This is a genomic window from Escherichia sp. WS1152 (assembly GCF_046487665.1).
Taxonomy (GTDB): Bacteria; Pseudomonadota; Gammaproteobacteria; order Enterobacterales; family Enterobacteriaceae; genus Escherichia; species Escherichia coli.
Genome location: NZ_JBJQJA010000004.1, coordinates 1 through 57,671, shown reverse-complemented (window position 1 = coordinate 57,671; position 57,671 = coordinate 1). Strand labels below are relative to the sequence as shown.

The 57,671-nt window shown below is 47.7% G+C and carries 52 protein-coding genes and 4 pseudogenes (1 of these 56 running past the window's edge); 31 read left to right on the top strand and 25 right to left on the bottom strand.

Going from position 1 to position 57,671, the window contains the following annotated elements; genetic code table 11:
- A protein-coding gene (gene ynfE / locus ACJHW7_RS08245; protein ID WP_000041534.1) for a selenate/tellurate reductase subunit YnfE crosses the window boundary here: on the bottom strand, positions 1-663 show its 5' portion. Its footprint begins 1,764 nt before the window's first position; only the first 663 of its 2,427 coding nucleotides appear in the window; the start codon lies at positions 661-663; its stop codon lies beyond the left edge, outside the window.
- Between the two features lie 198 nt (positions 664-861).
- Positions 862-1,167: a DUF1161 domain-containing protein gene (locus ACJHW7_RS08240; RefSeq protein WP_001295396.1), complete on the bottom strand. Its 306-nt coding sequence runs from the start codon at positions 1,165-1,167 to the stop codon at positions 862-864.
- Positions 1,168-1,274: 107 nt separating this feature from the next.
- Between ACJHW7_RS08240 and ACJHW7_RS08235 the strand changes: the two genes are divergently transcribed.
- Entirely contained in the window at positions 1,275-1,985 is a 711-nt protein-coding gene (locus ACJHW7_RS08235; protein ID WP_001321287.1) for a YnfC family lipoprotein, read from the top strand.
- Between the two features lie 2 nt (positions 1,986-1,987).
- Here ACJHW7_RS08235 and speG read toward each other — a convergent pair whose 3' ends face one another.
- Entirely contained in the window at positions 1,988-2,548 is a 561-nt protein-coding gene (gene speG / locus ACJHW7_RS08230; protein WP_001138581.1) for a spermidine N1-acetyltransferase, read from the bottom strand.
- A 34-nt stretch (positions 2,549-2,582) separates the two neighbouring features.
- Complete coding sequence (locus tag ACJHW7_RS08225; protein WP_000705197.1) at positions 2,583-2,924, bottom strand: DUF1283 family protein; 342 nt, start codon at positions 2,922-2,924, stop codon at positions 2,583-2,585.
- 134 nt (positions 2,925-3,058) lie between these two features.
- On the opposite strand from ACJHW7_RS08225, the gene ACJHW7_RS08220 reads away from it, so the two are divergent.
- The 5 genes from ACJHW7_RS08220 to ACJHW7_RS08200 all read left to right on the top strand — a co-directional run bounded on the left by ACJHW7_RS08220 (position 3,059) and on the right by ACJHW7_RS08200 (position 8,810).
- Positions 3,059-3,385, top strand: coding sequence for a YnfA family protein (locus tag ACJHW7_RS08220; protein WP_000598292.1), 327 nt, complete (start codon positions 3,059-3,061; stop codon positions 3,383-3,385).
- Between the two features lie 205 nt (positions 3,386-3,590).
- A complete protein-coding gene (rspA, locus tag ACJHW7_RS08215; protein ID WP_001295394.1) occupies positions 3,591-4,805 on the top strand; it encodes a starvation-sensing protein RspA in 1,215 nt (404 codons plus the stop codon).
- Positions 4,806-4,816: 11 nt separating this feature from the next.
- Positions 4,817-5,836 (top strand): Zn-dependent oxidoreductase, encoded by a 1,020-nt coding sequence (locus tag ACJHW7_RS08210; protein WP_000836079.1) that lies wholly within the window; start codon positions 4,817-4,819, stop codon positions 5,834-5,836.
- Positions 5,837-5,893: 57 nt separating this feature from the next.
- Complete coding sequence (ydfJ, locus tag ACJHW7_RS08205) at positions 5,894-7,261, top strand: MHS family MFS transporter YdfJ (protein WP_000151243.1); 1,368 nt, start codon at positions 5,894-5,896, stop codon at positions 7,259-7,261.
- A gap of 88 nt (positions 7,262-7,349) precedes the next feature.
- Complete coding sequence (locus ACJHW7_RS08200) at positions 7,350-8,810, top strand: mannitol dehydrogenase family protein (RefSeq protein WP_000527797.1); 1,461 nt, start codon at positions 7,350-7,352, stop codon at positions 8,808-8,810.
- A 35-nt stretch (positions 8,811-8,845) separates the two neighbouring features.
- Here the strand turns inward: ACJHW7_RS08200 and ydfZ are convergent, their stop codons facing one another.
- From ydfZ to ydfG, 3 genes are all read right to left on the bottom strand, one after another.
- Entirely contained in the window at positions 8,846-9,049 is a 204-nt protein-coding gene (gene ydfZ / locus ACJHW7_RS08195) for a putative selenium delivery protein YdfZ (protein ID WP_000214712.1), read from the bottom strand.
- Between the two features lie 177 nt (positions 9,050-9,226).
- Positions 9,227-9,913 carry a DNA-binding transcriptional regulator rspR gene (rspR, locus tag ACJHW7_RS08190; protein WP_000215549.1) on the bottom strand — a complete coding sequence of 229 codons (687 nt, stop codon included), beginning with the start codon at positions 9,911-9,913 and terminating at the stop codon, positions 9,227-9,229.
- A gap of 88 nt (positions 9,914-10,001) precedes the next feature.
- Entirely contained in the window at positions 10,002-10,748 is a 747-nt protein-coding gene (gene ydfG / locus ACJHW7_RS08185; protein WP_000636571.1) for a bifunctional NADP-dependent 3-hydroxy acid dehydrogenase/3-hydroxypropionate dehydrogenase YdfG, read from the bottom strand.
- 136 nt (positions 10,749-10,884) lie between these two features.
- Here ydfG and dcp point away from each other — a divergent pair, with 136 nt between their 5' ends.
- Complete coding sequence (dcp, locus tag ACJHW7_RS08180) at positions 10,885-12,930, top strand: peptidyl-dipeptidase Dcp (protein ID WP_001296767.1); 2,046 nt, start codon at positions 10,885-10,887, stop codon at positions 12,928-12,930.
- A gap of 44 nt (positions 12,931-12,974) precedes the next feature.
- Here the strand turns inward: dcp and ACJHW7_RS08175 are convergent, their stop codons facing one another.
- Positions 12,975-13,493 (bottom strand): 2-oxo-tetronate isomerase, encoded by a 519-nt coding sequence (locus ACJHW7_RS08175; RefSeq protein WP_001024561.1) that lies wholly within the window; start codon positions 13,491-13,493, stop codon positions 12,975-12,977.
- A 275-nt stretch (positions 13,494-13,768) separates the two neighbouring features.
- On the opposite strand from ACJHW7_RS08175, the gene ydeI reads away from it, so the two are divergent.
- Together ydeI and dgcZ are read left to right on the top strand one after the other, a co-directional pair.
- Positions 13,769-14,161 (top strand): YdeI family stress tolerance OB fold protein, encoded by a 393-nt coding sequence (ydeI, locus tag ACJHW7_RS08170; protein ID WP_021556829.1) that lies wholly within the window; start codon positions 13,769-13,771, stop codon positions 14,159-14,161.
- A 254-nt stretch (positions 14,162-14,415) separates the two neighbouring features.
- Positions 14,416-15,306: a diguanylate cyclase DgcZ gene (gene dgcZ / locus ACJHW7_RS08165; RefSeq protein ID WP_000592826.1), complete on the top strand. Its 891-nt coding sequence runs from the start codon at positions 14,416-14,418 to the stop codon at positions 15,304-15,306.
- A 114-nt stretch (positions 15,307-15,420) separates the two neighbouring features.
- Here dgcZ and mgtT read toward each other — a convergent pair whose 3' ends face one another.
- The 3 genes from mgtT to ydeE form a co-directional block, all read right to left on the bottom strand.
- On the bottom strand, positions 15,421-15,525 hold the full coding sequence (gene mgtT / locus ACJHW7_RS08160; protein ID WP_211180496.1) for a protein MgtT: 105 nt from the start codon (positions 15,523-15,525) through the stop codon (positions 15,421-15,423).
- Positions 15,525-15,620, bottom strand: coding sequence for a protein MgtS (gene mgtS, locus ACJHW7_RS08155; protein ID WP_000901367.1), 96 nt, complete (start codon positions 15,618-15,620; stop codon positions 15,525-15,527). The genes mgtT and mgtS overlap by 1 nt, the downstream gene beginning before the upstream one ends.
- A 126-nt stretch (positions 15,621-15,746) precedes the next feature.
- Positions 15,747-16,934, bottom strand: a complete 1,188-nt coding sequence (gene ydeE, locus ACJHW7_RS08150) for an efflux MFS transporter YdeE (protein ID WP_001054189.1) — start codon at positions 16,932-16,934, stop codon at positions 15,747-15,749.
- 194 nt (positions 16,935-17,128) lie between these two features.
- Between ydeE and eamA the strand changes: the two genes are divergently transcribed.
- Positions 17,129-18,028: an O-acetylserine/cysteine exporter gene (gene eamA / locus ACJHW7_RS08145; RefSeq protein WP_000087216.1), complete on the top strand. Its 900-nt coding sequence runs from the start codon at positions 17,129-17,131 to the stop codon at positions 18,026-18,028.
- Between the two features lie 44 nt (positions 18,029-18,072).
- Here eamA and ACJHW7_RS08140 read toward each other — a convergent pair whose 3' ends face one another.
- Positions 18,073-18,771: a GntR family transcriptional regulator gene (locus ACJHW7_RS08140; RefSeq protein ID WP_000577184.1), complete on the bottom strand. Its 699-nt coding sequence runs from the start codon at positions 18,769-18,771 to the stop codon at positions 18,073-18,075.
- 198 nt (positions 18,772-18,969) lie between these two features.
- On the opposite strand from ACJHW7_RS08140, the gene ACJHW7_RS08135 reads away from it, so the two are divergent.
- From ACJHW7_RS08135 to ACJHW7_RS08115, 5 genes are all read left to right on the top strand, one after another.
- Entirely contained in the window at positions 18,970-19,281 is a 312-nt protein-coding gene (locus tag ACJHW7_RS08135; RefSeq protein ID WP_000722571.1) for a PTS sugar transporter subunit IIB, read from the top strand.
- Positions 19,282-19,395: 114 nt separating this feature from the next.
- Positions 19,396-20,718: a PTS sugar transporter subunit IIC gene (locus ACJHW7_RS08130; RefSeq protein WP_001347941.1), complete on the top strand. Its 1,323-nt coding sequence runs from the start codon at positions 19,396-19,398 to the stop codon at positions 20,716-20,718.
- Between the two features lie 27 nt (positions 20,719-20,745).
- Entirely contained in the window at positions 20,746-21,057 is a 312-nt protein-coding gene (locus ACJHW7_RS08125) for a PTS lactose/cellobiose transporter subunit IIA (protein WP_001459752.1), read from the top strand.
- Between the two features lie 55 nt (positions 21,058-21,112).
- The gene (locus ACJHW7_RS08120) at positions 21,113-22,786 is read left to right on the top strand and encodes a carbohydrate porin (RefSeq protein WP_021556828.1); all 1,674 of its coding nucleotides are present in this window, start codon (positions 21,113-21,115) and stop codon (positions 22,784-22,786) included.
- Positions 22,787-22,810: 24 nt separating this feature from the next.
- Entirely contained in the window at positions 22,811-24,250 is a 1,440-nt protein-coding gene (locus ACJHW7_RS08115) for a 6-phospho-beta-glucosidase (RefSeq protein ID WP_021556827.1), read from the top strand.
- Between the two features lie 56 nt (positions 24,251-24,306).
- On the opposite strand, the gene marB is transcribed toward ACJHW7_RS08115, so the two are convergent.
- The 3 genes from marB to marR are packed head-to-tail and all read right to left on the bottom strand — an operon-like array spanning position 24,307 to position 25,394.
- The gene (gene marB, locus ACJHW7_RS08110; protein WP_000803659.1) at positions 24,307-24,525 is read right to left on the bottom strand and encodes a multiple antibiotic resistance protein MarB; all 219 of its coding nucleotides are present in this window, start codon (positions 24,523-24,525) and stop codon (positions 24,307-24,309) included.
- Positions 24,526-24,556: 31 nt separating this feature from the next.
- Positions 24,557-24,940, bottom strand: a complete 384-nt coding sequence (gene marA / locus ACJHW7_RS08105) for an MDR efflux pump AcrAB transcriptional activator MarA (RefSeq protein WP_000091199.1) — start codon at positions 24,938-24,940, stop codon at positions 24,557-24,559.
- Positions 24,941-24,959: 19 nt separating this feature from the next.
- The gene (marR, locus tag ACJHW7_RS08100; protein WP_021499923.1) at positions 24,960-25,394 is read right to left on the bottom strand and encodes a multiple antibiotic resistance transcriptional regulator MarR; all 435 of its coding nucleotides are present in this window, start codon (positions 25,392-25,394) and stop codon (positions 24,960-24,962) included.
- A 211-nt stretch (positions 25,395-25,605) separates the two neighbouring features.
- On the opposite strand from marR, the gene marC reads away from it, so the two are divergent.
- The gene (gene marC, locus ACJHW7_RS08095; RefSeq protein ID WP_000885033.1) at positions 25,606-26,271 is read left to right on the top strand and encodes an NAAT family transporter MarC; all 666 of its coding nucleotides are present in this window, start codon (positions 25,606-25,608) and stop codon (positions 26,269-26,271) included.
- Positions 26,272-26,295: 24 nt separating this feature from the next.
- Here marC and ydeA read toward each other — a convergent pair whose 3' ends face one another.
- The 3 genes and pseudogenes from ydeA to ptrR all read right to left on the bottom strand — a co-directional run bounded on the left by ydeA (position 26,296) and on the right by ptrR (position 29,707).
- Positions 26,296-27,486: an L-arabinose MFS transporter gene (gene ydeA / locus ACJHW7_RS08090; protein ID WP_000210799.1), complete on the bottom strand. Its 1,191-nt coding sequence runs from the start codon at positions 27,484-27,486 to the stop codon at positions 26,296-26,298.
- Positions 27,487-27,635: 149 nt separating this feature from the next.
- Positions 27,636-28,749, bottom strand: a pseudogene (yneK, locus tag ACJHW7_RS08085) (putative protein YneK).
- Positions 28,750-28,825: 76 nt separating this feature from the next.
- Positions 28,826-29,707, bottom strand: a complete 882-nt coding sequence (gene ptrR, locus ACJHW7_RS08080) for a putrescine utilization regulator PtrR (RefSeq protein ID WP_000366465.1) — start codon at positions 29,705-29,707, stop codon at positions 28,826-28,828.
- Positions 29,708-29,807: 100 nt separating this feature from the next.
- On the opposite strand from ptrR, the gene sad reads away from it, so the two are divergent.
- From sad to ACJHW7_RS08050, 6 genes are all read left to right on the top strand, one after another.
- The gene (gene sad / locus ACJHW7_RS08075; protein ID WP_001351341.1) at positions 29,808-31,196 is read left to right on the top strand and encodes a succinate-semialdehyde dehydrogenase; all 1,389 of its coding nucleotides are present in this window, start codon (positions 29,808-29,810) and stop codon (positions 31,194-31,196) included.
- A 63-nt stretch (positions 31,197-31,259) separates the two neighbouring features.
- Positions 31,260-32,186, top strand: a complete 927-nt coding sequence (glsB, locus tag ACJHW7_RS08070) for a glutaminase B (RefSeq protein ID WP_000257409.1) — start codon at positions 31,260-31,262, stop codon at positions 32,184-32,186.
- Positions 32,186-32,545 (top strand): DUF4186 domain-containing protein, encoded by a 360-nt coding sequence (locus ACJHW7_RS08065; protein WP_001191027.1) that lies wholly within the window; start codon positions 32,186-32,188, stop codon positions 32,543-32,545. Before glsB ends, ACJHW7_RS08065 begins: the two co-directional genes overlap by 1 nt.
- Before the next feature lie 138 nt (positions 32,546-32,683).
- On the top strand, positions 32,684-34,102 hold the full coding sequence (locus ACJHW7_RS08060) for a diguanylate cyclase (protein ID WP_000558044.1): 1,419 nt from the start codon (positions 32,684-32,686) through the stop codon (positions 34,100-34,102).
- 226 nt (positions 34,103-34,328) lie between these two features.
- On the top strand, positions 34,329-35,780 hold the full coding sequence (gene uxaB / locus ACJHW7_RS08055) for a tagaturonate reductase (RefSeq protein WP_410233561.1): 1,452 nt from the start codon (positions 34,329-34,331) through the stop codon (positions 35,778-35,780).
- Positions 35,781-35,986: 206 nt separating this feature from the next.
- Positions 35,987-36,901 (top strand): bestrophin family protein, encoded by a 915-nt coding sequence (locus ACJHW7_RS08050; RefSeq protein ID WP_000637082.1) that lies wholly within the window; start codon positions 35,987-35,989, stop codon positions 36,899-36,901.
- Between the two features lie 3 nt (positions 36,902-36,904).
- Here the strand turns inward: ACJHW7_RS08050 and tam are convergent, their stop codons facing one another.
- Genes tam through lsrA form a run of 7 tightly spaced genes read right to left on the bottom strand, consistent with a single transcriptional unit; the run spans position 36,905 to position 43,519 of the window.
- Entirely contained in the window at positions 36,905-37,663 is a 759-nt protein-coding gene (gene tam, locus ACJHW7_RS08045; protein ID WP_001286556.1) for a trans-aconitate 2-methyltransferase, read from the bottom strand.
- Positions 37,664-37,719: 56 nt separating this feature from the next.
- On the bottom strand, positions 37,720-38,010 hold the full coding sequence (lsrG, locus tag ACJHW7_RS08040; RefSeq protein ID WP_000558527.1) for a (4S)-4-hydroxy-5-phosphonooxypentane-2,3-dione isomerase: 291 nt from the start codon (positions 38,008-38,010) through the stop codon (positions 37,720-37,722).
- Between the two features lie 23 nt (positions 38,011-38,033).
- Positions 38,034-38,909, bottom strand: a complete 876-nt coding sequence (lsrF, locus tag ACJHW7_RS08035) for a 3-hydroxy-5-phosphonooxypentane-2,4-dione thiolase (RefSeq protein ID WP_000774169.1) — start codon at positions 38,907-38,909, stop codon at positions 38,034-38,036.
- A gap of 26 nt (positions 38,910-38,935) precedes the next feature.
- On the bottom strand, positions 38,936-39,958 hold the full coding sequence (gene lsrB, locus ACJHW7_RS08030; protein WP_000172455.1) for an autoinducer 2 ABC transporter substrate-binding protein LsrB: 1,023 nt from the start codon (positions 39,956-39,958) through the stop codon (positions 38,936-38,938).
- 11 nt (positions 39,959-39,969) lie between these two features.
- Positions 39,970-40,962, bottom strand: a complete 993-nt coding sequence (lsrD, locus tag ACJHW7_RS08025) for an autoinducer 2 ABC transporter permease LsrD (RefSeq protein ID WP_001222721.1) — start codon at positions 40,960-40,962, stop codon at positions 39,970-39,972.
- Positions 40,962-41,990, bottom strand: a complete 1,029-nt coding sequence (lsrC, locus tag ACJHW7_RS08020) for an autoinducer 2 ABC transporter permease LsrC (protein ID WP_000911171.1) — start codon at positions 41,988-41,990, stop codon at positions 40,962-40,964. The genes lsrD and lsrC overlap by 1 nt, the downstream gene beginning before the upstream one ends.
- On the bottom strand, positions 41,984-43,519 hold the full coding sequence (gene lsrA / locus ACJHW7_RS08015; RefSeq protein ID WP_001194894.1) for an autoinducer 2 ABC transporter ATP-binding protein LsrA: 1,536 nt from the start codon (positions 43,517-43,519) through the stop codon (positions 41,984-41,986). Before lsrA ends, lsrC begins: the two co-directional genes overlap by 7 nt.
- Positions 43,520-43,767: 248 nt before the next feature.
- On the opposite strand from lsrA, the gene lsrR reads away from it, so the two are divergent.
- The 9 genes and pseudogenes from lsrR to ACJHW7_RS07970 all read left to right on the top strand — a co-directional run.
- Positions 43,768-44,721: a transcriptional regulator LsrR gene (gene lsrR / locus ACJHW7_RS08010; protein WP_000154352.1), complete on the top strand. Its 954-nt coding sequence runs from the start codon at positions 43,768-43,770 to the stop codon at positions 44,719-44,721.
- Between the two features lie 78 nt (positions 44,722-44,799).
- On the top strand, positions 44,800-46,392 hold the full coding sequence (lsrK, locus tag ACJHW7_RS08005; RefSeq protein WP_000113145.1) for an autoinducer-2 kinase: 1,593 nt from the start codon (positions 44,800-44,802) through the stop codon (positions 46,390-46,392).
- A gap of 530 nt (positions 46,393-46,922) precedes the next feature.
- Positions 46,923-52,344 (top strand): annotated as a pseudogene (locus tag ACJHW7_RS08000) (ECSE_1600 family autotransporter).
- A 208-nt stretch (positions 52,345-52,552) separates the two neighbouring features.
- Positions 52,553-52,819: a type II toxin-antitoxin system antitoxin HipB gene (gene hipB / locus ACJHW7_RS07995; RefSeq protein ID WP_001296726.1), complete on the top strand. Its 267-nt coding sequence runs from the start codon at positions 52,553-52,555 to the stop codon at positions 52,817-52,819.
- Positions 52,819-54,141: a type II toxin-antitoxin system serine/threonine protein kinase toxin HipA gene (gene hipA / locus ACJHW7_RS07990; protein ID WP_001125463.1), complete on the top strand. Its 1,323-nt coding sequence runs from the start codon at positions 52,819-52,821 to the stop codon at positions 54,139-54,141. Before hipB ends, hipA begins: the two co-directional genes overlap by 1 nt.
- Before the next feature lie 311 nt (positions 54,142-54,452).
- A pseudogene (locus tag ACJHW7_RS07985) lies at positions 54,453-54,661 on the top strand (helix-turn-helix domain-containing protein); the annotation flags it as partial.
- Between the two features lie 433 nt (positions 54,662-55,094).
- Positions 55,095-55,658 carry a type 1 fimbrial major subunit FimA gene (gene fimA / locus ACJHW7_RS07980; protein WP_001296758.1) on the top strand — a complete coding sequence of 188 codons (564 nt, stop codon included), beginning with the start codon at positions 55,095-55,097 and terminating at the stop codon, positions 55,656-55,658.
- Positions 55,659-56,018: 360 nt separating this feature from the next.
- Positions 56,019-56,729: a fimbria/pilus periplasmic chaperone gene (locus ACJHW7_RS07975; RefSeq protein ID WP_001195166.1), complete on the top strand. Its 711-nt coding sequence runs from the start codon at positions 56,019-56,021 to the stop codon at positions 56,727-56,729.
- Between the two features lie 41 nt (positions 56,730-56,770).
- A pseudogene (locus ACJHW7_RS07970) lies at positions 56,771-57,517 on the top strand (FimD/PapC N-terminal domain-containing protein); the annotation flags it as partial.
- Between the last annotated feature and the right edge of the window lie 154 nt (positions 57,518-57,671).

The following is a 57,671-nucleotide window of genomic DNA, read 5'->3' as shown; positions in this document are numbered from 1 at the left end:
GTTTTCAATATCCGTGGTGCTGTTGCCATCATTACTGCCGTAGGTGTAGGGCATGGCACAGGAAATTTGCGCGGTGCTGTAGGAGCCATACTGATTGAGTGAACCGCCGTAGCAGTTCATCAGGCGTTTGACCGCCGAGGCTGATGGCGAAGAGCGGGTCATATTGCCGCCAACAATCCCCGAAGAGTACTGAATATATACAGCCTCATTGCCATATTGTTCGACGGTTTTTTTCAGGCTACTGGCGATAGTATCCAGGGCTTCATCCCAGCTAATCCGTTCGAATTTGCCTTCACCGCGTGTACCCACGCGTTTCATTGGGTAATTCAAGCGATCGGGATGATTAATACGCCGGCGGATGGATCGACCACGCAAACAGGCGCGTACTTGATGATTGCCATACTCGTCGCTGCCGGTGTTGTCAGTTTCCACCCAGGTGACTTCATTATCTTTAACATGTAGACGAAGTGCACAGCGGCTACCACAGTTGACGGAACAGGCACCCCAGATCACTTTTTCGCTGGCCTGTTGTACCGCTGCCGCTGCACTGCGCAGGGTGAACGGTAAAGAAAAACCGCCTGCAGCCAGCGCCAGAGAACCTATCGCGGTTGATTTAACGAGTGTTCTGCGGCTGATGCCCACCATTCGGTCATTTTTGGACATAACTCACTCCCTGTTCTTTATCGTTATATAAATGTTTATATATTGAATATTTAGCGCGCTAACAATAGAGGGAGTCTACCCATTTTGGGTTAAGAATTATTAATCCATATCAATAGAAGGGTATGAGTAATAAGGTGGGATTATGTTGTATGTTCAAATCGCCGGATGTGTCGTATCCGGCGTTCAGTCGATAATGTATTACTGCGGTTCGGCAGGCGCGCCATCCTGGGTAGACTGCGCGGGAGCAGAGACGTTACCGCTGGTGGTGCGGGTGTAGAGAATTTTATGCGTATCATTAGCACAATGCCCGACGACCTGGGAATCAGGCTGATCAACCTGGTCATTGGGTACAATACTTAACGTGAAGCTGCTTTCGGGTACGCCATTATTGATAATGCGCTGTGATATATCGCTCTGTATGCGCTCACAGGATCCCGGCGCGGCGAGTACCGCGGGTGAGGCGAGGGCGAGCAGAAGCGCGGCACAGCAGGTTGAGAGTTTCATCATAAGCTCCTTACGCGAAGATAACTTCTTTAAGCATAGCATTTAACGTGTAAAGTACTGTATTTGCTACTATGATTGAGAATCATCTCTACTCTCTGGTGACTGTTGTGAAATACAAATTACTACCATGCTTACTCGCGATATTCCTCACAGGATGTGACCGCACAGAGGTAACACTTTCATTTACCCCTGAGATGGCCAGTTTCTCTAATGAATTCGATTTTGATCCGCTGCGTGGTCCGGTAAAAGATTTCACTCAGACATTAATGGATGAGCAAGGTGAAGTGACGAAACGTGTTTCTGGGACTTTGTCGGAAGAAGGCTGTTTTGATTCACTCGAATTACTGGATCTGGAAAATAATACCGTGGTCGCTCTGGTACTGGACGCCAATTATTACCGTGATGCCGAGACGCTGGAGAAGAGAGTACGTTTACAGGGAAAATGCCAGCTAGCAGAATTACCTTCTGCCGGGGTGAGTTGGGAAACCGATGATAATGGCTTCGTGATTAAAGCCAGCAGCAAACAAATGCAGATGGAATATCGCTATGATGATCAGGGTTATCCGCTGGGTAAAACCACGAAAAGTAACGACAAAACATTATCTGTCAGCGCCACGCCATCAACGGATCCGATCAAAAAATTAGATTACACAGCGGTTACTTTACTGAATAATCAACGGGTTGGTAATGTAAAACAGAGCTGTGAATATGACAGTCACGCTAATCCGGTGGACTGTCAGCTAATCATTGTTGATGAAGGAGTAAAACCCGCCGTCGAACGGGTTTACACCATCAAAAATACGATCGATTATTATTAATGCTATTGTGCGGTCGGCTTCAGGAGAGTCTGACCCGGTGTTTTGTGCTCTGCCAGATACTGATGCTGGAATATACACATGCGAATGGCATTACGATATTGACCATTAATAAAGAACTCGTGCATCAATTCACCTTCAACCGAAAAGCCAAGCTTGCGGTAAATGTGAATCGCTTTTTCATTCTCTTTATCAACGATCAGATACAGCTTATAGAGATTGAGAACGGTAAAGCCATAGTCCATTGCTAATTTGGCGGCACGGGTTGCCAGACCTTTCCCCTGATACTCCGGGGAGATAATTATCTGAAATTCTGCCCGGCGATGTACATGGTTAATTTCCACCAGCTCCACCAGACCGGCTTTTTCGCCGTCACATTCCACCACAAAGCGCCGTTCGCTCTGATCGTGAATATGCTTATCATACAGATCAGAGAGTTCAACAAAGGCTTCGTAGGGTTCCTCAAACCAGTAACGCATCACACTGGCGTTATTGTCGAGTTGATGTACATAGCGTAAATCTTCACGCTCCAGCGGGCGTAGCTTAACACTGTGGGCGCTTGGCATAACGTGTCCTTACATTCCTTAAATCAATAACAGGTTAGGGGGTAATAACGCGGCCAGTTCGACGGTCCAGGCAGCGCAAAGTATTTGGCTCCCAGTAGGCATTGATGTTGGCGCTTTGCTCACATTTATCGCGGTTATCAAAAGCGGCGTCGGCTTTATCCCACTCTTTTTCAGTGCGTTTATTCACTTTCTGACGCAGATTGCGCGTGTCATTCCATTGCTCTTTTTCCATAGCGGCGTGCTGGCGGCTTTGTGCACTGTCGCCAGACTCAATCACCAGTTTGTTAGTTTCGGCATGAACAGTTGTGCTCAGTGCCAGTGCGCAAGGCAGCAGAAAAGCGAGCAGGCCGATTCGTTTGCTGAGAGTGATTTTCATAATTCATTCCCTGTATGAATGATTAAAGGAGATTCTACACCATCCACTGCGAACGCAAAACGTACCAGGAGGGTGTTTATATTGATGATATTATGTCGCCCTATAACTATACATGATGTCAATAAGTGACAAAGATGATTAAAACAACGTTACTATTTTTTGCTACTGCGCTGTGTGAAATTATTGGATGCTTTCTGCCCTGGTTGTGGTTAAAACGAAACGCCAGTATCTGGCTGTTGCTTCCGGCGGGGATTTCACTGGCGCTGTTTGTCTGGTTGTTAACGTTGCATCCAGCGGCGAGTGGGCGTGTTTACGCGGCTTATGGTGGCGTTTATGTCTGCACGGCGTTGATGTGGCTGCGCGTTGTGGATGGCGTGAAACTGACTCTTTATGACTGGACGGGTGCGTTGATTGCGCTTTGCGGCATGTTGATCATTGTTGCGGGCTGGGGGCGCACGTAGGAACATAAATCCATTTTATCAATAAGATAAGAGGAAGTGTCAGCTGACAAAAGGTATTCTATTTCATCTTTTGTCAACCATTCACAGCGCAAATATACGCCTTTTTTTGTGATCACTCCGGCTTTTTTCGATCTTCATACTTGTATGGTAGTAGCTCAGTTGCGTAGATTTCATGCATCACGACAAGCGATGCAAGGAATCGAACATGAAGATCGTAAAGGCTGAAGTTTTTGTTACCTGTCCGGGGCGTAATTTCGTCACATTAAAAATCACCACTGAGGACGGTATTACGGGCCTTGGGGATGCCACCCTCAATGGACGTGAGCTTTCCGTGGCCTCTTATTTGCAGGATCACCTTTGTCCGCAGCTTATTGGTCGCGATGCGCACCGTATCGAAGATATCTGGCAGTTTTTCTATAAAGGTGCTTACTGGCGTCGCGGTCCGGTTACGATGTCGGCCATTTCAGCGGTTGATATGGCGCTGTGGGATATTAAAGCCAAAGCTGCCAACATGCCGCTTTACCAGTTACTCGGCGGCGCGTCTCGTGAAGGGGTGATGGTTTATTGCCATACCACCGGTCACAGTATTGATGAAGCTCTGGATGATTATGCCCGTCATCAGGAGCTGGGATTCAAAGCCATCCGCGTGCAGTGCGGAATCCCTGGTATGAAAACCACCTACGGCATGTCGAAAGGTAAAGGTCTGGCTTATGAACCCGCAACCAAAGGACAGTGGCCGGAAGAGCAGCTGTGGTCGACGGAGAAATACCTCGATTTCATGCCGAAATTGTTTGACGCGGTACGTAACAAGTTTGGTTTTAATGAACATTTGCTGCATGACATGCACCATCGCTTAACGCCTATTGAAGCGGCGCGCTTTGGTAAAAGCATTGAAGATTATCGCATGTTCTGGATGGAAGACCCGACGCCTGCGGAAAACCAGGAATGCTTCCGTCTCATTCGCCAACATACCGTCACACCCATCGCAGTGGGTGAAGTCTTCAACAGCATCTGGGACTGCAAACAACTGATTGAAGAGCAACTCATCGATTATATCCGCACCACGCTGACCCATGCAGGCGGAATTACCGGTATGCGCCGGATTGCCGATTTTGCTTCGCTGTATCAGGTACGTACTGGCTCACACGGTCCTTCCGATTTGTCACCAGTCTGCATGGCTGCGGCGCTGCACTTTGATCTGTGGGTCCCCAATTTCGGTGTCCAGGAGTACATGGGTTATTCCGAACAAATGCTCGAAGTCTTCCCGCACAACTGGACTTTCGATAACGGCTATATGCATCCGGGAGACAAACCGGGTCTTGGCATCGAATTCGATGAAAAGCTGGCGGCGAAATATCCCTATGAACCTGCTTATCTGCCAGTCGCACGTCTGGAAGATGGCACGCTGTGGAACTGGTAAGGAGTAAGGTAATGAAAAGCATTTTAATTGAAAAACCGAATCAACTGTCGATTATCGAACGTGAAATACCCACCCCGTCAGCGGGTGAAGTACGAGTAAAAGTGAAACTTGCCGGAATTTGTGGTTCAGATAGCCATATTTACCGTGGGCATAATCCTTTTGCGAAATATCCGCGCGTCATTGGTCATGAATTCTTTGGCGTCATTGATGCGGTGGGTGAAGGTGTGGAAAGCGCCAGAGTCGGTGAACGCGTTGCTGTCGATCCGGTGGTCAGCTGTGGGCATTGCTATCCGTGCTCTATAGGTAAGCCGAACGTTTGTACGACACTTGCTGTATTAGGTGTGCACGCTGACGGTGGTTTCAGTGAATATGCCGTGGTTCCGGCAAAAAATGCGTGGAAAATTCCTGAAGCAGTGGCCGATCAATATGCGGTGATGATCGAACCTTTTACCATTGCGGCTAACGTTACCGGTCATGGTCAACCGACTGAAAATGATACCGTTCTGGTTTATGGTGCCGGTCCAATCGGCCTGACGATCGTTCAGGTATTAAAAGGCGTCTATAACGTTAAAAATGTGATTGTTGCCGATCGCATTGATGAACGACTGGAAAAAGCGAAAGAGAGCGGGGCAGACTGGGCGATTAATAACAGCCAGACACCGCTTGGCGAGATTTTCGCTGAAAAAGGCATCAAGCCGACATTAATTATCGATGCGGCTTGTCATCCTTCTATCCTGAAAGAGGCCGTAACGCTGGCTTCTCCAGCGGCACGTATTGTATTGATGGGCTTCTCCAGTGAACCGTCTGAAGTGATTCAGCAAGGAATTACCGGAAAAGAACTCTCTATTTTCTCTTCACGCTTAAATGCAAATAAATTTCCGGTTGTTATCGACTGGTTAAGTAAAGGGTTAATTAAACCAGAAAAATTAATTACCCATACGTTTGATTTCCAGCATGTTGCTGATGCCATTAGTTTATTTGAACAGGATCAAAAACATTGCTGCAAAGTCTTACTCACTTTTTCTGAATAATACCAATAACGGCGAGTAAGTAGTACGCATCTTACCTCTTTTTTAGAGATAACCATTATGACAATAGAAAAACACGAAAGAAGCACTAAGGATTTGGTGAAAGCAGCAGTATCGGGATGGCTGGGCACTGCGCTTGAATTTATGGATTTCCAGTTATATTCGCTCGGCGCAGCGTTGGTGTTTCATGAAATATTTTTTCCTGAATCATCAACGGCAATGGCGTTAATTTTGGCAATGGGAACCTACGGTGCAGGTTATGTGGCGCGTATTGTCGGAGCATTTATTTTCGGCAAAATGGGCGACAGAATAGGGCGTAAAAAAGTGCTCTTTATTACCATCACCATGATGGGGATCTGTACCACCTTAATTGGTGTGTTACCGACCTATGCACAGATTGGTGTTTTTGCCCCCATCTTGCTGGTGACGCTGCGTATTATTCAGGGGTTGGGTGCAGGTGCGGAAATTTCCGGTGCCGGTACGATGCTGGCGGAATATGCACCAAAAGGTAAGCGCGGAATTATCTCCTCATTTGTAGCTATGGGAACTAACTGCGGAACCTTGAGCGCAACGGCAATCTGGGCCTTTATGTTCTTCATTCTCAGTAAAGAGGAACTGCTGGCGTGGGGATGGCGTATACCGTTCCTGGCGAGCGTTGTCGTGATGGTCTTTGCTATCTGGTTACGTATGAATCTGAAAGAAAGCCCGGTCTTTGAGAAGGTTAATGACAGCAACCAACCCACAGCAAAACCTGCACCTGCTGGTAGCATGTTCCAGAGCAAATCCTTCTGGCTGGCAACAGGGCTGCGTTTTGGTCAGGCGGGTAACTCCGGGTTAATTCAGACTTTCCTTGCAGGCTATTTAGTGCAGACGTTATTGTTTAACAAAGCAATTCCAACAGATGCATTGATGATTAGTTCGATTCTCGGCTTTATGACCATTCCGTTCCTTGGTTGGTTATCCGATAAAATTGGTCGCCGGATCCCGTATATTATTATGAATACCTCCGCGATTGTGCTGGCATGGCCAATGCTTTCTATCATTGTAGATAAAAGCTATGCCCCGAGCACCATTATGGTTGCACTGATTGTGATTCATAACTGTGCGGTGCTGGGATTATTTGCTCTGGAAAACATTACCATGGCAGAAATGTTCGGCTGTAAAAACCGCTTTACCCGGATGGCCATTTCTAAAGAAATTGGTGGTCTTATCGCTTCCGGTTTTGGTCCTATCCTGGCGGGTATTTTCTGCACCATGACGGAATCCTGGTATCCGATCGCCATTATGATCATGGCATATTCAGTGATTGGTTTAATCTCTGCGCTGAAAATGCCAGAAGTGAAAGACCGTGATTTAAGTGCGCTGGAAGACGCTGCGGAAGATCAACCGCGTGTTGTAAGAGCTGCGCAACCTTCCAGAAGTCTGTAAATCCTCAATCCCTTCTCTTACCGGAGAGGGGATTTTTATTCATATAACAAAACATGTAGCTTGCCATATTTAAATTTAAGGAATTGTTATGGGAAATAATTTGTTATCAGCAAAAGCGACACTCCCTGTTTATGATCGTAATAACCTGGCCCCAAGAATTGTTCATTTAGGCTTTGGTGCATTTCACCGTGCGCATCAGGGCGTGTATGCCGATATTCTTGCTACAGAACATTTCAGTGACTGGGGATATTATGAGGTCAACTTAATCGGCGGCGAACAGCAAATTGCCGATTTACAGCAGCAAGATAATCTTTATACCGTTGCGGAAATGTCGGCCGATGCGTGGACGGCTCGCGTCGTTGGCGTCGTTAAAAAAGCCTTGCACGTACAGATGGATGGCTTAGAAACCGTGTTGGCTGCGATGTGTGAACCGCAAATCGCGATTGTCTCTCTGACAATCACCGAAAAAGGGTATTTCCACTCTCCGGCGACCGGACAGTTAATGCTCGATCACCCGATGGTCGCTGCCGACGTGCAAAATCCCCACCAGCCGAAAACAGCAACAGGAGTGATTGTTGAGGCGCTGGCTCGCCGTAAAGCGGCAGGACTTCCCGCATTTACCGTCATGTCATGTGACAACATGCCAGAAAACGGTCATGTTATGCGTGACGTTGTCACTTCCTACGCGCAAGCCGTTGATGAAAAACTGGCACAATGGATCGAAGATAACGTGACTTTCCCATCAACAATGGTGGACCGTATTGTGCCCGCAGTGACAGAGGATACGCTGGCGAAAATCGAACAACTTACCGGTGTGGGCGATCCTGCGGGCGTTGCCTGTGAACCTTTCCGCCAGTGGGTAATAGAAGATAACTTTGTTGCCGGACGTCCAGAATGGGAAAAAGCGGGAGCCGAACTGGTTAGTGATGTGCTGCCTTATGAAGAGATGAAGTTGCGCATGCTCAACGGCAGTCATTCATTCCTGGCGTATTTGGGTTATCTTGCTGGATATCAGCACATTAATGACTGCATGGAAGATGAACATTATCGTTATGCGGCGTATGGCTTGATGTTGCAGGAACAAGCGCCGACGCTGAAAGTGCAGGGCGTTGATTTGCAAGATTACGCTAACCGATTAATTGCACGCTATAGCAACCCGGCGTTACGTCATCGAACCTGGCAGATTGCGATGGATGGTAGCCAGAAATTGCCACAGCGGATGTTGGATTCTGTTCGCTGGCATCTGGCGCATGACAGCAAGTTCGATCTGCTGGCGCTGGGCGTCGCGGGTTGGATGCGTTATGTCGGTGGTGTTGATGAACAGGGAAATCCGATAGAAATCAGTGACCCACTGTTACCTGTTATTCAGAAGGCTGTACAAAGTAGTGCCGAAGGGAAAGCGCGCGTCCAGTCATTGCTGGCGATTAAGGCAATCTTTGGTGATGATTTGCCAGACAATAGCTTGTTTACTGCAAAAGTGACGGAAGCGTACTTGTCTTTATTAGCGCATGGCGCGAAAGCGACCGTGGCGAAATATTCCGTGAAGTAAAAAAAGCAATGCCGCCATCGGCGGCATTCACACACTTAGTTCATGCCGAGACGAATCAGGTCCAGAGGTGCCAGTTTCTCTTCACAACCTTCAACAACTACGGTTTTTCCGCGGCGGATTTGCTCAGCGGTCAGACCTTCAGTATCAATCGACAGGATCTTGCCAGTGTGACCGGTGCCGCTAACCATAACACGGCTGCCAGTGGTGATTGCGTTACGGTTACGATCGTAGGTCGTCATAGGTGTTTTCTCCTTTCTGATTTACAGTCGAAGCCCACGTAACGGGCGCAATATAAATACTCCTGTCGAGTGAAATATTTTTTGTTTTTGATCAAGCTCACATCTTTTTTGATGCATGCATGAGCCGTAAGGCGGGGGGAAAAGCCTCTCATCCCGGATGGGATGAGAGTAAATGAATTACTCTTCGCTAAACCAGTCGCTGTTTTCCTGGCGGATCTGGCGCACGGATTCGCTGATTTCCTGCAAATGTTGCGTCATTGCACGTTCTACCGCATCGCCATCACGTTTTTGCAGGGCAGAGAAAATATCAAGATGCTGGCGTAACAGCATTTCTGGTGGAGAAACATGGTCGAAACTCATATAGCGCACGCGATCAACGGTCGCTTTCAGGTTCTCAATGGTATCCCACGCCAGTTGACAGTCGGCAATCTGCGTCAGGAGTTGATGGAAGTTGTCATCAAGTTCAAAAAAATCATCCAGTTGCTTGCGCTCAATGGCAATGCGTTGCTGGTGAAGATTTTGTTCCAGTTGGTAGCACTGGCTTTCGGTAATCATGCTCGCCGCCCGACGCGCCACCGCGCACTCAATGGCCTGACGGATAAAACTGCCGTTTCGCACCTGGGCCATGGAAATTTTGTTGACGTAGCTGCCACGCTGCGGACGAATTTGAATCAGGCCGTTTTCCGCCAGTTTAATAAAGGCTTCACGAACCGGCTGGCGTGACACATTGAAACGAACAGAAACTTCTTTTTCCGACAACGGTGTGCCTGGTGCAATCAGGCAATGGACAATGTCGCGACGAAGAATACGATAAATCTGCTGATTGACAGGCTGTGTGGGATTAAGTTGCGTTTCGACGGTCATTCGTTCTTGCTTGTGAGTGAGTTAACTGCATGAGTCTACCACTTTTTTGTGACAAGCAATAACCCGGCAGTTACGCCGGGTATAAAAATTACTGACGGTGGACATTCAGTCCGGCATAGCTTTGGGTAACCGGCATCATTTCCAGGGTATTGATATTGACGTGAGCAGGCAGCGTTGACACCCACCAGACGGCTTCGCTGACATCTTCTGGCGTCAATGCAACGGTATTTTGATAGGTTTTTTCCGCTTTACCGTCATCGCCTTTAAAGCGGACATTGGAAAACTCGGTGCCACCCACCAGACCCGGTTCGATGTCGGTGACGCGCACCGCCGTACCATGCAGGTCCGTACGCAGATTCAGGCTAAACTGACGAACAAACGCTTTCGTCGCACCGTAAACGTTACCACCGGCATAAGGCCAGCTACCTGCCGTTGAGCCAATGTTAATAATATGACCATGATTACGTTCAACCATACCCGGTAAGACGGCGCGCGTCATATATACCAGGCCTTTGTTGTTGGTATCAATCATCGTTTCCCAGTCTTCAACGCTGGCTTTATGCGCAGGCTCCATGCCCAACGCCAGGCCGGCATTATTTACCAGGATATCAATATTGCACCACTCGGCAGGGAGCGATGCCAGCATCTCTTCAATAGCGGCGCGGTTGCGAACGTCCAGTTGGGCGATATACAGATTATCTCCCAGTTCGTCTTTTAACTCCTGCAACCGCTCTTGGCGACGGCCAGTGGCGATAACTTTATGCCCTTGTTGAATAAAACGACGAGTAATGCATTCACCAAAACCTGCCGTTGCTCCAGTTACTAAAACGATCATCTCACTGTTCCTCAACGCTTTTGTGTGTCAATAACATAGCACGTGATGCTTAAGAGCGGGTAATACTGGTTTGCAAGATTGCACTCCGTTATCAGTAAGCCTACGCTATGGAACACCTCGCGTTCAGGAGAAGAAAATGACAACAATGAATCCTTTCCTTGTGCAAAGCACACTGCCGTATCTGGCTCCTCATTTTGATCAAATTGCCAATCATCACTATCGCCCGGCATTCGATGAGGGAATGCAGCAAAAGCGGGCAGAAATTGCTGCCATCGCGCTTAACCCGCAAACGCCTGATTTCAACAATACTATTCTGGCACTGGAACAAAGCGGAGAATTACTTACCCGCGTTACCAGCGTCTTTTTTGCGATGACTGCGGCGCATACCAATGATGAATTACAGCGTCTTGATGAACAGTTTTCCGCTGAACTGGCGGAACTGGCTAATGATATCTATCTGAACGGTGAATTATTCGCGCGGGTAGATGCTGTCTGGCAGCGCCGTGAATCCCTGGGGCTTGATAGTGAATCCATCCGCCTGGTGGAGGTTATTCATCAACGTTTTGTCCTTGCCGGAGCCAAACTTGCGCAAGCTGATAAAGCAAAATTAAAAGTACTGAATACAGAAGCTGCGACCCTGACCAGCCAGTTTAACCAGCGGTTACTTGCAGCAAATAAATCCGGCGGTCTGGTTGTGAACGATATCGCGCAGCTGGCAGGAATGAGTGAGCAAGAGATTGCGCTGGCGGCAGTGGCGGCTCGCGAGAAAGGTCTGGATAACAAATGGCTGATTCCGCTGCTGAATACCACCCAACAACCGGCGCTTGCCGAAATGCGCGATCGTGCGACGCGTGAAAAACTGTTTATTGCGGGCTGGACGCGAGCGGAAAAAAATGATGGCAATGATACCCGCGCTATCATTCAACGTCTGGTAGAGATTCGCGCACAGCAGGCGAAACTGCTTGGTTTTCCTCATTATGCCGCATGGAAAATCGCCGATCAGATGGCAAAAACACCTGAAGCAGCACTCAACTTTATGCGGGAAATTGTTCCAGCGGCGCGTCAACGTGCTAGCGATGAATTAGCCTCCATACAGGCGGTTATCGATAAGCAGCAAGGCGGGTTTAGCGCGCAGCCGTGGGACTGGGCATTTTATGCCGAACAGGTACGGCGGGAGAAATTTGATCTTGATGAGGCGCAGCTCAAGCCATATTTTGAATTAAACACGGTGTTGAATGAAGGTGTATTCTGGACCGCGAATCAGCTCTTCGGTATTAAGTTTGTCGAACGTTTTGATATTCCTGTCTACCATCCTGACGTTCGTGTGTGGGAAATTTTTGATCATAATGGCGTGGGACTGGCGTTATTTTACGGTGATTTCTTCGCCCGTGATTCAAAAAGCGGCGGTGCATGGATGGGCAATTTTGTTGAGCAATCAACGCTTAATGAAACGCATCCGGTAATTTATAACGTTTGCAATTATCAGAAACCCGCTGCCGGTGAGCCTGCGTTGTTACTCTGGGATGATGTAATAACCTTATTCCATGAATTTGGTCATACGCTGCACGGCCTTTTTGCCCGCCAGCGTTATGCCACGCTTTCCGGCACCAACACGCCGCGTGATTTTGTCGAATTTCCGTCGCAAATCAACGAACACTGGGCAACGCATCCGCAGGTATTCGCTCGCTACGCCCGGCATTATCAGAGCGGGGCAGCAATGCCTGACGAACTGCAACAGAAAATGCGTAATGCCAGCCTGTTCAACAAAGGGTATGAGATGAGCGAACTGCTTAGCGCCGCACTTCTCGATATGCGCTGGCATTGCCTGGAAGAAAACGAAGCAATGCAGGATGTCGATGATTTTGAATTGCGGGCGCTGGTGGCGGAAAATATGGATCTTCCTGCTATACCGCCACGCTATCGCAGCAGTTATTTCGCCCATATTTTTGGTGGCGGATATGCTGCAGGTTATTACGCTTATCTGTGGACGCAAATGTTGGCCGATGATGGTTACCAGTGGTTTGTTGAGCAGGGCGGATTAACGCGTGAAAATGGGCAGCGTTTTCGCGAGGCGATCCTTTCCAGAGGTAACAGCGAAGATCTGGAACGCCTGTATCGACAATGGCGCGGTAAGGCTCCTCAAATTATGCCGATGCTGCAACATCGTGGCTTGAACATATAAACACCACCAATGGCTGGCCTGGAGATATCGCCAGGCCAGCCTGGTTATAGCAGTAATTGCAGCAGCTGGACGAGGGCAAACCTCACCGCTAAAGCTAATACCGTTTCGCAGTCGCCAGCAAAATGCATAACCGCAGTGTAGGTCTGGCCTTTAATATGCCACGCGAACCAGACGGTACCCGCTGGCGTACCATCTTCACCGCCCTCCGGTCCGCCGTAGCCGGTAATGGCAATACTGACATCAGCATCCGCACGCTCTATGGCACCTGTTGCCATTTCTGCTGCCACTTTCTCACTCACCGCAGAATATCGTTCAAGAGATTGCTGGCTTACGCTGAGGATTTTCATCTTTGCCTGATCGGTGAAAGTAACAAAGCCTGCACCGTAAAATTTGGGTGTATCTTCAGCTGCACACAGGGCGCTAGCCAACTTACCGCCGGTGCATGATTCGGCGGTAGTTAAGCGTAATTGATCCGCGATAAGTCTTTGACTCAACGCGGATGTCAGGTTTTCAATAGTGTCGGTATCTGCGAGTTGTACAATTTTATCTTTATTAATGTTCACTGTTTTTTGTCCACGCTATTATATGTAAAGGTGATTTGCTTTTTCTGTATGCTCGTCAAATATAATAATTTTCAAACATATAAATCCGATTATTCTGAAAATATGTTTAAGACTCTTCAATCTTCTTAACTTTAGTGAGTTAAATTCTCTGAATATTTGACAGCTAGTGGGCTGATTTTAAATGCCTTATAACAATTGGCAGTATTCTTATTTGGCAATTATAAAAATAGCAACCAGACTTAATAAGTCAAACCAAACGCAATTAAGGAGTTAGTATGAAATTTCAGGCCATTATATTAGCAAGTTTTCTTGTCATGCCTTATGCGTTGGCAGATGACCAGGGCGGTTTAAAACAGGATGCAGCGCCACCGCCGCCTCATGCAATAGAAGATGGCTATCGCGGAACCGATGATGCAAAAAAAATGACCGTTGATTTCGCAAAAAACATGCACGATGGCGCTTCGGTTTCACTACGCGGTAATTTGATTTCTCACAAAGGAGAGGACCGTTACGTTTTTCGCGATAAGAGCGGTGAAATTAATGCCGTTATTCCTGCGGCCGTCTTTGATGGACGAGAAGTTCAGCCGGACCAGATGATCAACATTAGCGGCAGTCTGGATAAGAAAAGCGCGCCGGCCGTCGTTCGGGTCACTCATTTGCAGAAATAAAAATAAATTAGCCTGATGGCCTGAACTACTGGGCCATTAGGGTATTGGGTTATGCTATTTGTCATCCTTTTATTTACGATAATGCAGAGGTGATTTACAGAATTAAACACTTTTTTATCCGCTGATTTTGTTTTAAATCACAATGTTATCTCAGAGATGACTCCTAACTTCGGATTTCTATGAAAATATTGACGTAATTTTGCTTTTCTCTCGTTAGAATAGCGCGCACAAGGAACTGTGAAAAAGGAGTGGCAATGATCAAGAAGACAACGGAAATTGATGCCATCTTGTTAAATCTCAATAAGGCTATCGATGCCCACTACCAGTGGCTGGTGAGTATGTTTCACAGCGTGGTCGCGAGAGATGCCAGTAAGCCAGAAATAACGGATAACCATTCTTATGGACTGTGCCAGTTTGGTCGGTGGATTGATCATCTGGGGCCACTCGATAACGATGAATTACCTTACGTTCGGCTAATGGATTCTGCCCATCAACATATGCATAACTGTGGTCGGGAATTAATGCTGGCTATTGTTGAAAATCACTGGCAGGACGCGCATTTCGACGCCTTTCAGGAGGGGTTGCTTTCTTTTACTGCGGCATTAACCGATTACAAAATTTATTTGCTGACGATCCGTAGCAATATGGATGTTTTGACGGGATTGCCGGGGCGTCGGGTTCTTGATGAATCCTTTGATCATCAGTTACGCAACACTGAGCCTCTGAATCTTTATTTAATGTTGTTGGATATTGACCGATTTAAATTGGTTAATGATACCTACGGGCATTTAATCGGCGATGTAGTATTACGCACCCTGGCAACTTACTTAGCCAGTTGGACGCGTGATTACGAAACGGTTTATCGCTACGGGGGCGAAGAATTTATCATTATTGTCAAAGCGGCTAATGATGAAGAAGCATGTCGTGCAGGTGTCAGAATTTGCCAGTTAGTCGATAACCATGCCATCACACATTCTGAAGGGCATATCAACATTACCGTGACAGCAGGTGTGAGTCGCGCATTTCCTGAAGAGCCTCTGGATGTGGTCATTGGAAGAGCAGACCGGGCAATGTATGAGGGTAAGCAAACCGGAAGAAATCGCTGCATGTTTATTGACGAACAAAATGTGATTAACCGAGTTTAAGCTCCGTTTAACATTCATTGAGAAAACTGATGCTACTGTGTCAACGATCCGTTATCAGTGCAGGAAAATGCCTGTTAGCGTAAAAGCAAAACACAAATCTATCCATGCAAGCATTCACCGCCGGTTTACTGGCGGTTTTTTTTCGCCGTCATAAAAATCAGGCCCCTTGTACACAACTGTAACAAGGGGCCGGTTAGGTGAGGGATTATCTCCGTTCATTAGTCATCCCATTTGTGGCTGAAATACGCGGCCAGAAAACCAGAAAATAAAATTATTCCCAGTACGGCCATAAAAACATTCATATTACCCAGCATTATTTGCCTCCGTTTATGGTGTGGTGTGTTTCCTCGCTTACCTTAATTTTCATCTCAATGAGAAAGATATTAGCAGAGGTAACCTAAACGAAGGCTGAATTAAATTTTTATTGTGTTCGACTTAAATCAACAAAGCGCGGGCTGCCCCCACGGTCTTGCACGAATCCCTTTTAACATCAGCACCCACGCAGCAATGATCACCAACGCTAAGATGACAAACAGCGAGGAAGGCGGCAGGCTGGTTAGCACTACGCCACTCACTAATGGGTTAATCGCGGCACCAAGCCAGCCTAAAGACTGGGCGGAAAAATAGCTGGCTTTCATTCCTGGCGGCGCAATATGGTCAATCAACATATACTCGCCCGGCGCATAAATGATTTCACCGACAGTAAATACCGCAGCTGACATACCCCACAATAGCAGGCTGTTGCCGGAAAAAATAAAACCGACCAGACCGATGACGAAACATAGGGTGCCTGCTGTCATCAGCGCGCGGATGTTAGCCGGGTTAAGTCGGCGGCCCACGGAATATTGCAACGTAACCACCATGGCAGCATTCACCGGAAGAACAACCGCGACCACCTTTTCGGCAAAATCCCCATCAGCAATCACCATCACATATTGTGAAATGCATGAAGCAAATGCGCCGCTTACAAAAGAAGCCAGAAAACCAGAGCAGGTAAACCACAACAGTGCTTTATCTTGTAATAAAACTTTCGGCGACCAGACACTGCCTGTTTCCGTGGCGATGATTTTCTCGCTGCGCTTTACCCAAATTTGAATGAAAAGCATGGGAAACGCGGAACAGATAGCTGCCAGCCAGAAGGGCAGATTGATGCTCTGCATCACCAACAGCGTGCCGAGCGGCGGACCGATGGTCCAGCCAATGTTTAGCATGGTGTAGTTGATTGAGAAGATTTTCGTTTTGCTGGTGGACGAAAGATTGTCGGCAAACCAGGCTTTCAGCACGGTAGCAAAAACAGAATAGGCGCAGTTAATGAGGGCAAAAAAGAGCACCACCAGCGTTACGTTATTCACTAAAGGAATGGCAATAAAACCGCTGGCGAAGGCGGTAATTGCCAGTAACATATAGCGTTTCTTGTCGAACTTATCCGCCAGGATACCAAAACCGAGGCTAAAAACGACGCCAATAGTGAGCGCAATTGTCATCGCATAACCGATTAGATCGACACTCAGGCTGTACTGGCGACTCAAGTAAATGGTCATAAATGGCAGCGTAGCGCCGCGTCCGATGGTTAATAACAACGACGAGGCAAGAAGGGCGCTGGTAGAGCGTCGTAGGGATAAGTTCATTTGTCTGTCCGGCAGTGCGTTTCGTTATGTTTTGTTTTAGAGATGTAAAGAAATAGCATGGCAAAAATCCGAAGTATAGCGACTTATTTGCGCATTAATGCCGTCGTAACCGGCGACTAACGAATCAACTGTTAAAGAAAAGTAAATTCAGCTAAGTTGATTGCTTACAAAAGATGAAATTCAGAGGCGGTAGAATGTCGCGAAAAGATGGGGTGTTGGCGCTACTGGTAGTGGTCGTATGGGGGCTAAATTTTGTGGTCATCAAAGTGGGGCTTCATAACATGCCACCGCTGATGCTGGCCGGTTTGCGCTTTATGCTGGTCGCTTTTCCGGCTATCTTTTTTGTCGCACGACCGAAAGTACCACTGAATTTGCTGCTGGGGTATGGATTAACCATCAGTTTTGCGCAGTTTGCTTTTCTTTTTTGTGCCATTAACTTCGGTATGCCTGCTGGACTGGCTTCGCTGGTGTTACAGGCACAGGCGTTTTTTACTATCGTGCTTGGCGCGTTTACTTTCGGGGAGCGATTGCATGGCAAACAATTGGCGGGGATCGCCTTAGCGATTTTTGGCGTACTGGTGTTAATCGAAGATAGTCTGAACGGTCAGCATGTGGCGATGCTCGGCTTTATGTTGACCCTGGCTGCAGCATTTAGTTGGGCGTGTGGCAACATCTTCAATAAAAAGATCATGTCGCACTCAACGCGTCCGGCGGTGATGTCGCTGGTAATCTGGAGCGCTTTAATCCCAATCATTCCCTTCTTTGTTGCCTCGCTGATTCTCGATGGTTCCGCATCCATGATTCACAGTCTGGTTACTATTGATATGACCACCATCTTGTCGCTGATGTATCTGGCGTTTGTGGCGACAATTGTTGGTTATGGGATCTGGGGGACGTTACTGGGACGCTATGAAACCTGGCGGGTTGCACCGTTATCGTTACTGGTGCCCGTAGTCGGACTGGCAAGTGCGGCACTATTGTTGGATGAACGCTTAACGGGTCTGCAATTTTTAGGTGCGGTGCTCATTATGACCGGGCTGTATATCAATGTATTTGGCTTGCGGTGGCGTAAAGCGGTAAAGGTTAGAGGCTAAACCATACGCACAGAATGTGATGTCAGCACTCTGTGCGTCTGCTTTTATCGCGGGAAAAAGTACTTTACCTGGAACTCGAAAATATTGCTGTAAAGTAACGAATAATCCAGCGGAATAGAGTTACTGTCCACAGCCTGGGTCTGAATTTTAAGTATGGGATCCCGTGGGCTGATCCGTAAAATACTGGCGATTTCTGGGGTAGGAAAAGTAGGGGAGAAAGTTTCAAAGGTGCCAATGATTTTGATCCCGCATTCATTCTCAATATATGAAAATTTGGATTTTTGCATATGTGACACGGTTAAATCAGGAAAACGTGCTACTGACATCCACGTTTCTTCTAATTGTGCTGCATTATCCTCAATGAATCGCAGTCTCTTTATGTAATAAACCTGCTCACCAGTCACTAAATTCAGCTCAGTCGCAATAGTGGGTGAAGCATCCTGCACTTCAAATTTCATAATCTGACTCCCTGCCTCTTTGCCGCTTTTATGCGCAATTTCACTGAAACTGTTCATGTGATCAATGTGTGCAACAAAATTCTTTTTTTGAATGTATGTTCCTGAACCATGCTTTCTGTGAATAATTCCTTCGCCTTCCAGCAAGGATAATGCCTTACGCAGGGTATTACGCGAAACATTATAACGAACAGCGAGTTCCGCTTCTGACGGCAACAAATCACCAACATGCCATGAATTGCCATTGATTTCGGATTTAAGTAAGCGGGCAATCTTTTGAAAAATCACTTTTGCACCTTTTAAGAGCCATTGAAAACAAGGAGTTGAGTCCTGATTGTTTTATCGTATGGCCGAGTCGTTTAATAATCACCCTGATGTTGAACAACTTTATCACTGTATTACTGTGATCAATGTACCAGGACGTATAGCTACTGCGGGATATGATATTTAAACAATGTAATCTGTTATATACCAGTAAGGGAAAATATGAAAAAAATATTGTTAGTTTGCGCTGCGGGCATGTCAACCAGTATGCTGGTTAAACGTATGATTGATCATGCTAACGCTATTTCACTTGAAGTTAATATTTCCGCATTGGCGATTGCAGAGGCTAAAGGGAAAATTAAAAATAACGAAGTTGACGTTGTTTTACTTGGCCCGCAAGTTCGCTTTCAGAAACCAGAGATTGAAGCCGTTGCACAGGGGAAAATGCCTGTAGCCGTTATCGAGATGAAAGACTACGGCACCATGAACGGACAGGCAGTTCTTGAATTTGCGATGAAACTACTGCAAGAGTAAGAATCTAATATTATTAAACTATTACCTGAACTAACTTTTCACACATCATAAAATGGATATGGCATACATGCTTTATTGGGATGTATAAATATCCAAAACAACAGGTATAAAAAAATGGGATTAATGGCCTCATTCGAACGTGGAATGGAACGTTTTCTTGTTCCAGTTGCTATCAAGTTAAACTCACAAAAACATGTTGCAGCGGTGAGAGATGGATTCGTTTTTACGTTTCCAATTATCATGGCAAGTTCATTAATTATATTAATTAACTTTGCCATATTATCGCCAGACGGTTTTATTGCCGGATTACTGCATCTGAATAGCATTTTCCCCAACCTTGAAAAAGCACAAGCTATTTTTACTCCGGTAATGAATGGTTCTGTAAATATCATGTCAATTATGATTGCTTTCCTGGTCGCCAGGAATATGGCGATTAGCTATGAGCAAGATGATCTTTTATGCGGATTAACGGCAATAGGAGCATTTTTTATTGTTTATACGCCATATCAGATGATAGATGGGCAAGCATTCCTGACGACCAAATATCTCGGCGCGCAGGGGTTGTTTGTTGCTGTTATCGTTGCATTGATCACCAGTGAAATATTTTGTCGCTTAGCTCGAAACCCAAAAATCACCATAACGATGCCGGCAGCTGTACCGCCTGCGGTAGCGCGTTCATTTAAAGTTTTATTGCCAATATTTTTTGTCATGGTGTTCTTTTCCGCACTTAATTATTGCCTGGCACTGATATCCCCGGCAGGACTAAACGATCTTATTTACACATTAATCCAGACGCCGCTCAAACATATGGGAACGAATATCTTTGCGGTAATTATCCTGGGGGCTGTGGGTAATTTCCTGTGGGTGCTGGGGATCCACGGACCTAATACCACATCGGCAATTCGAGAAACCGTTTTTTCTGAGGCTAATCTGGAGAATCTCTCCTGGGCCGCTCAACATGGCACTACCTGGGGCGCGCCATATCCGATTACCTGGACTTCTATTAATGATGCATTCGCCAACTGCGGCGGCTCAGGTATGACGTTGGGGTTATTGTTGGCTATTTTTATCGCTTCTAAGCGTGCGGAATACCGTGATCTGGCAAAAATGTCATTTATCCCCGGTATTTTCAATATCAATGAACCGATAATGTTTGGCCTTCCTATTGTACTTAACCCCATCATGATGGTGCCGTTTATTATGGTTCCCATTGTTAACTGTGCCATTGGTTACTTCTTTGTTTCGATGGAAATTATTCCACCGGTTGCTTATGCCGTGCCCTGGACTACGCCCGGACCTTTAATTGCTTTCCTCGGAACCGGGGGGAACTGGCTGGCTTTACTGGTTGGTTTTTTATGTTTAGGTGTGGCGACAATGATCTATTTACCTTTTGTTATTGCCGCCAACAAAGTCAATAACATGACAACTAACGGATAATTCCATTTACCCAGGAAGGAGATTGTGATGTTTGCAGATGAAGAACTTGTTATGGAGTTACTGGTCAACGCGGGGCAGGCACGTTCTGACGCGATGGAAGCCATACGTTGTGCCGGGCAAAAAGACTGGCAGGGCGCAACTCAGCTAATGGCCAGTTCTGAATCTGCCTGTCTTCAGGCACATAAGATTCAGACCGCATTAATTAGTCAGGATGAAGGCTGTGGCAAGATAAAAGTTAATTTAATTCTGGTTCATGCACAGGATCATTTGATGAATGCAATATTATGCCAGGATTTAGCCAGGGAAATTATTTCATTAAGAAAAGAACTCCATGCCTGATTTTTTCCTCCAGTGCGATAGCTGGAGGAAATTATTACACTCTTAAGGATAAGTCATGAATATAAAGACGCTTAACGTCAGCCTTTTGTCTTTTTCTATTATTACAGCATTGTTTCCATTGAACGCGATGGCAACAAAATTAACCATAGAGCAGCGCCTTGAATTGCTTGAAAATGAATTGTCGCAAAATAAACAAGAGCTGAAAGCAACACAGAATGAACTGGGAGTATATAAATCCCGACTTTCGACCTTACAAAAAATCATCACGGAAAACAAATATAAATCAGCCTCGCTTGCTGAAATATCAGCGACATCTCCCGTCGCTGATAACATCAAAAATGAAAACGGCGAACAGAACTCGTTTACCGCAGCGCATACTATAAATGGATCGCAGCAAGTTGCCGTTATTGAAAGTAAAGGCGACAAAACCACTATCGAAAGCGTGACCCTGAAAGATATCAGTAAATATATAAAGGATGATATTGGGTTCAGCTATCAGGGGTACTTCCGCTCAGGCTGGGGTACTGGTAATCACGGCTCACCACAAACTTATGCAGCGGGTTCTCTGGGACGTTTTGGTAATGAGATGAGCGGTTGGTTTGACCTGACCTTAAATCAGCGTGTTTATAATCAGGACGGTAAAACGGCAAATGCGGTCGTTACCTATGATGGCAACGTGGGTGAGCAGTATAACGATGCCTGGTTTGGTGACAGTGCCAATGAAAATATCATGCAGTTCAGTGATATTTATCTGACAACGCGAGGTTTTTTACCCTTCGCGCCAGAGGCAGACTTCTGGGTCGGCAAACATAAACTCCCGCAATATGAGATCCAGATGCTGGACTGGAAAACCTTAACCACGGATGTCGCCGCGGGTGTGGGGATTGAAAACTGGGCACTTGGTGTAGGGCTGTTTGATATGTCCTTAAGCCGTGATGATGTCGATGTTTACTCTCGTGATTTTTCGCGTACCAGCCAGATGAATACCAATTCTGTGGATGTTCGTTATCGCAATATCCCGTTATGGGATGATGCGACATTATCATTAATGGCTAAATATTCCGCACCTAATAAAACGGATCAACAACAAGATAATGAAAATGACGACAGTTATTTTGAAATGAAAGATAGCTGGATGCTGACTTCTGTTTTACGGCAAAACCTGCAACGCGATACGTTTAATGAATTTACGTTACAGGTTGCCAATAATTCCTATGCCAGCAGTTTTGCCAGTTTCTCAGATGCCAGTAATACGATGGCGCACGGTCGCTATTACTATGGTGACCATACCAATGGGATCGCCTGGCGTTTAATCTCTCAGGGCGAGATGTATCTTACTGACAATATTATTATGGCTAACGCGCTTGTCTATTCTCACGGCGAAGATGTTTATAGTTATGAAAGTGGTGCTCATAGTGATTTTGACAGTATTCGCACTGTAATAAGACCGGCCTGGATCTGGAATACATGGAATCAGACGGGGCTTGAATTAGGCTGGTTTAAGCAACAGAACAAAACTCAGCAGGGTGTAACACTAAATGAATCGGCTTATAAAACGACACTCTGGCATGCATTGAAAGTGGGTGAAAGCATTTTAGGTTCACGACCAGAAATTCGCTTCTATGGAACGTATATAAATATTCTGGATAACGAATTATCGAATTTTAAGTTTAATGAGAACAGCAAAGACGAGTTTATGGCCGGCATCCAGGCGGAAGTCTGGTGGTAATCTATTTTAGTTAAGGAGTTGTGTATGTCAGGATTTAAAAAAGGTTTTTTATGGGGCGGCGCGGTAGCCGCGCATCAGTTGGAAGGTGGCTGGAATGAAGGAGGAAAAGGCATCAGTATCGCTGATGTGATGACTGCTGGCGCTCACGGGGTGCCGCGTGAAGTGACAGAAGGCGTTATCGACGGGCTTAATTATCCCAATCATGAAGCAATTGATTTTTATCATCGCTATAAAACAGATATTCAGTTATTTGCCGAGATGGGATTCAAATGCTTTCGAACTTCCATTGCCTGGACACGAATCTTTCCGCAAGGTGACGAACAGGAGCCGAATGAAGAGGGTTTACAATTTTATGATGATCTGTTCGATGAGTGCCTGAAGCAGGGAATGGAACCTGTGGTGACGCTTTCGCATTTTGAAATGCCTTATCATCTGGTGACAAAATATGGTGGCTGGCGAAACCGTAAACTGATCGACTTTTTTATCCGCTTCGCATCAACGGTCTTCACGCGCTATAAAGAAAAAGTAAAGTACTGGATGACGTTTAACGAAATCAATAATCAGGTGAATTTCAGCGAAAGCCTGTGTCCATTTACTAATTCCGGTATCTTGTATTCGCCAGAGGAAGATATCAATGAGCGCGAACAAATAATGTACCAGGCGGTACATTACGAGTTAGTTGCCAGTGCCCTGGCGGTACAGACTGGAAAATCGATCAATCCTGAATTTAACATTGGCTGTATGATCGCCATGTGCCCCATCTATCCTCTGACGTGTGCACCCAACGATATGATGATGGCCACGAAAGCGATGCATCGTCGTTACTGGTTTACTGATGTTCATGCTCGTGGATATTACCCGCAACATATGCTGAATTACTTTGCCAGGAAAGGATTCAACCTCGATATCACACCAGAAGATAACGCGATTCTTACCAGTGGTTGTGTCGACTTTATCGGCTTTAGCTACTACATGTCTTTTACGACACAATTTTCGCCCGATAACCCGCAACTGGATTATGTTGAACCACGAGATTTGGTCAGCAACCCTTATATCGATACATCCGAATGGGGATGGCAAATTGATCCGGCAGGGCTACGTTATTCACTCAACTGGTTCTGGGATCATTTCCAGTTGCCGCTGTTTATTGTCGAAAATGGATTTGGTGCGGTTGACCAGAGACAAGCTGACGGCACGGTGAACGATCACTATCGCATTGATTACTTTGCTTCCCATATTCGGGAAATGAAAAAAGCCGTAGTTGAAGATGGTGTTGACTTAATTGGCTACACCCCGTGGGGCTGCATTGACCTGGTTTCTGCCGGAACAGGGGAAATGAAAAAGCGCTACGGAATGATTTATGTCGATAAAGACAACGAAGGGAAGGGAACGCTGGAACGGATACGTAAAGCGTCGTTTTACTGGTATCGGGATCTCATCGCCAACAATGGCGAAAATATTTGAGACTTGAGGAAGATATTACGGAGATGTCAGGCTCTGTGATCAGAGCCTGACAATAACTACATAGCGTGTTGATTATAATAGGGCACGCCGAGCGCATCCGACTTATCACTGCCAGTACCCATGTGATTTAAATCAAACGGTGGTTGTTCCTGCGATGGGGGAACAACCACGACATTGGCACAAGAAGTAACAACTGGCTGCGTGGTTTGTTCCGCAACGCCCTGCGCGGAAAAGAGAATAAGCGCAGCTGCTATTGCGGATGAAAGTGGTTTCATGATTGCCTCAGTGACGTTGTCACGTTATCAACTAGCTGTTGTAATGATTTAATGGATGTAAAAAGCGCGATTCGCCCTGCATATTGGTCATCCGGTATTTATGCGGCGGAACATCAAAGTAATTTTTGAAGGTTCGGGTCAGAGTTTGTTGCGACTCGAAGCCATATCGTTCTGCCAGATAGAGTATCGGCTCGTTACTTTCCTTCAGCTTTTGCGCGATTTCCGTCATCTTACGGCTGCGGATGTATTGGCCTAATGAATGACCGGTTTCTTTTTTAAACATCCGTTGCAGGTGCCATTTGGAGTAACCCGAACGCTCTGACACTTTCTCCAGTGACAGTGGCGATTCCAGGTTGTCCTCGATCCAGTCCAAAATGCTATGAATGGTAATAGCGTCAGTATTGCGTCTGGACATCGTCATACCTCTTTTTTGTTTACGGCAGGACTTTCTTAAGCAAATGCTCAAGTGTTGCCACTTCGTCCGCCGTCAGGTTTTTTGTTAATTCTTGATGCAGGTTCTGGCCAACTAATTGATGGCATTGTTCGCATATTGCCGCGCCGCTGGTGGTAAGTTTTACCAGTACGCCGCGCTTATCATTCGGGTTCGGCAACCTTTCAACCCAGCCTTTACAGACCAGGCGATCCAGCATACGGGTCAGTGCTCCCAGGTCGACCGACAACACTTTTTTCAGTTCAACCGGAGTAATACACGCCGCGCAGCGGATAGAGCAGAGCACCTTAAACTGTGCCGCGGTAATATCCAGCGGAGACAGATACTCGTTAAGCAGACGATCTTTCTTCTGATTAACCATATGGATTAAGCGACCCAATGGAATAATTTCATTGAACAGATCGCTGGTACTTTTCACGTTAGTTGCCCTGGCAAGTAATTAGTTGCAGGGGATAATATTGCCCAGGCAAGTATAAGTCAAATGAATGAATTGAACGATGCCACGTTTTGCTAAATCGGTTCAAGTTTTGGTCAATGCGATGCAAGGTTAGCTAAAGAGTGACACTTTATCCTTGTTTACCCCTTATACTTTTCGCTGATAACCCAGATACACAGGATAACAACCACCAATGTTAGATTTGTTTAAAGCAATTGGCCTGGGGCTGGTGGTGTTACTGCCGTTAGCTAACCCATTAACAACTGTCGCGTTATTTCTTGGCCTGGCAGGCAATATGAACAGTGCCGAACGTAATCGTCAGTCGTTGATGGCCTCGGTGTACGTATTTGCCATCATGATGGTGGCGTATTACGCCGGGCAACTGGTGATGGATACATTTGGCATTTCGATTCCCGGTCTGCGAATTGCAGGCGGCTTAATCGTCGCGTTTATCGGTTTTCGGATGCTCTTTCCGCAACAGAAAGCGATTGATTCACCGGAGGCGAAAAGCAAGTCGGAAGAGCTGGAAGATGAACCCAGTGCCAATATTGCCTTTGTACCACTGGCAATGCCAAGTACCGCCGGTCCGGGAACCATAGCGATGATTATTAGCTCGGCGTCCACAGTGCGTCAGAGTTCAACCTTCGCTGATTGGGTACTGATGGTTGCGCCGCCGCTGATCTTTTTCCTGGTGGCGGTTATTTTGTGGGGAAGCCTACGCAGCTCCGGCGCAATTATGCGGCTGGTGGGCAAGGGTGGCATTGAAGCGATCTCCCGCCTGATGGGGTTCCTGCTGGTATGTATGGGTGTGCAGTTTATTATTAACGGCATCCTGGAAATCATTAAAACGTACCATTAAAAAAGGCCCGAATGGGCCTTTCAACTATTGCGTCTGTTCTTCGAGTGTCACTGGCCAGCGGCGAAATATAATGATTGACCATATTAACGCGGCAAAAGCAGGCACCGCGCCCACATAACCAATCATCGACATTGACCAGTGCAAACTCACCTGATTACCTACCAACGCACCCGCCCCGATTCCAATATTAAATATGCCGGAGAATAGCGCCATCGCGACGTCAGTAGCATCTGGTGCCAGCGCCAGCACTTTAACCTGCATACCAAGCCCGATGATCATCATCGCGATCCCCCAGAAAATACTCAGCACCCCGAGGTGTATTTCACTGTTCGCCGCAGGTAACAGCAATGCCAGGCACACCAGCAACAGCGCAATCGCCGTACTCACCAACGCAGACGCATACTGATTACCCAGTTTACCGAAAATCACGCTGCCAATAATGCCCGCACCACCGAGTAATAACAGTAATGCCGTGGCAAAGTTGGCGCTGAATCCCGCAATGTTTTGCACAAAAGGCTCGATATAGCTGTATGCCGTGTAATGGGCGGTGACAACCACCACAGTTAACAAATAAATGCTCATCAATGCCGGGCGGCGGAACAATAGCGGGAGGCTTTTCAATGAACCGGAATGCTCACTGGGCAGTAAGGGAAGTAACTTAATCAGGCACAAAAGGGTGATAAGCGCCCCAATACCAATCGCGAAGAAGGTCATTCGCCAACCGAAATACTGGCCCACAATGCGCCCGAGAGGTAAACCTAAGACCATCGCCAGTGCTGTACCGGTGGCAATTAAACTCAAGGCCTGTGCCCGCTTCCCGGCCGGAGCCATACGGATCGCCAGAGACGCCGTAATCGACCAGAAAATCGCATGTGCAAAAGCCACACCAATGCGACTGATCACCAGAACGGTAAAGCTCCACGATAAAAACGACAGTACGTGGCTGGCAATAAACACCACAAACAGGCAGATCAGTAATTTGCGCCGTTCAACCTGGCTGGTCATTAACATAAAAGGCAATGACATTAGCGCCACTACCCATGCATAAATGGTCAACATAATGCCGACCTGAGCGGTTTGCATGTGAAAACTTTGCGCAATGTCAGAGAGCAGGCCAACAGGGACAAATTCGGTGGTGTTGAAGATGAAGGCGGCGACTGCCAGCGTAACGACCCGTAGCCACGCCACTTTGCGGGAAACAGTGTTTGTTGTCATAACAGATTATCGGGTGAGTTGCGAAAAAGTGATGAAATGATCTTAAAACGGTTAATGATGTGAATACAATGCATTTGTGATCTGGATCGCGTTTTCCGTTTCTCTGACGCTGATTCTGTTCCGCGTCAGAGAGTCGGTAACATCACGGTTTAATGACGTTCAGGGAGGTCTGGCGTTTTGGCGGTTGCGGGTATAGGTGGTCTGACAGGGGAGCGAGGCCTGTTTTTCACCAGGTCTTCGTGAGTAACTTTTGGCGGCGTTTCATTTTTACAAACAGTTTGAGGGTCCTGCGCGCCATATGTTTGATAATTTTATCATCACTTAATGATGCTGGCATCAACACGTCATTCAAATCACTTTCATTGGGATTCATAAATTGGTGATAGTGCAATAACATATTGGCGAAAAATAAAAACAAGTCCTGAAAATGAGGAGATTCTTGTTCTGCTAAAAGGGATAAAAAGCAGATGCAGACTTCGGGTAGTACATGTTTGTTAGAACCTAATGAATCCATCAGGCTTTGCAATAAATCCTCTTTTAATTCGCCGTCTGTTATGTCGAGAATGGCGGTGATCAAGTTAGGATCTTTATTGACGAACCATCTGTGAACCTCAGAGTTATTCCATAATCGGGGGAGTATGACAAAATTACCGCGAGAGATAAAATTCAGGACAAGCAAATCAAACTGGCGTAAGTAATCTGCAGCGGTATGGCGATCCGGAGGCAGGGGTTCAATATGTGGTGTATGCGCTCTTTTGATGGGAACGCCAAGGTTGAACATTGGAAATTGTTCAATAAAATCATTCAGAAACAGAAATAGCACACGCTCGACGCCGGTCTGAAATACGCGTCCCATAGTGACAGGCTTTGGGTTGGGAGCGCAAAAATATTAATTTCTCCATCATGGCGAAAATTATCTAAATAAATAGGGCTTAAATTTATTACTACCTGAAATTCAATATTTTCTTTGTGTCTTCCATTCTTGACGGGATAAGTGAGTTTAAACTGAACCTTTTCATTGTATAGTGTGTCGTTACCCCGAAAAGAAGTCCTCTGAATATATGATAAGTTATCAAGGTTATTAAATATCTTTTTTGTGGCTGAGTTGATGTTTAAAGACGTGCGCCACTCTTCATCACATATTATTGTACTTAGCGCATCAATAAAGTCCTTTAAAACTTCTTTTACCTGTGGTGCAATATTACGAACGGGAAAATCATCAGGAAGAGATATGTAATTGCTGATGCTTACTGGCGTAACCATATTTGCCCCATATAGTCATAAGTCATCGGAACATCACTATATAGAGCATATTAGCCGCAAGAACTATCAAAATAGCTCATTGGTAACTCTGTTTTGCCGAGTCAGACACATCCAGTAGTTGAATAAATGCCTCAAGCGGACGCGTTTTCGCACCGCGACGCCAGACCAGCCAGGTTGTTAACCAACGCCATTGCTCAGCTAACGGCCACGCTTCAACCTGGTGATGCCCCGGCATACTTTCCAGCATAGAGCGTGGAATAAGCGCAATGCCTGCTCCTGCGACCACACAGGCCAACATCCCGTGATACGACTCCATCTCGTGAATAGTTCCCGGAGCGGCACCGTCAGCATGAAACCAGCTCTCGAAGTGGCGACGATACGAACAATTGGCGCGGAAGGCATAAATGTTACTGCCGTTAACCTGACTGGCGCGGATTACTGGCGCATGACCTTGTGGCGTGACGATCATCAGCTCCTCGCGGTATACCGGTATCCCGTCAATGGCAGTATGGTTAATGGGCCCATCAATAAATGCCGCATTCAGTTTTCCCTCCAGCACTCCTTCCAGCATAGTGCCGGAAGGGCCGGTGGAAAGTGAAAACTGAATTTTGGGATAACGATGGTTGAATTCCGCCAGCGTGGCCGGAATGCGCACTGCTGCGGTGCTTTCCAGCGAACCAAGAGAAAATAAACCTTGCGGCTCATCGCCAGCGACAACGCTCCGCGCTTCATCCACTAACGCGAGAATTTGTTGGCTATAGCGTAAAAAGTTATGCCCGGCAGGAGAGAGACGTAAACGCTGATTCTCGCGAATAAACAGATCTACCCCTAGTTCTGTTTCCAGCTGGCGTAGACGGGTAGTGAGATTCGACGGCACGCGATGCACTATTGCTGCTGCCTGGGTTATGCTGCCAGCTTCGGCAACCGCGTTGAACATCTCCAGTTGTGTCAGATCCATAATATTCTCGATTCGTGAATAAGTGGCTTAATATTATTCATTTTAAAGCAAGAGTAAATCTGCGTATCTTCATACCATGACTCATAAAGGAGATACCCCGATGACCATTACTCCGGCAACTCATGCAATTTCAATAAATCCTGCCACGGGTGAACAACTTTCTGTGCTGCCGTGGGCTGGCGCTAACGATATCGAAAACGCACTTCAGCTGGCGGCAGCAGGCTTTCGCGACTGGCGCGAGACAAATATAGATTATCGTGCTGAAAAACTGCGTGGTATCGGTAAGGCTCTGCGCGCCCGTAGCGAAGAAATGGCGCAAATGATCACCCGTGAAATGGGCAAACCAATCAATCAGGCGCGCGCTGAAGTGGCGAAATCGGCGAATTTGTGTGACTGGTATGCAGAACATGGTCCGGCAATGCTGAAGGCGGAACCTACGCTGGTGGAAAATCAGCAGGCAGTTATTGAGTATCGACCGTTGGGGACGATTCTGGCGATTATGCCGTGGAACTTTCCGTTATGGCAGGTGATGCGTGGCGCGGTTCCCATCATTCTTGCAGGTAACGGCTACTTACTTAAACATGCGCCGAATGTGATGGGCTGTGCTCAGCTCATTGCCCAGGTGTTTAAAGATGCGGGAATCCCGCAAGGCGTATATGGCTGGCTGAATGCCGACAACGACGGTGTCAGTCAAATGATTAAAGATTCGCGCATTGCTGCTGTCACGGTGACCGGAAGTGTTCGTGCGGGAGCGGCTATTGGCGCACAGGCTGGAGCGGCACTGAAAAAATGCGTACTGGAACTGGGCGGTTCGGATCCATTTATTGTGCTTAACGATGCCGATCTGGAACTGGCGGTTAAAGCGGCGGTAGCCGGACGTTATCAGAATACCGGACAGGTTTGTGCAGCGGCAAAACGCTTTATTATCGAAGAGGGAATTGCTTCTGCATTTACCGAACGTTTTGTGGCAGCTGCGGCAGCCTTGAAAATGGGCGATCCCCGTGATGAAGAGAACGCTCTCGGACCAATGGCTCGTTTTGATTTACGTGATGAGCTGCATCATCAGGTGGAGAAAACCCTGGCGCAGGGTGCGCGTTTGTTACTGGGCGGGGAAAAGATGGCTGGGGCAGGTAACTACTATCCGCCAACGGTTCTGGCGAATGTTACCCCAGAAATGACCGCGTTTCGGGAAGAAATGTTTGGCCCTGTTGCGGCAATCACCGTTGCGAAAGATGCAGAACATGCGCTGGAACTGGCTAATGATAGTGAGTTCGGCCTTTCAGCGACCATTTTTACCACCGACGAAACACAGGCCAGACAGATGGCGGCACGTCTGGAATGCGGTGGGGTGTTTATCAATGGTTATTGTGCCAGCGACGCGCGAGTGGCCTTTGGTGGCGTGAAAAAGAGTGGCTTTGGTCGTGAGCTTTCCCATTTCGGCTTACACGAATGCTGTAATATCCAGACGGTGTGGAAAGACCGGATCTGACGCGACATATTCAGCTCTGATATACTCGCAGGTCTTTTCAGACCTGCGGTCCAGGAGTAGAAAGTGGCAGTCGCCATGGATAATGCAATTTTAGAAAACATCTTGCGGCAAGTGCGGCCGCTCATTGGTCAGGGTAAAGTCGCGGATTATATTCCGGCGCTGGCTACAGTAGACGGTTCCCGATTGGGCATTGCTATCTGTACCGTTGACGGACAGCTTTTTCAGGCCGGAGACGCGCAAGAACGTTTTTCCATTCAGTCTATTTCCAAAGTGCTGAGTCTCGTTGTCGCCATGCGTCATTACTCCGAAGAGGAAATCTGGCAACGCGTCGGCAAAGATCCGTCTGGATCACCGTTCAATTCTTTAGTGCAACTGGAAATGGAGCAGGGTATTCCGCGTAATCCGTTTATTAATGCTGGTGCGCTGGTGGTCTGCGATATGTTGCAAGGGCGATTAAGCGCACCACGGCAACGTATGCTGGAAGTCGTGCGCGGCTTAAGCGGTGTGTCTGATATTTCATACGATACGGTGGTAGCGCGTTCCGAATTTGAACATTCCGCGCGAAATGCGGCTATCGCCTGGCTGATGAAGTCGTTTGGCAATTTCCATCATGATGTGACAACCGTTCTGCAAAACTACTTTCATTACTGCGCTCTGAAAATGAGCTGTGTAGAGCTGGCCCGGACGTTTGTCTTTCTGGCTAATCAGGGGAAAGCTATTCATATTGATGAACCTGTGGTGACGCCAATGCAGGCGCGGCAAATTAACGCGCTGATGGCGACCAGTGGTATGTACCAGAACGCGGGGGAGTTTGCCTGGCGGGTGGGGCTACCGGCGAAATCTGGCGTTGGTGGCGGTATTGTGGCGATTGTTCCGCATGAAATGGCCATCGCTGTCTGGAGTCCGGAACTGGATGATGCAGGTAACTCGCTTGCGGGTATTGCCGTCCTTGAACAATTGACGAAACAGTTAGGGCGTTCGGTTTATTAATGCAGTCCCTCGATCCACTCTTCGCGCGTTTATCCCGTTCAAAATTTCGCTCTCGCTTTCGTCTGGGCATGAAAGAGCGTCAGTATTGCCTGGAGAAAGGCGCGCCAGTCATCGAACAACATGCGGCGGATTTTGTCGCTAAACGTCTTGCTCCGGCATTACCGGCTAATGACGGTAAGCAAACCCCCATGCGCGGGCATCCGGTGTTTATCGCTCAGCACGCCACCGCGACCTGCTGTCGCGGTTGTCTGGCTAAGTGGCATAACATTCCGCAGGGTGTTTCGTTAAGCGAAGAACAACAACGTTATATCGTGGCGGTAATCTATCACTGGCTGGTTGTACAGATGAATCAGCCATGAGAATTGCGGAAAACGATAAAATAGCATTCCCAGGGTACCTTTATTTGCCGCCGCTGTTAGCGAACATGCTATCCTTTATGAGAATTTACTTATTACGTTGAGATAATTGCCACCCGCAATTGTATGGACAGATAATTAATGCATGTACACCCCATTTCAACTTTCCGTTTGTTCCAGGAAGGTCATCTGCTACGTAATAGCATCGCTATTTTTGCGCTAACCACGCTGTTCTATTTTATTGGTGCAGAGTTACGGCTGGTTCACGAACTTTCTCTTTTCTGGCCGCTGAATGGCGTAATGGCGGGGGTGTTTGCCCGCTATGTCTGGCTTAATCGACTGCATTACTATGCGATCAGTTATGTGGCGATGCTGGTTTATGATGCCATAACCACCGAATGGGGACTGGTTTCACTGGTTATCAATTTCTCCAATATGATGTTTATTGTTACCGTCGCCTTACTGGTCGTGCGGGATAAGCGTCTGGGGAAAAATAAGTATGAGCCAGTAAGTGCCTTACGGCTATTTAATTACTGTCTGATTGCCGCATTATTATGCGCTATTGTCGGGGCGATTGGTTCGGTCAGTATTGATAGTCTGGATTTCTGGCCTTTGCTTGCGGACTGGTTCAGTGAGCAATTCTCAACGGGCGTTTTGATCGTGCCTTGTATGCTGACGTTGGCTATTCCTGGAGTGCTGCCGCGCTTTAAAGCAGAACAGATGATGCCCGCCATCGCGCTTATTGTGTCGGTTATTGCCTCGGTAGTCATTGGCGGAGCGGGGAGTCTGGCGTTCCCGCTGCCTGCATTAATCTGGTGTGCAGTGCGCTATACGCCGCAGGTAACATGTCTGTTGACCTTTGTCACCGGTGCGGTGGAAATCGTACTGGTGGCAAATTCGGTGATTGATATCTCGGTCGGTTCGCCGTTCTCCATTCCGGAAATGTTCTCCGCACGTCTCGGTATTGCCACGATGGCGATATGCCCAATTATGGTTTCTTTTAGCGTGGCAGCGATCAATTCGCTAATGAAGCAAGTTGCGCTGCGAGCCGACTTTGATTTTCTGACTCAGGTTTACTCACGGTCCGGTCTTTATGAGGCGCTGAAAAGTCCATCGCTGAAACAGACACAACATCTGACGGTCATGCTGCTTGATATCGACTATTTCAAAAGCATTAACGATAACTATGGACATGAATGTGGCGATAAAGTGTTAAGCGTGTTTGCCCGGCATATTCAGAAGATTGTCGGTGATAAGGGGCTGGTGGCGCGCATGGGCGGCGAAGAATTTGCTGTTGCAGTGCCGTCGGTGAATCCTGTCGATGGTCTGCTAATGGCGGAAAAAATCCGTAAAGGCGTTGAACTGCAACCATTCACCTGGCAACAAAAAACGCTTTATCTCACGGTAAGTATTGGCGTCGGTAGTGGTCGCGCATCGTACCGAACGCTGACCGATGATTTTAATAAATTGATGGTCGAAGCCGATACGTGTCTGTATCGCTCGAAGAAAGATGGGCGCAACCGTACCAGCACTATGCGTTACGGTGAGGAAGTTGTCTGACATCTTTATTCATTCCGCGCGATTTGAATGCAATGTGTTCTACCACTTTATGATCCAGGAAAAGGCGTATTTCCTCGATTAAACCATGATCCGCGCCACACTTTTCTCATAAAACTGCTCATTAATCATCAGGAGTTGATCAAAACAGGGGTTCGGCGTATTAAAGTTTGCTAACCTGTCGTACCAATTCAAACAGGTTGTATGACTAATCAGAAGGGAACCCATTGTGAAAACACTAAATCGTCGCGATTTTCCCGGTGCACAGTATCCAGAACGTATCATTCAGTTTGGTGAAGGTAACTTCCTGCGCGCCTTTGTTGACTGGCAAATCGATCTCCTGAATGAGCACACCGATCTGAATTCTGGTGTGGTCGTTGTTCGTCCGATTGAAACTTCATTCCCGCCGTCACTGAGCACGCAGGATGGTCTGTACACCACCATTATCCGTGGCCTGAATGAGAAGGGGGAAGCGGTCAGCGACGCGCGTCTGATTCGCTCGGTTAATCGTGAAATCAGCGTCTACAGTGAATACGATGAATTCCTGAAACTGGCGCACAACCCGGAAATGCGCTTTGTTTTCTCTAACACCACCGAAGCGGGTATCAGCTACCATGCGGGCGATAAATTCGATGACGCGCCAGCGGTAAGCTATCCGGCAAAACTGACCCGTCTGCTGTTCGAACGCTTTAGCCATTTCAACGGTGCGCTGGATAAAGGTTGGATCATCATTCCGTGTGAGTTGATTGACTACAATGGCGACGCGTTGCGTGAACTGGTGCTGCGCTATGCGCAAGAGTGGGCACTGCCAGAAGCATTTATTCAATGGCTGGATCAGGCTAACAGCTTCTGTTCTACGCTGGTGGACCGTATCGTTACCGGTTATCCGCGCGATGAAGTGGCTAAACTGGAAGAAGAACTGGGTTATCACGATGGTTTTCTCGACACCGCTGAACACTTTTACCTGTTTGTGATTCAGGGACCGAAATCCTTAGCGACTGAACTGCGTCTGGACAAATATCCGCTCAACGTGCTGATTGTTGACGATATTAAACCGTACAAAGAACGCAAAGTGGCAATCCTCAACGGTGCGCACACCGCGCTGGTGCCGGTGGCGTTCCAGGCAGGGCTGGATACCGTAGGTGAAGCGATGAACGATGCTGAAATTTGCGCATTCGTTGAAAAAGCTATCTACGAAGAAATTATTCCGGTACTGGATTTGCCTCGTGATGAACTGGAATCTTTCGCCAGTGCAGTCACCGGGCGTTTCCGTAACCCGTACATTAAGCATCAGCTGCTGTCTATCGCGCTCAACGGTATGACCAAGTTCCGCACTCGCATCCTGCCGCAGCTGCTGGCAGGGCAGAAGGCAAAAGGCACACTTCCGGCGCGCCTTACTTTCGCATTAGCGGCTTTGATTGCCTTCTATCGCGGTGAGCGTAACGGAGAAACATATCCGGTACAGGACGATGCACACCGGCTGGAACGTTATCAGCAACTCTGGAGCCAGCATCGTGACCGTGTTATCGGCACCCAGGAACTGGTAGCGATTGTTTTGGCAGAAAAAGACCACTGGGAGCAGGACCTGACGCAAGTGCCTGGTCTGGTCGAGCAGGTTGCTAATGACCTGGATGCGATTCTTGAAAAAGGGATGCGCGAAGCTGTACGTCCGTTGTGCTAATAACACCGTTACTTCTGAACCCGGTTTCGACCGGGTTTCTTATTTCACTATATTAGTTACAACATCCTATGTGCCTTTATCATTAACAGATGCCACATGCAGCGCCTGTTAATGTTGTAAGCTTGTAGGTAATTTGTAAGTAGCGTCTTGAGAATGTGATCGTAATCACGTTTAATAGGGCGACTTTTTCACGCCTGAAGATAACCATGATTGTTCGTCCACAACAACACTGGCTGCGCCGTATTTTTGTCTGGCACGGCTCAGTATTATCCAAGATATCATCGCGCTTACTACTCAATTTTCTCTTTTCTATCGCTGTTATTTTCATGCTGCCCTGGTACACGCATCTGGGCATCAAATTCACCCTCGCACCGTTCAGCATTCTCGGTGTCGCCATCGCCATTTTTCTTGGTTTTCGTAATAATGCCGGGTACGCCCGTTACGTTGAAGCGCGAAAACTTTGGGGGCAGTTGATGATTGCCTCACGGTCGTTACTGCGCGAGGTAAAAACGACATTGCCGGATTCGGCAAGTGTAAGGGAGTTTGCCCGGTTGCAAATCGCCTTCGCCCACTGTTTACGCATGACATTACGCAAACAGCCACAGGCGGAAGTGCTGGCTCATTATCTCAAGACTGAAGATCTTCAGCCTGTACTGGCTTCGAACTCTCCAGCTAACCGTATCTTGTTAATAATGGGGGAGTGGTTGGCGGTTCAGCGCCGCAATGGGCAGCTTTCAGATATCCTGTTTATTAGCCTCAACGATCGGCTTAATGATATTTCAGCGGTTCTGGCAGGCTGTGAGCGCATTGCCTACACGCCAATTCCCTTTGCCTACACCCTGATTTTGCATCGTACCGTTTATCTGTTTTGTATCATGCTGCCGTTCGCGCTGGTCGTGGACCTGCATTACATGACGCCTTTTATCTCTGTGCTGATTTCCTACACTTTTATTTCGCTGGATTGTCTGGCGGAAGAATTGGAAGATCCGTTCGGTACTGAAAACAATGATTTACCGCTGGATGCCATCTGCAACGCTATTGAAATTGACCTGTTACAGATGAACGATGAAGCCGAAATTCCAGCAAAAATTCTTCCCGATCGTCATTACCAGCTGACGTGATAATTACTCCGTACGGCGGGCAACAATAAACAGACGCGGAAATGCCAGCAGTATCTGTCCGTTCTCTTGCAGTGGATACTGCTCTTCCAGCATCTGATGGTAGCGCGTAAGAAAAAGCTGCTGTTCGCTCTCGGCCAGATCCTGTAACCACGGACGTAATCCAGTGGCGGTCACCCAATCGATAATCGCCTGGTGCGACGGCATCTGGTGATAGTAAGTGGTTCGCCAGATATCGACCTCACATCCGGCTTCGCTCAAAATATCGTAGTAAGCATGAATGCCAGCCAACGACTCACGCCCGCGATCCGGGTAGTTTTGTTCCCAGGCAACTTCGCGCATGAGCACATGAGTCGGCTCCAGCCAGTTATCTGGCATCTGTACTGCCAGCACGCCCTGCGGATTAAGTAAAGAAACCAAGTGAGGAAACAATTCGTAGTGGTCGGGCAGCCATTGCAGTGAGGCATTAGCAAAAATCAGATCGAGTGCCTGTTCCGGTTGCCAGTTGCGGATGTCTGCTTCCACGAACTGGCAGTCTGGCAAAGCACTGCGCGCTTCAGCAATCATCGCCGGAGACGAGTCGATGCCTGTTATCCTGGCAGCAGGCCAACGTTGGTTTAGAAGGGCGGTGCTGTTACCTGGGCCACAGCCAAGATCGGCAACGTATTCGATATTCTCCAGCGGTACTCTGGCAAGCAGCTCCACCGCCGGACGCGATCGTTCAGCGGCAAAGTGCAGATATAAAGAGGGGTTCCAGTCAGACATTTATTTACTCCCGTCAGCGCGTTACCCCAATTGTAGATAAAACTGATGAATTCGCCTCACGGCATCAACCCATTGAACAGACGTTTTTTACGCGGCCCGGTCATTAAAGATTCCAGTTTCGCGACACAGGTTTTGTAGTGAGGCGTGGTTTTATGGAATGCCACTGCGTCTTCATCTTTATAGGCTTCGTAAATATAAAAGCGCGAATTCACTTCCGGGTCCTGTAAGACATCGAAGCGCAAATTACCTTCTTCCTGTACAGAGCCCAGGTGGTTCTGGCGAAAAACTTCGATAAACTCGTCAACCTTGTCTTCATGAACGTTAATTTCAACCAGTGTGACGTGCATAATTCTTCTCCTTAAATCCGCAGTTACTGTTTTTCACTCAGATAGAGTTCATATGCCCGATCAGCCGTTTCGTTATGGTGAACCACCGCCTGTACGGCTTTCATCATCGCCACCGGATGGTCAGACTGGAAAATATTACGCCCCATATCCACACCAGAAGCGCCCTGATCGATAGCCTGCCAGCACATTTCCAGCGCCTCGCGCTCCGGTAATTTTTTACCGCCAGCAATAACAATGGGTACCGGACATCCGGCAACAATCCGTTCAAAACCTTTTTCGACATAATAGGTTTTGATAATTTGCGCCCCCATTTCAGCGGCGATTCGAGTCGCGAGCGAGAAATAACGCTGATCGCGCACCATATCTTTGCCCACGCCAGTCACGGCCATGGTCGGCATTCCCACTTTCATTCCGGCATCAACCAGCTGAATAATATTTTTGATCGACTGATGTTCATATTCGCTGCCGATATAAACCTGCGCCGCCACCGCGCAACTGTTCAGGCGCACGGCATCATCCATCGATAACGCCACGGCTTCATTACTTAATTCCGCCAGAATAGAGTTCGCACCTGACGCCCGCAGTACCACCGGCTTATTGGTCGCCGGGGGAACTACGCTGCGCAAAATGCCGCGCGTACACATTAATACATCGGCATGTTCAAACAGCGGGGCGATATTTATATCAATGCGTTCAAGTCCGGTAGTCGGCCCCTGAAAATAACCATGGTCAAAGGCCAGCATCACGGTTTTACCCGTTTTCGGATTAAATATCCGCGATAAGCGTGACTGCATTCCCCAATCCAGCGCACCGCAACCTTTCAGGATAAAAGGGATATTTTGTTGCGGTTGATCGGTACGAAAATCTTTACCATCTTTAATATCGTCTAAATCTGCCATAACTTACTCCGGTTAAGTAATGCACATCAGAAATCGTATTTGCCGATATTCTCTTTGTTGAATATCACGCGCTCCGGTAACAGTACGATGCCATTACCATCCGCTTCGTAGTCATAGCCCTGAACGCTGTTTGGCGAGACTTCCACCTGACCTACGCCCTGGATATCCAGCTTGTCGCCCGTTTTCATTGATCCTTTTTTCAATAATGCATCCGCGACATACACTGAAATTTTGCCTTGCTGAACCACATCCCACAGGCCAAATTCTTTCACCGTGCCGCGTTCCACATATGGACGCATCACGTTTGGCGTACTGAATCCGACAATCGCAACTTTGTCATTTTTCAGGTTTTCTGCGGCTTGTGCGGCAGCGGGCAGGGCGTTGGCGTCGGGGGCGATAATGGCGTCGAGATCGCTATACGCTTTTAATATTCCTTCTGCGGTTTGTAATGATTTAGTGGCATCGTTATAGCCAAACTGCGTAGTGACAATTTCCCAGCCAGGATGCTCTTTGGCGATTTTCGCTTTCGCTTCTTTCACCCACTGGTTTTGGTCCGTAACGGTGGGGCTTGAGTAGAAAAACGCGACTTTGGCTTTGTCTTTATTCACCTGACGCGCCGCCATATCCACCAATATACCTCCCAACTGGGCGGGCGTTCCCTGATTAATGTAGTAAGAGCGGCACTCCGGTTTAGTATCAGAGTCCCAGGTCAGCACTCTCACACCACGTTGCATGGCGCGTTTCAGTGCCGGACACAAGCCATCAGGCGAAACCGCAGAAACGATAATGGCGTTATAACCTTGATTGACGAAGTTATTAATCAACTGTACCTGACCAGAAACACTGGGTTCTGTCGGCCCGTCGTAGGTCACATCAACGCCCAGCTCTTTACCCGCTTGTTGTGCGCCGTTGCCACCGCTGGTAAAAAATCCCACGCCAACCAGTTTGGGAATAAATGCAATACGCTCTGCGGCCTGCACATTCATAGAGATTGCGGCAATGCCAAGAGCGCTAAGTAAGGCGATTTTCTTAAAGCGATGAAGTGTCATGAAGATATCCTTTATGGCAATGGGTTATTGGCCCGACGCGCCAGCCACTCTTTAATTTGCTGGCGATGCAGGCTAACGGAACGACCTACGACAACGACGATAAGTAGCGCACCGGAAAGGGCGCTGGACACCTGATTTGGCACTCCTGCCATTTGCAAACCTTGTTGCAAATATCCCACTAATAAAACCGCAATGGCGGTGCCGATAATGGAACCGGAACCACCATAAATATTGGCACCGCCAAGCACCACGGCGGTGATGGCGGGCATCAGAAACGACGCACCGAGATCGGAACGTGCTGAACCAAAATACGATACCAGCAGCACAGCGGCGACCGCAGACGCCAGCCCCGTCATGGCATAGAGCGCACATAAGGTGCGGTTAACTGGAATCGCGCTATAAAGCGCCACGCGCGGGCTTTGCCCAATCAAAAACACATTACGTCCGGCATGGGTTTTATGCAGCCAGAGCCAGAAAACGAGGAGACATATCAGGAAGATAATCAGCGGAACGGGGAGTCCCAGCACATCCAGGTTAGCGAAATCTGTAAACGCCATCGGGAATCCACCAATACCTTCGTACCCCGTCGCTCCGGCCATCCCGGAAAGCAGCAGAGCGCTTCCAGCAAACAGATACAGCGTGCCAAGCGTAATCACCAGCGGGTTAACTTTGGTATAGATAATTAATCCGGCGTTGATCAGCCCGCACAATGCGCCGAGCAGTAAGGTCAGGAGTATCGCCAGCGGCATCGGCACACCACTTTGAAACAGTACGCCCAATGCAATGGCGCAGAGGCCGATGGTCGAACCAAACGAAATATCGATCCCGCCACTGACAATCACCATCGTCAGCGGTAGGGCGACAATGCCAATGCAGATAAAGTCACTGGTGCTGAACAGCAACATATTGAGATCTAACATCCGCGGGTTAATTGCACCAAATGCGACAATCTCAATAACGAGCAGTGCGGCAAGAGCCAGTTCCCAACCGTAGCGAATACGCATTATGCGGCCTCCCGTTTTTTACCTGACGAAGCGGGTTTAACGGATGGCGGTGGCGTCATAAAGCGGGCATATTTTTGCCGCCGCAGATTACGTTCCAGTGCACAACGCAGGCGTCCATCAAACACCAGCACCGCTAGCAGCACGAGGCCCGCGATAAAATCGTTCCACCATGCCGGAATGCGCAACAGCACCAGTACGCTATCGATCTGCGTCAGGAACCATGCGCCGAGTACCGCACCGATGATCGCACCGGAACCGCCGAGCAAACTAATGCCGCCCAGCACGCAGGCTGCAATTGCTTTCATCTCCAGCCCGGTACCGGTCTGGTTGGGGATAAAACCAATCTGCGAAGCAAACACAATTCCCGCCAGTGCCGCCATGCAACCGTTCAACGAAAAAGCCACAATGCGAATGGCTTCCGTACGGACGCCCAGTTGACGAGCGCCCTGTAAATTATCGCCCGTGGCATAAAAACTGCGTCCAAACGCCGTCTTTGCCAGCAGCCAGGCCATAAATGCCACCAGAATTATCGTCAACCAACCAATCGCGGAAACGCCAAACAGCAGCGGGGCGGAGAGTTGTTTCAGTTCGGCGGGTAATCCCTCAATCCATTTACCGCCAGTCCACAGCAACATGATGCCTCTGTACAACCCTAACGTGCCAAGAGTGGCAACAATGGCAGGGATCTTTAGCCACGCGACCAGGACACCGTTGAAAAATCCCGCGAGCAAACCAAGCAGTAAAGTCGCGACACAAGCAACAGGTAGTGAATACCCCGCGTTCAGTAACATCCCCAACAGCACCGCGCACATTCCGGTAATCGAACCCACTGAAACATCAATATTGCGCGTAAGCATTACCAGCGTCGCGCCCATTGCCAGCAGGATCAGGATTTGCGCGCTGCTATAAACCATGGTCAGCGTTTGCACACTTAAATACTGGCGGTCGAGAAAACCGGGTAATACAAACAGCAGCACCACCGCCAGCAGTGCCGTGATTTCACGGTTGTTCTGAATAAACTTCAGCATGACGCCTCCTGACGCTGACTATCGCCGAAGGCAACGCGCATAATGGTCTCGACATTAATATCGCGCCCGGTCAGTGCAGAGTGGGTAATTTCGCCCTGATGCATCACATACACACGATCTGCCATCAGTTCGATCTCTTCGAGATCAGAGGAGATAAGCAGCACAGCCACATTCTGTGCGGCGATGCTGCGCAACAGTTGGTAGATATCATTACGCGCCGAGACATCCACGCCGCGCGTCGGCTCATCGACAATCAATACTTGCGGCGAGGCTTCCAGGCATTTGGCAATCAGGATTTTTTGCTGGTTGCCACCGGATAATGTCCGTGCAGCTTGTTCCGGTTGGTTAAATTTAATATTCAGCGCCCGACGATATCGTTCCAGGGTGGCATTATCTTTCGCGGTTTTCGCCCAGAATCCACGAAGGTTATGAGTAAGGGCGCAGACGTTCCACGCCAGTGAAGCATCGAGATTCAGTCCGGATGACTGGCGATCTTCCGGCAGATAAACCAGACCGCGCAGTAAACGTTCTCCGGTGGATAATCTATTGATCTCTTTACCATTCAGCATAATGCTTCCGCCACGCAAAGTACGCAGACCATAGAGCGTCTCGGCCAGTTCTGTGCGTCCGGCTCCCACCAGCCCAGCCAGGCCCAGAATTTCTCCGGCATTGAGCGTCAGGCTGACATTCCTGAAACCTTCGCCGGTCAGATATTCCAGTGTCAGCACCGGCGTTCCGGCGGCATGTTGTGGGCGGTTGCCAGGTAATTCCAGCCATAATTTTTGGCTGGCAGAGAGCGATTTTTCCCGTATCGCTGGCGTAATGGCCTGAATAATGTCATCGGTAGACAGTTCGCTGGTTTTGCCGCTTAAGGCGATGGTTCCGTCGCGCATCACGCTAATTCGATCGGCAATCTGGCGAATTTCCGGCAGCTTATGCGAGATAAAAACAATACCCACGCCAGTAGCAAGCAGCTCTTGCAAGCGACGAAACAAGCGTTCGGTTTCGGCAGGGGTAAGCGAGGCTGTAGGTTCATCGAGGATCAGAATCCGCGAGTCGCGCATCAGGCCGCGGAGGATTTCCACCATTTGGCGATCGGCAACATCCAGCGATCCTGCCAGACTATGCAGATCAAACTGGCAGCCCAGCGCCGCCAGCAAGTTATTCATTTTCTGTATGGAGAGTTGTTTTTTTGCCAGCCCAAACAGAATGTTTTCTTTTATCGACAGGCTTGGAAAAAGCAGCGGTTCCTGGGGAACGAGATAAATGCCCAACTGATGAGCATGAACTGGCGTTAATCTGGTGTAATTATTGCCCCCAATCTCCAGCGTACCGCTATCAGCAGGGGTAATACCGGCAATAATCTTCATTAACGTCGATTTACCGGCACCATTGCCGCCGAGCAGGGCGTGGACCTCCCCCTGATGCAACGTAAAATCGATGCCTTTCAGGACATTAACCCCTGAATACTGTTTATAAACCGAGCGGGCGCAAAGTAGCGGTAAGGCGCGGGTATCACTCGTTTGCATATTTCCCCCGTTCAGTTTTGCAGGTGAGTTTTGAACAAATGTATTTCTGCTTTTAATTTGTTCATAACCTTAGGTGGACATTGCACATATTTCCGACGAATAGATCACAATTTATGCTATTTTGATTTTCACGGTTGCGTTTGTTCATGCTCGTAGAGTCAAACTGTGGTTGCCATCACAGATATAAATGCGCAAGAACTGAACAATTGCATTAAAGATTTAAGTATGTTCAAAGTGAAGAATGAATTATGACAATCAACGATTCGGTAATTTCAGAACAGGGAATGTGTGAAGAAGAACAGGTCGCGCGGATCGCGTGGTTTTACTATCACGACGGGCTGACCCAGAGTGAGATCAGCGATCGTCTCGGCCTGACCCGTTTGAAAGTGTCGCGATTACTGGAGAAAGGGCATCAATCCGGCATTATTCGCGTACAGATTAATTCTCGCTTTGAAGGCTGTCTGGAATATGAAACACAATTACGTCGTCAGTTTTCGCTGCAACATGTCCGGGTGATCCCAGGGCTTGCGGATGCTGATGTCGGCGGGCGACTAGGGATAGGCGCGGCGCATATGTTGATGAGTTTACTTCAACCACAACAGATGCTGGCGATTGGTTTTGGCGAGGCAACCATGAATACGCTGCAACGCTTAAGTGGTTTTATTTCGTCACAGCAAATTCGCCTGGTCACGCTCTCCGGTGGCGTCGGTTCTTATATGACGGGTATCGGACAGCTTAACGCGGCGTGCAGTGTGAATATTATTCCGGCCCCGTTGCGGGCATCCTCCGCTGACATTGCTCGTACGCTAAAAAATGAAAATTGCGTCAAAGATGTTCTGTTAGCCGCGCAAGCAGCGGATGTGGCGATTGTCGGCATTGGGGCCGTGAGTCAACAAGACGACGCGACAATCATTCGCTCCGGTTATATCAGCCAGGGCGAACAGTTAATGATTGGCCGAAAAGGGGCGGTTGGCGACATTTTAGGCTACTTTTTTGATGCGAAAGGTGACGTTGTCACGGATATCAAAATACATAACGAACTGATTGGCTTACCTTTAAGCGCGCTGAAGACCATACCCGTCCGGGTTGGCGTGGCAGGGGGAGAAAATAAAGCCGAAGCAATTGCCGCTGCAATGAAAGGCGGTTATATCAACGCACTGGTTACCGATCAGGACACAGCAGCGGCGATTTTACGTAGTTAAATTTGCATGACCTTATTACCGGGAATGATGGAGAACGTATAGAGGAACAGACAGAACGCATAAGCCGAGGATAATCTAATGGCTCGACTCTTTACCCCTTCAGAATCAAAGTACTACCTGATGGCGCTGGATGCAGGCACCGGAAGTATTCGGGCTGTGATATTCGACCTGGAAGGCAATCAAATAGCAGTGGGACAGGCGGAGTGGCGGCATCTGGCAGTACCGGACGTTCCTGGTTCTATGGAATTTGATCTCAACAAAAACTGGCAACTGGCGTGTGAGTGTATGCGCCAGGCGTTGCACAACGCCGGCATAGCCCCGGAGTATATCGCTGCCGTTTCGGCATGTTCGATGCGTGAAGGCATTGTTTTATATAACAATGAAGGAACACCGATCTGGGCCTGCGCCAATGTGGATGCCAGAGCGGCGCGCGAAGTTAGCGAACTTAAAGAACTGCACAACAATACCTTTGAAAACGAAGTTTATCGCGCGACCGGACAAACACTGGCTTTAAGTGCCATCCCCAGATTACTTTGGCTGGCGCACCATCGTTCCGATATTTACCGTCAGGCATCAACCATCACCATGATCAGCGACTGGCTGGCCTATATGCTCAGCGGCGAACTTGCGGTGGATCCCTCTAACGCTGGCACCACGGGACTTCTTGATCTAACCACCCGTGACTGGAAACCTGCATTGCTGGATATGGCTGGCCTGCGTGCCGATATTCTTTCTCCTGTCAAAGAAACCGGCACATTGCTGGGTGTGGTGAGTTCACAAGCGGCGGAACTCTGCGGTCTGAAGGCGGGCACTCCGGTGGTCGTTGGAGGAGGTGACGTGCAGCTTGGTTGCCTGGGGTTAGGCGTTGTGCGTCCGGCACAAACCGCTGTTCTTGGCGGCACATTCTGGCAGCAAGTTGTAAACTTAGCCGCGCCGGTGACCGATCCAGAAATGAACGTGCGCGTTAATCCCCATGTTATTCCTGGCATGGTACAAGCTGAATCTATAAGCTTTTTTACCGGACTCACCATGCGCTGGTTCCGCGATGCTTTCTGTGCCGAAGAAAAACTGATTGCCGAACGTCTAGGCATCGACACCTATACTCTGTTGGAAGAGATGGCCAGCCGGGTGCCGCCTGGGTCGTGGGGCGTAATGCCGATATTCTCCGACAGAATGCGCTTTAAAACCTGGTATCACGCTGCGCCTTCCTTTATTAACTTGTCCATTGACCCGGATAAATGTAACAAAGCGACATTGTTCCGTGCGCTGGAAGAAAATGCGGCGATTGTATCAGCGTGTAACTTGCAGCAAATTGCTGATTTCTCGAATATTCATCCTTCATCGTTAGTCTTTGCAGGCGGAGGTTCAAAAGGGAAATTATGGAGTCAAATTCTCGCTGATGTCTCGGGATTACCCGTCAATATTCCGGTGGTCAAAGAAGCCACTGCATTAGGATGTGCCATTGCAGCTGGCGTCGGTGCCGGAATTTTTTCATCAATGGCAGAAACCGGAGAACGCCTGGTTCGCTGGGAACGGACGCACACACCAGACCCGGAAAAGCATGAACTTTATCAGGATTCACGCGATAAGTGGCAGGCAGTTTATCAGGATCAGCTGGGGCTGGTTGATCATGGACTGACGACGTCGTTATGGAAAGCGCCTGGGTTATAGTTTCATTGACAGCCACATCATGATGACCGTGGCTGTTAGTTTTTGAGTATAGTTATTCTTATTTCCCTTCTTTTAGAACTGGCTTGTTAAATGCCAGCTTGCAGATTCATCCTTCCATCACCAGTAATATATTCAAGGGGAAATTGCTATTTTTCTTAAAGCATTAAGCATAATGCTTATTTTATAACGAATATTCCTAAAGACACTAATGGATGCAAAAGGGGTTTAATAAACTTCGATTTTTAGCAATTAGTGCTATTCTTTGTTAAATATGATGATGATAATTTTCCTATTGAAAGAAACAGTTTTCTTATTAATCAACAATAACTCATAGTTCATTTTTAAATAAAATAAGAACTATGCATTTTTTAATCTATCAATTCGAAAGTATTAGCAAATTAGCCAAATTGACACCTTCCCACCTCCAACTAACACTCAATACAGACCTCTGACAATTTAATAAGTTTCATTTTTAATGTCTGACGACTCATCTCTTTCGTGGCTGTATTGTTTGTATATGGAGCGTTTATATGAATAGAATCTATCGCGTGATATGGAATTGCACTCTACAGGTATTTCAGGCCTGCTCGGAATTAACTCGCAGGGCAGGTAAAACATCGACGGTTAATTTGCGTAAATCCTCTGGACTGACAACGAAATTCAGTAGATTGACGCTGGGTGTTTTGCTGGCACTAAGCGGTTCAGCGTCTGGTGCAAGTCTGGAAGTTGATAATGATCAGATTACCAATATTGATACTGATGTTGCTTATGATGCCTACCTGGTTGGCTGGTATGGCACTGGAGTGCTTAATATTTTGGCTGGCGGTAATGCCTCCTTAACCACTATTACTACCAGCGTCATTGGCGCTAATGAGGACTCAGAGGGCACCGTTAATGTTTTGGGTGGCACCTGGCGATTGTATGATAGCGGAAATAATGCAAGGCCTTTAAATGTGGGTCAATCCGGAACGGGGACGCTGAATATTAAACAGAATGGTCACGTTGATGGAGGCTATTTAAGACTAGGTTCCTCGACAGGAGGCGTCGGGACGGTCAATGTTGAGGGAGAGGACTCTGTTCTGACGACCGAATTATTCGAAATAGGGAGTTACGGTACGGGCTCATTAAATATTACGGATAAGGGTTACGTCACGAGTTCAATAGTCGCCATTTTAGGCTATCAGGCGGGCAGTAATGGCCAGGTTGTCGTTGAAAAGGGCGGTGAGTGGCTAATAAAAAATAACGATTCCTCAATTGAATTTCAAATTGGTAATCAAGGAACTGGGGAAGCGACTATTCGCGAGGGTGGACTGATTACGGCTGAAAACACGATTATCGGTGGCAATGCTACCGGTATCGGAACCCTGAATGTGCAGGATCAAGACTCTGTCATCACGGTACGCAGACTCTATAATGGATATTTCGGTAATGGCACACTCAATATTTCCAATAATGGACTAATTAATAACAAAGAATATTCATTAGTGGGCGTTCAGGACGGTTCCCACGGTGTCGTCAACGTGACCGATAAAGGGCATTGGAATTTCCTCGGAACGGGCGAAGCTTTCCGCTATATCTATATCGGTGATGCTGGCGACGGTGAACTTAATGTCTCGCGTGAAGGTAAAGTAGATTCGGGAATTATCACTGCGGGGATGAAAGAAACAGGCACAGGCAACATTACTGTTAAGGATAAGAACTCCGTTATCACTAATCTCGGAACTAATCTTGGTTATGACGGCCACGGCGAAATGAATATCAGTAATGAAGGGCTTGTTGTCAGCAACGGAGGAAGCTCACTCGGTTATGGAGAAACCGGCGTCGGGAATGTCAGCATCACCACGGGGGGGATGTGGGAGGTCAATAAGAATGTCTATACCACCATTGGTGTTGCGGGCGTCGGAAACCTCAATATTAGCGATGGCGGTAAGTTCGTATCGCAAAATATTACTTTTTTGGGCGATAAAGCAAGCGGTATCGGCACACTGAACCTGATGGATGCGACATCATCGTTCGATACTGTGGGTATCAATGTCGGTAATTTTGGTAGCGGTATCGTAAATGTCAGTAATGGTGCCACCCTTAATTCAACGGGCTATGGATTTATCGGAGGAAATGCCTCCGGTAAGGGGATAGTTAATATTTCAACGGACAGTCTCTGGAATTTAAAGACATCATCTACTAACGCACAATTGCTACAGGTCGGTGTATTAGGCAAGGGTGAACTGAATATTACCACCGGAGGTATAGTTAAAGCGCGTGATACACAGATAGCTCTCAATGACAAAAGTAAGGGCGACGTGAGGGTGGATGGGCAGAACTCTCTTCTTGAAACATTCAATATGTACGTAGGGACATCTGGTACGGGTACGTTAACCCTGACGAATAGCGGCACGCTGAATGTCGAAGGTGGAGAAGTTTACTTAGGTGTTTTTGAACCTGCTGTAGGAACGCTAAACATTGGTGCAGCTCACGGTGAGGCGGCGGCAGATGCCGGGTATATAACCAACGCGACGAAAGTAGAGTTTGGTTCTGGCGAAGGTGTTTTTGTCTTTAATCATACTAATAACAGTGATGCCGGCTACCAGGTCGATATGCTGATTACAGGTGACGATAAAGACGGAAAAGTGATCCATGATGCAGGCCATACGGTGTTCAATGCAGGGAATACTTATAGCGGTAAAACGCTGGTCAATGACGGCCTCCTGACCATTGCGTCTCATACGGCAGATGGGGTAACGGGCATGGGTTCGAGTGAAGTCACCATTGCAAGCCCCGGTACGCTCGACATTCTCGCATCAACGAACAGTGCAGGAGATTACACGCTGACCAATGCGCTCAAAGGCGATGGCTTGATGCGAGTGCAGCTGTCATCCTACGACAAGATGTTTGGCTTTACCCATGCAACAGGGACTGAATTCGCCGGTGTTGCCCAACTGAAAGACAGTACCTTCACTCTGGAACGCGACAACACCGCTGCGCTTACTCACGCGATGTTGCAGTCTGACAGTGAAAATACCACATCGGTAAAAGTGGGAGAGCAATCCATTGGTGGACTGGCCATGAATGGCGGTACGCTCATTTTCGATACGGATATTCCTGCTGCGACGCTTGCAGAGGGATATATCAGCGTCGATACGCTGGTTGTCGGCGCGGGTGACTACACCTGGAAAGGCCGTAACTATCAGGTAAACGGGACGGGCGACGTGCTTATCGACGTGCCTAAACCGTGGAATGATCCCATGGCGAATAACCCTCTGACGACGCTCAATTTGCTGGAACACGACGATAGCCATGTCGGCGTTCAACTGGTGAAGGCGCAAACGGTTATTGGGTCGGGTGGCTCATTAACGTTACGTGATTTACAGGGCGACGAGGTGGAAGCGGACAAAACGTTACACATTGCGCAAAACGGAACGGTGGTCGCCGAGGGTGATTATGGATTCCGCCTCACGACCGCACCAGGTGATGGTTTGTACGTTAACTATGGGCTGAAAGCGCTGAACATCCATGGTGGGCAAAAGCTGACGTTAGCCGAACATGGCGGAGCCTATGGCGCAACGGCCGATATGTCGGCAAAAATCGGTGGTGAAGGGGATCTGGCAATCAATACGGTGCGACAGGTTTCGCTTTCCAACGGTCAGAACGACTATCAGGGGGCAACCTACGTTCAGATGGGGACATTACGTACCGATGCGGATGGTGCACTTGGCAACACCCGGGAACTGAACATCAGCAACGCGGCCATCGTCGATCTTAATGGATCGACGCAGACGGTAGAGACATTCACCGGGCAGATGGGTTCGACTGTTTTGTTCAAAGAGGGGGCGCTGACGGTAAATAAAGGTGGGATCAGTCAGGGTGAACTGACAGGTGGCGGAAATCTGAATGTTACAGGGGGAACGCTGGCTATCGAGGGGCTTAATGCACGCTACAATGCGTTAACCAGCATTAGCCCAAATGCGGAAGTCAGCCTCGATAATACTCAGGGGTTAGGCAGAGGAAATATTGCCAATGACGGTCTGTTAACGCTAAAAAACGTGACTGGCGAACTGCGTAATAGCATAAGCGGGAAGGGTATCGTGAGCGCAACCGCCAGGACAGATGTAGAGCTGGATGGCGATAATAGCCGCTTTGTGGGGCAATTCAACATTGATACAGGCAGCGCGCTCAGCGTCAACGAGCAGAAAAACCTGGGTGATGCTTCCGTTATCAATAATGGCCTGCTCACCATCTCCACTGAGCGTAGCTGGGCGATGACGCACAGTATCAGCGGTAGCGGTGATGTGACAAAACTGGGTACCGGGATCCTGACTCTTAACAACGATTCCGCGGCGTATCAGGGTACGACGGATATCGTGGGGGGGGAAATTGCTTTCGGTTCCGACTCTGCCATTAATATGGCAAGTCAACACATTAATATCCATAACAGCGGTGTGATGTCGGGAAATGTCACCACTGCAGGTGATGTGAACGTTATGCCTGGGGGGACACTGCGTGTCGCTAAAACCACAATCGGCGGCAACCTGGAGAATGGCGGCACGGTTCAAATGAATAGCGAAGGGGGGAAACCGGGGGAATGTACTGACCGTTAACGGCAACTATACCGGAAACAATGGCCTGATGACGTTCAACGCGACGCTGGGCGGCGATAATTCGCCCACCGATAAAATGAACGTGAAAGGCGATACCCAAGGGAACACTCGCGTTCGGGTTGATAACATTGGCGGCGTCGGTGCACAAACGGTCAACGGTATTGAACTCATTGAGGTTGGCGGTAATTCTGCAGGTAACTTCGCGCTGACCACCGGAACTGTCGAAGCTGGGGCTTACGTCTACACGCTGGCTAAAGGGAAGGGGAATGACGAGAAAAACTGGTATCTGACCAGTAAATGGGACGGCGTAACGCCACCGGATACGCCCGACCCCATCAATAATCCCCCTGTTGTGGATCCGGAAGGCCCATCAGTTTATCGCCCGGAGGCCGGAAGCTATATCAGCAACATTGCCGCAGCCAACTCGCTGTTTAGCCATCGTTTACACGACCGTCTGGGTGAGCCGCAGTATATAGATTCACTGCATTCTCAGGGGTCGGCAAGCAGTATGTGGATGCGTCATGTCGGAGGGCACGAACGTTCAAGGGCCGGTGACGGTCAGCTAAATACTCAGGCTAACCGCTATGTATTGCAGCTAGGCGGCGATTTGGCGCAGTGGAGTAGCAACGCGCAGGATCGCTGGCATCTTGGCGTGATGGCAGGTTACGCTAATCAGCACAGTAATACTCAGAGTAATCGTGTGGGTTATAAATCGGATGGGCGCATCAGCGGTTACAGCGCTGGGCTGTACGCGACCTGGTATCAGAACGATGCGAATAAGACCGGCGCTTATGTTGACAGCTGGGCGCTGTATAACTGGTTTGATAACAGCGTCAGTTCCGATAACCGTTCTGCTGACGACTATGATTCTCGCGGTGTGACGGCCTCTGTTGAGGGTGGGTATACCTTTGAAGCGGGAACATTTAGCGGCAGCGAAGAGACGCTGAATACCTGGTACGTCCAGCCACAGGCGCAAATCACCTGGATGGGTGTGAAAGATTCCGACCATACCCGGAAAGACGGAACGCGCATTGAAACGGAAGGCGACGGAAATGTGCAAACGCGACTTGGGGTGAAAACCTACCTGAACAGCCATCACCAGCGTGACGATGGTAAACAGCGTGAGTTCCAGCCTTACATTGAAGCGAATTGGATCAACAACAGCAAAGTCTACGCCGTGAAGATGAATGGTCAAACCGTAGGCCGTGAAGGTGCGCGTAATCTCGGTGAAGTACGTACCGGGGTTGAGGCGAAAGTAAATAACAACCTTAGCCTGTGGGGGAATGTCGGTGTGCAACTAGGTGATAAAGGCTATAGCGATACTCAGGGCATGCTGGGAGTGAAATATAGCTGGTAAACCGTATAAGCCGCATGTCGAGATGGCATGCGGCTTAATATTGCCGACTTCAAAGGCTTTAAAGCCTCCCTTTTATCCGCGATCGCGGATATCGCAGCGTTTATCCCGTACAGCGGATAAGATGTGTTTCCAGATTGACTTTATCCTCACTAAAGGATAAAACTGATAATATCCCCTTAAGCGGATAAATTTGCTGTGGACGTATGACATGATGAGCTTTCAGAAGATCTATAGCCCAACGCAATTGGCGAATGCAATGAAACTGGTTCGCCAGCAAAATGGCTGGACGCAGAGCGAGCTGGCGAAAAAAATTGGCATTAAGCAGGCGACAATTTCCAATTTCGAAAACAACCCTGACAATACCACGCTCACGACATTTTTTAAGATTTTACAGTCGCTTGAACTCTCAATGACACTATGCGACACGAAAAATGCCTCGCCAGAATCAACAGAACAGCAAGATCTGGAGTGGTAATGCCTAAACTTGTCACTTGGATGAACAACCAGCGGGTAGGCGAGTTAACGAAGTTAGCCAACGGCGCGCACACCTTTAAGTATGCACCGGAGTGGTTAGCCAGCCGTTATGCCAGACCGTTGTCACTTTCGCTGCCATTGCAGAGGGGGAATATCACCTCAGATGCCGTATTTAACTTCTTCGATAACCTGTTACCCGATAGCCCGATTGTACGTGACCGGATCGTTAAACGTTATCATGCTAAATCCAGACAACCGTTTGATTTATTGTCAGAAATAGGGCGAGACAGCGTTGGTGCCGTAACGTTATTACCCGAAAATGAAACCATAACGCGCCCGATAATGGCATGGGAAAAGCTTACTGAAGCCAGGCTTGAAGAAGTATTAACGGCTTATAAAGCAGATATCCCTCTGGGCATGATTAGAGAAGAAAATGACTTTCGCATCTCGGTTGCTGGCGCGCAGGAGAAGACAGCGCTGCTTAGAATAGGCAATGACTGGTGCATTCCGAAAGGAATAACGCCGACGACGCACATCATTAAATTACCGATTGGCGAAATCAGGCAGCCCAATGCGACGCTCGATCTCAGCCAAAGCGTTGATAATGAGTATTACTGTCTGCTGCTGGCGAAAGAACTTGGGTTGAATGTTCCGGACGCAGAAATCATTAAAGCGGGAAGGGTGCGCGCGTTAGCGGTCGAACGTTTTGACAGGCGTTGGAATACTGAGCGAACGGTTTTACTTCGCTTGCCACAGGAGGATATGTGTCAGACATTCGGTTTACCTTCATCTGTGAAATATGAATCAGATGGAGGCCCAGGCATCGCGCGGATCATGGCGTTTTTGATGGGGTCCAGCGAGGCGCTTCGCGATCGTTATGATTTTATGAAATTCCAGGTCTTCCAGTGGTTGATTGGCGCAACGGATGGCCATGCAAAAAACTTCTCCGTATTTATTCAGGCTGGCGGCAGTTATCGACTCACGCCATTTTACGACATCATTTCAGCATTTCCGGTCCTTGGCGGTACGGGAATACACATCAGCGATCTCAAACTGGCAATGGGGCTTAACGCATCCAAAGGCAAAAAAACGGCAATCGATAAAATTTATCCGCGACATTTTTTGGCGACAGCAAAGGTGCTGAGATTCCCGGAAGTGCAGATGCATGAAATCCTAAGTGACTTTGCCAGAATGATTCCGGCAGCACTGGATAACGTGAAGACTTCATTACCGACAGATTTTCCGGAGAACGTGGTGACGGCAGTTGAAACCAATGTGTTGAGGTTGCATGGACGGTTAAGCCGAGAATACGGTAGTAAGTGAGATATGGGGTTTGGTCGTTGTTAATGAGCACGACAATCATGACCGCCAACGACTGGATTCTTCCTTGGTTTATACTGGTGCGCATAATGTATATTATGTTAAATCATGTCTGAGTGATGCGAAGTGCTTTTCTGGTAGTCGTTATTCGTTCAGGGTTCAAGAACTTAAGCCTCTCCTCTTTCATAATTGGCCTGTGCATGGAGAAATAGCCTGGTTATTCCCTGCCCCATGCTAAGAGCGCAGTGTCTGTCGCATAGACACTGCATACGAAAACACCAGAGGGTGCTGTTACTTATTTAAGGACGGATCAAGCGGGAATGAGTCCACTCCGGTATCAGAAATGGCTACGTCTCAATGAAGTCAGGCGACCGATGCTGAATGAACATTACGATGTCACCACAGCAGCCTATGCTGTCGGTTACGAAAGCTATCCCATTTCAGTCGGGAATATTCGCGGATGTTTGGAGAGTCACCCAAGAGAGATATTACCAGGTTAAGAAAGTCTGTCGGTCAGCTTTAATAAACCCTGCACTTATCTGTTTAGAGCAATTCGGTGTTAGTTTCAGCAAGCAAACATTAACCATAGCTAATGATTTATAGCCATATTAACCATTAGTAGCCCTTGACCTTTCCTGACACTTCCCTTGTTCGCAATAATATTCTGTTTAGTCACGGTTTATAAATAACATGCATAATGAAATCGTCATGTTATTTAGCGACATAAAATGTTTTTGCAAATACTCTCTTCAACAAGTGCAGCAATAAACTTGTTGTGATTAGGTGTCCTTGTGATTTAAAGATATTATCGTTCTTCGTGAAATGTAATAACCCTGGAAACTATATTCTCAGGGCAACAACCAATCAAGAATGATTCTTGTTTTATAAGCAATAACAGAATGACTTAATTGTTAACTCTCTTTATTCAGCTACTTAAATATAAATTTTGGAGAATTATGAAACTCAAACATGTTGGTATGATTGTCGTTTCTGTGTTGGCGATGTCGTCTGCTGCGGTAAGCGCAGCCGAGGGTGATGAATCAGTAACGACCACTGTTAATGGCGGTGTTATTCATTTTAAAGGTGAAGTGGTAAATGCCGCTTGTGCAATTGATTCAGAATCAATGAACCAAACGGTTGAGCTGGGTCAGGTTCGTTCTTCTCGCCTGGCTAAAGCGGGTGACCTCAGCTCCGCCGTTGGCTTCAATATCAAGCTGAATGATTGTGATACCAATGTTTCCAGTAATGCAGCTGTTGCATTCCTGGGTACTACTGTCACCAGTAATGACGATACGTTAGCGCTGCAGAGTTCAGCGGCAGGCTCTGCCCAAAATGTCGGTATTCAAATTTTGGACCGTACGGGTGAGGTATTAATACTTGATGGGGCCACTTTTAGTGCTAAAACCGACTTGATTGATGGCACGAATATACTGCCATTCCAGGCTCGTTATATTGCTCTCGGGCAGTCCGTAGCTGGTACTGCAAACGCTGATGCGACCTTCAAAGTTCAATATCTATAATTCAATCTTAAGGTGGCTATACGTCATCTGAAATTGAAACAGGGTGTGTGTGGCATGGCTACGCACACCCGAGCGATTTACCAATATTCATCTCATTTTTAATGAGAAATGGTTTGTATTTGGAGCGCTATGAAAAATCACATAATATCTAAACTATCAATAAACAACAGTAGTTAAACTTACTGTTATTTAAAATATTTACTTTGTAGCAAGGTTTTCCTATTAAAAGAGAACCAACATTTATTACAAACGCATTAAGTCTGGAAACCCGGCGACTCGCCAATGTATTAGCAACATTAATCGATTGTCTGATGTAACGGTTTTCCCGCTTATCCTCTTAACACATGGAGAATGCATCAGATGCAAACTACGCGTACCCCCTACTCTATTTCCTTTATGGCGACAGTGTTACTTTTATTGCTCTTTGCTTGCCATAGCACCGTTGCCAACGCAGCTGTCGCACTGGGTGCGACGCGGGTAATTTATCCGGCAAACCAGAAACAGGTTTTATTGCCTGTCACGAATAATGATCCTGCCAGTGTCTATCTCATTCAGTCATGGATAGAAAATGCAGGTGACCAAAAAGACACCCAGTTTGTCATTACCCCACCGCTTTTTTCCATGCAAGGTAAAAAAGAGAATACGCTGCGGATAATCAACGCTACTAATCATCAGTTACCAGGCGACCGTGAAAGCCTGTTCTGGGTGAATGTTAAAGCTATTCCTGCTATGGAAAAAGACCAGAAGAATGAGAATACATTACAGCTGGCAATTATTAGCCGCATAAAAATGTTTTATCGCCCCACGAACCTGGCAATGGCACCTGAAGAAGCGCCTGCAATGCTTCGGTTTCGTCGCAGCGGTAGCAAACTCACGCTTATTAATCCAACGCCCTATTTCATTACCGTAACAAATATGAAAGCAGGAAATAGCAATCTCCCAAACACCATGGTGCCGCCAAAAGGTGAAGTATCGGTGGATATCACGCATGCTGCAACCGGGGATATCAGTTTTCAGACGATCAATGATTACGGTGCATTAACTCCGCGTATTAAGGCAACCATGCAGTAAGCCAGTGACCTAATTAATAATAAACTCAATCGGAATTAATAATGACAGCCTTTCGTGCCGCATTTAAGGCATATCGTATGCATCAGGTGTTAATAATGCCTCGCTTTGCACGGCTTACCATTGCCCTTGGCTTAGCAACTGCGGTATTTCCCGTTGACGCAGAGTATTATTTTAATCCACGGTTTTTAAGCAATGATCTTGCTGAATCTGTCGATTTATCCGCCTTTACTAAGGGACGCGAGGCACCACCTGGTACATATCGGGTCGACATTTATTTGAACGACGAATTTATGACTAGTCGGGATATTACTTTTATTGCAGATGATAATAACGCAGAACTCATCCCATGCCTGAGTACAGATCTTCTTGTCAGTCTTGGTATAAAAAAAATAGCGTTATTAGACAATAAAGAACATTCGGCAGAAAAACATGTGCCGGACAACAGCGCATGCACACCACTTCAGGATCGTTTGGCCGACGCATCAACTGAGTTTGATGTTGGTCAGCAACATTTGTCACTCTCCGTTCCGCAAATTTATGTTGGCAGAATGGCTCGCGGCTATGTTTCTCCTGATCTGTGGGAAGAAGGAATAAATGCTGGGCTTCTAAACTATAGTTTTAATGGTAATTCTATTAATAATCGTAGTAACCATAATGCAGGAAAATCAAACTATGCATATTTGAATTTACAGAGTGGCATCAACATTGGTAGTTGGCGACTACGCGATAACTCAACGTGGAGTTATAACAGTGGGAGTAGCAATTCATCTGACAGCAATAAATGGCAGTAGACTGGCCCCCTGAATCTCCAGACAACCAATATCACTTATTTAAGTGATAGTCTTAATACTAGTTTTTAGACTAGTCATTGGAGAGCAGATGATTGATGTCTTAGGACCGGAGAAACGCAGACGGCGTACTACACAGGAAAAGATCGCTATT

Excerpts from the sequence above, each read along its gene's own strand:
- ACJHW7_RS08125 (WP_001459752.1), top strand. The coding sequence starts at position 20,746 with ATGTTTGCAGATGAAGAACTTGTTATGGAGTTACTGGTCAACGCGGGG.
- mgtT (WP_211180496.1), bottom strand. The coding sequence starts at position 15,525 with ATGAACGGAGATAATCCCTCACCTAACCGGCCCCTTGTTACAGTTGTG.
- fimA (WP_001296758.1), top strand. The coding sequence starts at position 55,095 with ATGAAACTCAAACATGTTGGTATGATTGTCGTTTCTGTGTTGGCGATG.
- ACJHW7_RS08135 (WP_000722571.1), top strand. The coding sequence starts at position 18,970 with ATGAAAAAAATATTGTTAGTTTGCGCTGCGGGCATGTCAACCAGTATG.
- dcp (WP_001296767.1), top strand. The coding sequence starts at position 10,885 with ATGACAACAATGAATCCTTTCCTTGTGCAAAGCACACTGCCGTATCTG.
- ydeE (WP_001054189.1), bottom strand. The coding sequence starts at position 16,934 with ATGAACTTATCCCTACGACGCTCTACCAGCGCCCTTCTTGCCTCGTCG.
- mgtS (WP_000901367.1), bottom strand. The coding sequence starts at position 15,620 with ATGCTGGGTAATATGAATGTTTTTATGGCCGTACTGGGAATAATTTTA.
- ptrR (WP_000366465.1), bottom strand. The coding sequence starts at position 29,707 with ATGGATCTGACACAACTGGAGATGTTCAACGCGGTTGCCGAAGCTGGC.
- ACJHW7_RS08115 (WP_021556827.1), top strand. The coding sequence starts at position 22,811 with ATGTCAGGATTTAAAAAAGGTTTTTTATGGGGCGGCGCGGTAGCCGCG.
- rspR (WP_000215549.1), bottom strand. The coding sequence starts at position 9,913 with ATGACCGTCGAAACGCAACTTAATCCCACACAGCCTGTCAATCAGCAG.
- ydfZ (WP_000214712.1), bottom strand. The coding sequence starts at position 9,049 with ATGACGACCTACGATCGTAACCGTAACGCAATCACCACTGGCAGCCGT.
- lsrA (WP_001194894.1), bottom strand. The coding sequence starts at position 43,519 with ATGCAAACGAGTGATACCCGCGCCTTACCGCTACTTTGCGCCCGCTCG.
- ACJHW7_RS08050 (WP_000637082.1), top strand. The coding sequence starts at position 35,987 with ATGATTGTTCGTCCACAACAACACTGGCTGCGCCGTATTTTTGTCTGG.
- ydfJ (WP_000151243.1), top strand. The coding sequence starts at position 5,894 with ATGACAATAGAAAAACACGAAAGAAGCACTAAGGATTTGGTGAAAGCA.
- marC (WP_000885033.1), top strand. The coding sequence starts at position 25,606 with ATGTTAGATTTGTTTAAAGCAATTGGCCTGGGGCTGGTGGTGTTACTG.
- lsrR (WP_000154352.1), top strand. The coding sequence starts at position 43,768 with ATGACAATCAACGATTCGGTAATTTCAGAACAGGGAATGTGTGAAGAA.
- tam (WP_001286556.1), bottom strand. The coding sequence starts at position 37,663 with ATGTCTGACTGGAACCCCTCTTTATATCTGCACTTTGCCGCTGAACGA.
- lsrG (WP_000558527.1), bottom strand. The coding sequence starts at position 38,010 with ATGCACGTCACACTGGTTGAAATTAACGTTCATGAAGACAAGGTTGAC.
- ACJHW7_RS08225 (WP_000705197.1), bottom strand. The coding sequence starts at position 2,924 with ATGAAAATCACTCTCAGCAAACGAATCGGCCTGCTCGCTTTTCTGCTG.
- rspA (WP_001295394.1), top strand. The coding sequence starts at position 3,591 with ATGAAGATCGTAAAGGCTGAAGTTTTTGTTACCTGTCCGGGGCGTAAT.
- sad (WP_001351341.1), top strand. The coding sequence starts at position 29,808 with ATGACCATTACTCCGGCAACTCATGCAATTTCAATAAATCCTGCCACG.
- eamA (WP_000087216.1), top strand. The coding sequence starts at position 17,129 with ATGTCGCGAAAAGATGGGGTGTTGGCGCTACTGGTAGTGGTCGTATGG.
- ydeA (WP_000210799.1), bottom strand. The coding sequence starts at position 27,486 with ATGACAACAAACACTGTTTCCCGCAAAGTGGCGTGGCTACGGGTCGTT.
- ACJHW7_RS08065 (WP_001191027.1), top strand. The coding sequence starts at position 32,186 with ATGCAGTCCCTCGATCCACTCTTCGCGCGTTTATCCCGTTCAAAATTT.
- dgcZ (WP_000592826.1), top strand. The coding sequence starts at position 14,416 with ATGATCAAGAAGACAACGGAAATTGATGCCATCTTGTTAAATCTCAAT.
- ACJHW7_RS08210 (WP_000836079.1), top strand. The coding sequence starts at position 4,817 with ATGAAAAGCATTTTAATTGAAAAACCGAATCAACTGTCGATTATCGAA.
- ACJHW7_RS08240 (WP_001295396.1), bottom strand. The coding sequence starts at position 1,167 with ATGAAACTCTCAACCTGCTGTGCCGCGCTTCTGCTCGCCCTCGCCTCA.
- ACJHW7_RS08130 (WP_001347941.1), top strand. The coding sequence starts at position 19,396 with ATGGGATTAATGGCCTCATTCGAACGTGGAATGGAACGTTTTCTTGTT.
- marB (WP_000803659.1), bottom strand. The coding sequence starts at position 24,525 with ATGAAACCACTTTCATCCGCAATAGCAGCTGCGCTTATTCTCTTTTCC.
- lsrD (WP_001222721.1), bottom strand. The coding sequence starts at position 40,962 with ATGCGTATTCGCTACGGTTGGGAACTGGCTCTTGCCGCACTGCTCGTT.
- lsrC (WP_000911171.1), bottom strand. The coding sequence starts at position 41,990 with ATGCTGAAGTTTATTCAGAACAACCGTGAAATCACGGCACTGCTGGCG.
- ACJHW7_RS08200 (WP_000527797.1), top strand. The coding sequence starts at position 7,350 with ATGGGAAATAATTTGTTATCAGCAAAAGCGACACTCCCTGTTTATGAT.
- lsrK (WP_000113145.1), top strand. The coding sequence starts at position 44,800 with ATGGCTCGACTCTTTACCCCTTCAGAATCAAAGTACTACCTGATGGCG.
- ACJHW7_RS08120 (WP_021556828.1), top strand. The coding sequence starts at position 21,113 with ATGAATATAAAGACGCTTAACGTCAGCCTTTTGTCTTTTTCTATTATT.
- ACJHW7_RS08060 (WP_000558044.1), top strand. The coding sequence starts at position 32,684 with ATGCATGTACACCCCATTTCAACTTTCCGTTTGTTCCAGGAAGGTCAT.
- ydfG (WP_000636571.1), bottom strand. The coding sequence starts at position 10,748 with ATGATCGTTTTAGTAACTGGAGCAACGGCAGGTTTTGGTGAATGCATT.
- hipB (WP_001296726.1), top strand. The coding sequence starts at position 52,553 with ATGATGAGCTTTCAGAAGATCTATAGCCCAACGCAATTGGCGAATGCA.
- ydeI (WP_021556829.1), top strand. The coding sequence starts at position 13,769 with ATGAAATTTCAGGCCATTATATTAGCAAGTTTTCTTGTCATGCCTTAT.
- marA (WP_000091199.1), bottom strand. The coding sequence starts at position 24,940 with ATGTCCAGACGCAATACTGACGCTATTACCATTCATAGCATTTTGGAC.
- hipA (WP_001125463.1), top strand. The coding sequence starts at position 52,819 with ATGCCTAAACTTGTCACTTGGATGAACAACCAGCGGGTAGGCGAGTTA.
- speG (WP_001138581.1), bottom strand. The coding sequence starts at position 2,548 with ATGCCAAGCGCCCACAGTGTTAAGCTACGCCCGCTGGAGCGTGAAGAT.
- ACJHW7_RS07975 (WP_001195166.1), top strand. The coding sequence starts at position 56,019 with ATGCAAACTACGCGTACCCCCTACTCTATTTCCTTTATGGCGACAGTG.
- lsrF (WP_000774169.1), bottom strand. The coding sequence starts at position 38,909 with ATGGCAGATTTAGACGATATTAAAGATGGTAAAGATTTTCGTACCGAT.
- ACJHW7_RS08220 (WP_000598292.1), top strand. The coding sequence starts at position 3,059 with ATGATTAAAACAACGTTACTATTTTTTGCTACTGCGCTGTGTGAAATT.
- lsrB (WP_000172455.1), bottom strand. The coding sequence starts at position 39,958 with ATGACACTTCATCGCTTTAAGAAAATCGCCTTACTTAGCGCTCTTGGC.